This window comes from Sabulicella flocculans, from assembly GCF_045449635.1.
In the GTDB taxonomy this organism is placed as follows: Bacteria; Pseudomonadota; Alphaproteobacteria; order Acetobacterales; family Acetobacteraceae; genus Roseococcus.
In genome coordinates this window covers 1-48,886 of record NZ_JBJJBR010000024.1, presented here as the reverse complement: position 1 = coordinate 48,886, position 48,886 = coordinate 1, and the positions used below count along the sequence as shown (strand labels likewise).

Here is a 48,886-nt window from a genome sequence, read left to right as displayed (position 1 = left end):
GCCTCGGCGCGGCTGGGCTCGGCGCGGGCGGCCTCGGGGCGGCCGGCCTCGGGGCGGTTGGCCTCGGGGCGGCTCTGCTCCGGGCGGGGCGGTTCAGGGCGGGCGGCGGGGGGTTCGGCGGCCACGGGGCCGGGTGCGGTGAAGGCGGCCACGGGCCCGGGCGGCGGGGCGGGCGCGCGGTCCCACAGCCACCAGCCGGCCGCCGCCGCCATGCCCAGCATGCCCATCCAGGCCCAACGGCTCACGGCCGTGCCCTCCTTCGCCCCCGAATGTCAGGCTTGTTACGCGCCGGGGGGATTCGCGTAAATGCGCCGCACGCTCTCGGCCAGCGGAATCCGCGGCGCCCAGCCGGTGGCGGCGCGCAGCCTCGCCGTGTCGCCCCACAGCAGCGACTCGTCCGCCGGGCGGAACAGGGCGGGGTCGGGCTCGGCGCGCAGGGCGATGCCGGAAGCCTCCTCCAGATGGGGCAGCAGGGCGGACATCGCCACGGGGTGGGCGGCGGAAATGTTGTAGGCCTCGCCCGGCGCGCCGTGGCGGGCCAGCAGCAGCCAGGCGGCCACCGCGTCCTCCAGGTCCAGCAGGGCGCGGCGGGCCTGCAGGTTGCCAGTGCGCAGCACCCCCTGCCGGGCCCCGGTGGCGGCGATGGCGCGCACCCGGCGGGCGAAGTCGGTGCAGACGTCGCCGGGCTTGCCGGGGCCGATGGTGGTGAAGATGCGCGCGCGCACCACCCGCACCGCCGGCCCGAAGGCGGCCGCCGCGAGGTCCTGCGCGGCCTTGGAGGCGGCGTAGGGCGTGGCGGGGCGCAGCGCCTCCTCCTCGCGCAGGGCGTGCGCCGCCGGGCCGTAGGCGGTGCCGGAGGAGGCGACCAGCACCAGCGGGTCCGCCCCGGCGTCGCGCGCCGCCTCCAGCAGCGCCACCGTGCCCAGCACGTTGACGGAGAAGGTGTCCCGCGCCTCGGGGAAGGCGAGCGGCGGGCGGGACTGGCCGGCGAGGTGGTGGATGACGGCCGGGCGCGCGGCGCGCAGCGTGGCCAGCCAGGCGGCGCGGTCGCGGATGTCGTGCGCGGGGGCCAGCACCTCCTCGCCCGCCGCGCGCAGGGCGCGGACCAGCGCGCGGCCCAAGAAGCCGCCGGCGCCGGTGACCAGGTGCATCAGCGCACGCCGTCCGGGCCGGACAGGATCTCCACCGTCCGGCGCACGCCGTCCTCCAGCGGGGTGGGCGGGGCGTTGACGCCGGCGGCGCGCAGGCGGTCCAGCTTCGCCTCGGTGCGGTACTGGTACTTGCCGCGCAGGGAATCGGGCATGTCCACGAAGCGCACCTCCGGCCGCACGCCCATGGCGGCGCCCACCGCGGCCACCAGGTCCAGCCAGGTGCGGGCCTGCCCGGCGCCGATGTTGAGCAACCCGTGGCCGGGGCGGCCCAGCAGGTGGAGGATGGCGCGGGCCACGTCCTCCACGAACACGAAGTCGCGCAACTGCTCGCCGTCGCGGAAGGCGGGGTGGTGGGAGCGGAACAGCTGCACCGCCTCGCCGCGGCCCAGCGTCTCCCACACCTTGTGGACCACGGAGCGCATCTCGCCCTTGTGGCGCTCGTTGGCGCCGTAGACGTTGAAGAACTTCAGGCCCCACAGGGCGGGCGGCAGCGGCTGGCCGGCGGCGCGGCGGGCGGCCACCGCCTGGTCGAACAGGTGCTTGCTCCAGCCATACAGGTTCAGCGGGCGCAGGCGGCGCAGGCTGGGAAGGTCGTCGGCGTCGTCGAAGCCCTGGGCGCCGTCGCCGTAGGTGGCGGCGCTGCTGGCGTAGACCAGCGGCACGCGCTGGGCCGCGCACCAGTCCAGCAGCATCAGGGAGAAGCGGAAGTTGCGGCGCAGCACGTCGTCGCCGTCGGTGGCGGTGGTGCTGCTGTTGGCGCCCAGGTGGACCACCGCCTCCAGCCGGCGGCCCTCCAGCCAGCGCGGCAGCTCCTCGGGCGGCACGAGGTCGAGCAGGAGGTGGTGGCGCAGGTTGCGCCACTTGGGGCCGTCGCGCAGCAGGTCGCTGCCCGCCACGTCGAAGCGGCCGGACTCGTTCAGCGCGGCCACCACGTGGGAGCCGATGAAGCCGGCGGCGCCGGTGACCAGGATCATCGCGGGCCGCCCCGCCCCCTGGCCGCGCCCGGCGCGGCCCGCCGCCCAGGTACCGGCGCGGCTGCGGCGCGGCGCAGGCCAGGCGCCCGCCGGGCGCGCCCGGCGCCCGGGGGCACGGGAAGCCGCCTCACGGCAGGGGGGCCAGCTTGGCCGGCCTGGGGCCGCCGGCCATCCAGTCCAGCAGCTCCACCGTGTGCACCACGGGGATGCCGTCGCCGGAGAGCTGCGTCATGCAGCCGATGTTGCCGGCGGCGATGAGGTCGGGCTTCAGGCGGCCGATGTTCTCCAGCTTGCGGGCGCGCAGGGCGCCGGCGATTTCGGGCTGCATCAGGTTGTAGGTGCCGGCCGAGCCGCAGCAGATGTGCGGTTCCGCGGGCTCGCGCACGGTGAAGCCGGCCTTGGCCAGCAGTTGCTTGGGCAGCGCCGTCACCTTCTGCCCGTGCTGCAGCGAGCAGGCGGAATGGTAGGCCACCGCCAGCCCCGGCGCCTCGCGCCGCGGGGCGTAGCCGAACCTGGCCAGCGCCTCGGTCACGTCCATCGCCAGGGCGCTGACCTGGGCGGCCAGCGCGGCCTCCGGCTCCTCGCGGAACATGAAGCCGTAGTCCTTGATCGTGGTGCCGCAGCCGGAGGTGTTGATGACGATGCCGTCCAGGCCCTGGCCGGCGATTTCGGCGCCCCAGGCCTGGAGGTTGGCGCGAGCGGCGGCCATGGCGGGGTCGTGCTGGCCCATGTGGTGGGTCAGCGCGCCGCAGCAGCCCTGGCCGCGGGTGATCACCACCTCCACCCCCATGCGGGTCAGCAGGCGGATGGTGGCCTCGTTGATGGCGGGGTCCAGCACCTTCTGGGCGCAGCCGGTGAGCAGGCCGACGCGGGCGCGGCGGGTGCCCTCGGCCGGATGGAGCTGGGGCTCCTGCGCCGGGCTGGGCGGCGGCAGGCGGGCGGGGGCCAGGGCCAGCATGGCGCGCAGCCGCTGCACGGGCAGGCCGCGGCCGGGCACCAGCCGCGCCAGCGGGCGGGCCAGGGCGGCGGCGCGCAGGCTGAGGCGGAACAGGCCCGGGCGCGGCAGCACGCGCGCCAGCACGGCGCGCAGCGCCTTCTCGTGCCAGGGGCGGTCGTAGGTTTCCTCGATGTGGCGGCGGGCGTGGTCCACCAGGTGCATGTAGTTCACGCCCGAGGGGCAGGTGGTCATGCAGGACAGGCAGGACAGGCAGCGGTCCACGTGCCGCGCCTCCAGCTCGGTCGCGGCGCGGCCGGATTCCAGCATGTCCTTGATGAGGTAGATGCGGCCGCGCGGGGAATCCAGCTCGTCGCCCAGCAGCAGGAAGGTGGGGCAGGTGGCGGTGCACATGCCGCAATGCACGCAGGTGCGGAGGATCTTGTTGCTTTCCGCGGTGTCGGGGTCGCGGAGCTGCTCGGGGGTGAAGCTGGTCTGCATGGTTCAGTGGCCCGCGCGCATGCGCCCAGGGTTGAGGATGCCCGCGGGGTCCAGCACCGCCTTGACGCGGCGGCCCAGCGCGGCGAGGGCCGGCGGCTCCTCCGGCAGGGCGGCGACGGCGGCGGCCAGGGATTCCGGGGCGCGGAACAGGGTGAAGGCGCCGCCCGCCGCCGCCGCGGCCTGCGTCACCGCGCCGTGCGCGGCGGCGGTGGCGGGGCCGGCGACCCAGAGCAGCCCGCCGCCCCAGTCCAGCAGCAGCCGGGCCGCGAAGGCGGCGCGCAACGCGGCGGCGGCCCCCGGCGCGCGCGAGGGGGCGACGGAAACGCGCCACACCGCCTCGTCCTCCGCCGCGCCGAGCAGGGTGGCGTCGCGCACCGCCCGCCACAGCGCGCGCGAGGGCGCGCCGTCCAGCATGCTGCCCTCGCCGAAGCGCGCGAGGTCGGCGCGCAGCCGGGCCAGCCGGTAGGAGACGGATTCGCGGAAATCCTCCAAGCGGGCCAGCGCCACCGGGCCGTCGAGGCCCAGCGCGTCGTGCCCATCGGGCAGCAGCGCGGCGCCGGACACGCCATAGGGCGAGCCCAGGGCGGCGGAGAGCGCCGCCACCCCCGCCGCGAGGTCGGGCACGCGCACCGCCAGGGTGGCCGCGGCCTCGGCGGCGGGCAGCACCTTGAGGGTGATCTCCGTCAGCACGCCCAGGGTGCCGTGCGCGCCGGTCAGCAGCTTGCACAGGTCCAGGCCGGTGACGTTCTTCAGCACCCGGCCGCCGGAGCGGAACACCTCGCCCTCGCCGGTCACGGCGCGGATGCCCAGCACGTGGTCGCGCATGGCGCCCCAGGCGATGCGGCGCGGGCCGGACAGGTTGGCGGCCACCGTGCCGCCCAGCGTCGCGCCCTCCGCCACGCCGAACAGGGCGCGCAGGTCGGGCGGCTCGGCGATGAGCTGCTGCCGCTTCTCCGCCAGCGCGGCCTCGATCTCGGCCACGGGGGTGCCGGCGCGGGCGGAGATGACCAGCTCGGTCGGGCGGTACAGGGTGATGCCGGTCAGCGCGCGGGTGGACAGGGTGCGCGCGGCCTGCACCGGGCGCAGCATGGCGCGCTTGGTGCCGCGGCCCTCGATGGCCAGGGGCTCGCGCGCCGCATGGGCGGCGCGCACCGCCTCGGCGACCGCTTCCTCGGTGTCGGGGGTCATTCGGCGGCCAGGGAGGGGGTCAGCGGGAAGACCTTGGCGGTGTTGAGCAGCCATTGCGGGTCGAAGGCGGATTTCACCGCGCGCTGCAGGTCCAGCTCGCGCGCGGTGAACTGGGCGGCCATCAGGTCGCGCTTCTCCACCCCCACCCCGTGCTCGCCGGTCAGGCAGCCGCCGACCTCGACGCAGAGCCGGAGGATGTCGGCGCCGAAGGCCTCGGCCCTGGCGAAGCTGGCGGGGTCGTTGGCGTCGAACATGATGAGGGGGTGCAGGTTGCCGTCGCCGGCGTGGAACACGTTGGCCACGCCCAGCCCGTACTGCGTGCTCATCTCGCCGATGCGCCTGAGCACGAAGGGCAGCTCCCCGGTGGGGATGGTGCCGTCCATGCACAGGTAGTCGGGGGAGATGCGGCCCACCGCCCCGAAGGCGCCCTTGCGGCCCTTCCAGATGGCCAGCGACTGCTCGGCGCTTTCGGCCAGCTTCATGGAGATCGGGGCGAAGGGGGTGCAGATGTCCTTGATGCGGTTCAGCAGGGCGGTCTGCTCGGCCTCGCTGCCCTCGACCTCGATGATGAGCAGCGCCTCGGCCTCCAGCGGGTAGCCGGCATGGGCGAAGGCCTCGCAGGCGTGGATGCAGGGCTTGTCCATGAACTCCAGCGCCACCGGGATGACGCCGGCGCCGATGATGGCGTCCACCGCGGCGCCCGCGACCTCCACGCTGTCGAAGGCGGCCAGCATGGCGCGTGCGCCTTCCGGGCCGCGCAGGATGCGCACCGTCACCTCCGTCACCAGCCCCAGCTGGCCCTCGCTGCCGGTGATGAGGCCGAGCCAGTCATAGCCCGCGGCGTCCAGGTGCTGGCCGCCGATCCGCACCACCTCGCCCTCGACCGTGACGAAGGTGAGGCCGAGCAGGTTGTTGGCGGTGACGCCATACTTCAGGCAATGCGCGCCGCCCGAGTTCATCATCACGTTGCCGCCGATCATGCAGGCGAGCTGGGAGGAGGGGTCGGGCGCGTAGAAGAAGCCGTCGCCCTCCACTGCCTTGGTGATGCCGATGTTGGTGACCCCGGCCTCCACCACCGCGAAGCGGTCGGGCAGGTTGACCTCCAGGATGCGGTTCATGCGCATCAGGCCGATCACCACGGCATCGGCCAGCGGCAGCGCGCCGCCGGACAGCGAGGTGCCGGCGCCGCGCGGCACCACGCGGATGCCGCCGGCGTGGCAGTAGCGCAGCACCTGCGCCACCTCCTCCGTCGTGCGGGGCAGCACCACGGCGAGCGGCGCCTGGCGGTAGGCCGAAAGGCCGTCGGTCTCGTAGGGCTTGAGGCGGATCGCCTCGCCGATCACGGCATCGCCCGGCAGCAGGCGCCGCAGGTCCGCCAGGATGGAATCGCGGCGGGCCAGGACGTCAGGCTTGGGGGGCGGCAGGGCGATCATGGGGGCAAGATGTCCCCATGGGGGCGCCGCCGCAAGGACCGCGAGGCCCCGGCGGCGGCGGGCGGCGGCTCAGTTGCCGCCGGAACCCGTGGCGCCCGCGCCGGCGCCGGTGCCGGTGCCGCCGGGCATGCGGTTGGAGCCCATGCGCGCCGGGTCGTTGGGCAGGCCGCGGGCGGTGCCGACGCCGCGGTCGGGCATCATCGGCATGTCCACCGGGCGGCCGTTCTCCAGGATCATGCCGCCGCCCATGTAGGCGCGGTCGGCCTCGCGCGTCTGGGCCATGCGGGCCGGGCGGCGGGCGCGCTGGGTGCTCATCTGGCGGGTGTTGCGGGCCGGCATGCCGGCCGCCATGCCGGAGGAGCCCATGTTGCCCGCGGCGCTGCCCTGGGCGGCCACGCCGGTGGGGGGCGTCATGCCAGGCTGGGAGGGCGACTGGATCTGCGCCGAGGCGGTGCCGGCGACCAGCAGCAGGGCCGCGCCGGCAAGCAGGATGGACTTCATGAGACGTGCTCCTTCCAAGGGGATGCCAGGGAAGGAACGTCGCGGGGGCGGCGCGGTTGCGCCGACCCTGCCCGGGATGTCAGCCCTGGCGGGCCTTCATGCGCGGGTTCTTCTTGTTGAGCACGTAGAGGCGGCCGCGGCGGCGCACCACCACGCAGTTCTTGTCGCGCGTCTTGGCGGACTTCAGGCTGTTGCGGATCTTCATGGCGCACTCGCGGAAAAAGGTTCGGGGACGGCCTGCGCCATCCCCGCTGTGGGCGGGGGATTACCGGCGGCTGCCCGCTGCGTCAAGCCTCAGCGCCTCGTGCCGCGGCGGGCGGGGGCGCGCGGGGCGGCGCCGGCGGCGCGGGGCAGGATGGACAGGCGGATGCGCGCCAGCGGCTCCGGCTCCTCCAGCCCGCACAGCTCCTCGGCGCCCACCGGGCCCAGGGGGATGCCGCTGGCGGTCTCGGCCTCGCAGCGCACCTCCCAGCGGCGGGCGGCGTCGCCGCGCAGGGCCACGCGCAGCCCCTGCACCGGCAGCGTCATCCCGCGCGAGCCGCAGAACTCGTTCCCTTGCGACCAGGGCGAGGTCCAGCCCTTGCCGAGCACGACCTGGTATTCCAGCTCCTCCGCCGCCAGCCCCTCGGGCGGGGTGACCTGCAGGCCCTCGATCCACACGCCGTCCTGCGACTCGCCGGCCCAGGCGCCCAGCGGGGCCTGGCGGTCGCCCAGCCGGGCCATGTGGACCATCAGCCCGTCCGGCGCCGCCGGGGCGGTGGGCGGGGCGGCGGGCGGGGCGGGCGGCGGCGCGGCGGCGGGGGCGGGCGGGGCGAGGTCCAGGCGCTGGATCTGCATGCGCGGCGGGCGGGCGTCCGTCGCCTCGGCCATGTTGTAGCTGGTGAGCAGGATGCGCGCCTGGGCGCTGGCCACCTCCAGCAGCACGGCGTCGCCGGGCAGGCGCAGCCATTCGGTGCCGGGCAGCGCGCCGAGGCGCACCTGCGAGCCGTCGCCGGGGATGACGGAGACGGACAGGCCGGGCAGCAGCTCGGGCGGCAGGCCGGGCGTCACCTCGGCGACCGAGATGCAGAACTTGCCGCGCGGCAGCATGATGGAATGGGCCGAGACGCGGACGTTGCGCACCTCGTCGGCGGGGAGTGCTGGCATGGAACCCTTCTAGCGCGACCGGTCAGGCGGCGGACAGGGCCGCCGAGCGGGAGAGCAGGATGTCGTTGATGCGCGGCGCCGGCAGGCCGGGCGGCAGCAGGGTGCCGCCCAGGGCGCGCACGCGATCGGCCTGGGCGCCGAGGTCGAAGGCCACCAGCGGCAGCCGCGCCTCGTGCAGCACGGACAGGGCGTAGCACCACGTCTCGGGCCAGATGGAGGGCAGGAAGCCGGCGCTGCCGCGGTGCAGGCGCAGCAGGGCGGCGCCGTGCCCCTCGGCGTATTCGCCGGTGACGGCGCAGCGGCCGGTGGCGCGCAGCGCCGCGTCGTCCAGCGAGCGGCCGGCCAGCACGAAGTCCAGCGGCAGGGCGCGGGCGGCGGCGTCCTGCGCGCAGGCCAGCAGCACCCCGAAGCCCTTGTGCACCGTCAGCCGGCCGGCGACGCAGATGCGCGCCCTGCCCGGCGGCGGCAGCGGCGGCTGGGGGGCGGGCGCGTCCTCCCAGGCCGCCAGGCTGGGCTGCAGGCCGGGGAGGTGGCGGCGCAGGCGGCGGGCGGCGTCGGCGGTGGCGACGTGCACGGCGGCGGCGCCTCCCAGCAGCCGCGCCGCGAAGCCGCGCAGCGCCGCCACCCCGCCGGGGGCGGCGACCGGCATGCGCTCGTAGCCCGCGGTGCAGGCGGCGCAGGCCGCCAGGGCGGGCTCGCCACAGAAGCTTCCCGCGGGCGTCACGAAGGTGCCGCGCGGGCAGAGTAGGGTCCAGTCATGGATCCACACGCGGTACGGCACGCCCAGGCGGAGGGGCAGGTCCTTCGCCCAGGGCGGCAGCGAGCGCAGGTGGTGAACCTCGGCCTCGGCCAGCCGGCCGCGCAGGGCGGCGCGCAGCGGGGCGGGCGCGTGGAAGGCGCGGTCGGGCAGGCCGGGGCGCTGCAGCACCACGCCCTCGCCGAAGCCCAGGGGCCGCAGCACCCAGGCGGGCCGGCCGGCGGCAGCCAGCCGGGCCTGCACGAAGCGCTCGATGCCCCCGCCCTCGGCATGGGTGAGGAGGAGGACGGCCCCCTCCCCGCTCGCGCTCATCGCCGCTTAGACGAAGCGGCCCGCCGTGCCGTCATTGGCCACGCCGGACAGGATGATGCGCGTGCCGTCGGACAGCGTCAGCTCGGTGTCGGCGCCGCCGCCGATGGTGGCGATGCCCGCCACGTCGGTGCCGCCGCCGGCGTAGCCGTCCAGCCGCAGGAAGTCGGTGCCCACGGCGAAGTCGGTGATGACGATGGTGTTGCCGTCCGTGCTGGCGTCGGCGAAGCGGAAGAAGTCGGCGCCCTCGCCGCCGGTGACGGTGGCGTTGCCGCGGCCGAAGGCGAAGTTCTCGCCGCCCGCGCCGCCGACGATGCTGGCCTGGGCGTCGCCGCCCGACAGGCCGAACCAATTGGCGCCGGTGGAGGTGCCGCCCAGCAGGGTGACGTTGCCGGTGCTGGCCAGCAGCACGTCGCCGCCCGCGCCCGCCGCCACCAGCGTGTCGCCGGAGGCCTGGCTGAACAGGGTGGTCGCGCCCTCGCCCGCCGTCAGGCTGCTGTTGCCGCCGGTGCCGCCGACGAACCAGCCGGCGCCCGAGCCGCCGGTGATGGTGACGGAGGAGGTGCCGCCCAGCACCGTGTCGGCACCCGCGCCGCCGATGAAGCTGAGGTTGCCGGTGGCGAAGACGGTGTTGCCGCCGGCGCCGCCGGTGACGGTGCTGCCCGCCGCGGCGACGATCCAGGCGCCCGAGCCGGTGAGGCTGATGGCGGCGGCGTGGCCGTTGCCCAGCACCACCGTGCCGTCGCCGGCCGCGACGCTGTTGCCGCCGGCCGCCAGGTTCACCACGCCGCCCGCCGCGGCGATGGTGTTGCCCGAGCTGTTGGCCTGCACCCAGTTCTGGCCCGCGCCGGCGTCGATGCTGGCGTTGCCGCCCTGGGCCACCACGATGTCGTCGCCCGCGCCGGTGGAGACCTGGCCGCCGCCGCCCAGGTAGACGGTGTTGCCGCCGTCGCCCGCCGTGACGGTGGCGTTGCCGGCGGACAGCCACACCAGGTTGCTGCCGTCGCCCGCGGTGACCGAGGCGTTGCCGTCGAGCAGCAGGAAGCGGTTGTCGCCGTCGCCGGCCGCGACCGTGTTGCCGCCCTGGGTCAGCACGATGGCGTTGTCGCCGTTGCCCAGGCTGGCGTTGACGCCGTTGACGCCCCACAGGCTGTTGTTGCCGTCGCCGGCCACCACCGTGTTGCTGCCCACCGCGACCACGCTGTTGTCGCCGCCGCCGACGGAGGCCTGGCCGCCGCTGCTGTTGAGGGTGACGGTGTCGTTGCCCGCGCCGGTCTGCACCTGGGTGGGCGCGCCGTTCCAGCCGCCGCTGATCTGGTTGTCGCCGCCCGAGGCGATGATGGTGGCCGCGCCGGTGTTGACGGTGACGGTGCTGTTGCCGCCGCCCAGCAGCGCCACGGTGGCGCCGTTGGTGTCGCCCACCACCACGGAGCCGCCGCCGCTGGTGAGGACCACGTCCTGCAGGTTGGCGTCGAACACGATGGGCTGCGCGGGCGGGGCGGTGAACACCACCGTGGCGGGTGCGGTCAGGCTGGGCAGGTTGCCCGTGACGATCACGGGCGGCGGGGCGTCTTGCAACGCGGTCTGCGCTTGCAACGCCAGGTTGTAGTCACCATTGGAAGTGATGGTGACGGCGCCGCCGCCGGCGCCTGGAAGCGTGATGTCCGCCATGGAATTTCTGCCCTCTCGCTCGCTGAACCCCCCGGCTCCCACAAGCCTGGGTTGCAACGCACCCGCGAAAGGTTTTACGGGTTGTTAGCGTTTGGTCAAACAGTGAAAACACGTATGGGTAGAAAAATTTCAGCTTGATGACACGTTAAGGGTGTCATCCCTTCTCTCGCATCAACCTCGCTTTGTCGCGCTGCCAGTCGCGCTTGGCGATGTCGGCGCGCTTGTCGTGCTGCTTCTTGCCGGTGGCCAGGGCGATCATCACCTTGGCCCGGCCCTGGTCGTTGAAGCGGATCTCCACCGGCACCAGCGTCGCGCCCTCGCGCGTCACGGCGCCCGACAGCTCGCGCACCTGCTTCTTGTGCAGCAGCAGCTTGCGCGGGCGCACCGGGTCGAACTTGGCCACCACGCTGCCGGCCTGCCACTCGCTGATGTGGCAGTTGAACAGGAAGATCTCGCCGTCGCGCTCGCCCGCCCAGGCCTCGGCCAGGGAGGCGCGGCCGGCGCGCAGGCTCTTCACCTCCGGGCCCAGCAGGACGATGCCGGCCTCGATGACGTCGCCCAGCTTGTAGTCGAAGCGGGCGCGGCGGTTCTGCGCCGCGGTGCCGTGGCTGATCAGGGGCTTCTTGCGTGCTTCGGCCATCAGTTGAGCAAGCCGGCGTCCCGCATCGCGGTTTCCACCTGCCGCGCCGTCGCCTCCGTGACGGGGGCCAGCGGCAGGCGGCAATGCGCCGTGCCGAAGCCCAGCCGGCTGGCGGCGTGCTTCACCGGGCCGGGCGAGGTCTCGCTGAACAGGGCGTCGTGCAGCCCCACCAGGCGGTCCTGGATGGCCATGGCCTCGGCCAGCCGGCCCTCGCGCCAGGCGCGGTGCATGTCCGCGCACAGGCGCGGGGCGACGTTGGAGGTGACGCTGATGCAGCCGTGTCCGCCGGCCGCCAGGAAGGCCAGCGCCGTGTGGTCCTCGCCCGAGAGCTGCACGAAGCCCTCCCCGCATTCGCGCTTCTGGTGCAGCGGCCGCGCCAGGTTGGCGGTGGCGTCCTTCACGCCGGCGATGTTGGGGTGCTTCGCCAGCCGGCCCATGGTGGCGGGCGTCATGTCCACCACGGAGCGGCCGGGGATGTTGTAGATGATGATGGGCAGCTCCACCGCGTCGGCGATGGCCATGAAGTGCCGGTACAGCCCTTCCTGGGTGGGGCGGTTGTAGTAGGGCGTCACCACCAGGGCGGCGTCGGCGCCGGCCTGCTTGGCGTGGCGGGTCAGCGCGATGGCCTCGGCCGTGCTGTTGGAGCCGGTGCCGGCCACCACCGGGGCGCGGCCGCGCGCCACCTCGATGCACGCCTCCACCACGCGGCGGTGCTCCTCGTGGCTCAGCGTCGGGCTCTCGCCGGTGGTGCCGACGGGGACCAGCCCCTCGGTGCCCTCGGCCAGCTGCCATTCCACGAAGCGCCGGAACGCCGCGTCGTCCAGCGAGCCGTCGGCGTGCATGGGCGTGATGAGGGCGGTGAGCGAGCCCTGGAGGTGCATCGGCTTTGGTTCCGTGTGGCGGCGTGCGGCCCTTCGACATACGCGCCCCGTGGCCCTGCAACAAGGCGCGCGGGTGCGCTACACCCATGCCCATGCTGCGACGAACCCTCGGCCTCCTGCTCCTCGCCGCGCCCGCCGCCGCGCAGAACGCGCGCGAGGCCGGGCGCGCCGCGCTGGCCGCCGCCCAGGCCGGGCGCTGGGGCGAGGCGCAGGCCGCCGCCGCCGGCGCCGACCCGCTGCTGGCGCGGATGGTGGCCTGGATGCGCCTGGGCCAGCGCGGCGGCGCCGCGGGCGCGGCCGAGGTGGTGGCCTTCGTGGAATCCGCCCCCGACTGGCCGGGCCAGGACACCCTGCAGCGCCGCGCCGAGGAGCTGCTGGCCACCGACCCCGACGACGCCATGGTGCTGCGCTTCCACGCCCCGCGCCCCGCCCGCACGCTGGACGGCGCGGCGCGCCACGTCGCCGCGCTGCTGGCCGCCGGCCGGCGCGAGCAGGCGCAGGCCGCCGCCCGCCGCGCCTGGGCAGAGGACACGGCGGGCGAGCCCGCGGCGGAGGACGGCTTCCTCCCCCGCGCCGGCGCCCTGCTGGATGCCGAGAGCCACTGGCGCCGCTTCAACCGCCTGTGGTTCGCCCGCGACGTGGCCGGCGCCCAGCGCGTGCAGCCCCTGCTGGACCCGGTGCGCCAGCGCCTGGCGGTGCTGCGCCTGTCGCCCGATGGCGGCGACGCCGCGGCGGCGGCGCGCGACGCCGGGGCGGCGCTGGCCCTGGCGCGCGCGCTGCGCCAGGCCGACCGCGACGCCGACGCCGCCGCGCTGTGGGCCGCCGCCGTGCCGGCCCAGCGCGAGCTGCCGCCCGAGGCGCAGCGCGCCATCTGGGCCGAGCGGCAGGTGCTGTCGCGCAAGCTGCTGCGGCTGGGCAACCCGCAGGCGGCCTACCAGGTGGCCGCCCAGCACGGCCAGACCGTGCCCGGCGAGCCGCGGCAGGAGGCCGAGTTCCTGGCCGGCTTCATCGCCCTGCGCGCCCTGGAGGACCCCCGGCGCGCCCTGGGGCACTTCCAGATGGTGGGCGAGGGCTCGCGCTCGGCCATCACGCGCGCGCGCGGGCATTACTGGCAGGGGCTGTGCCTGCGCGGCGAGGCGGCGCGGGCGCAGTTCGCCCAGGCCGCCGCCTTCCCCACCGCCTTCTACGGCCAGCTGGGCGCGCTGGCGCTGGGCGAGGACGGCGCGGCGCTGAGCCGGCGCATCACCGGCCTGGCCATCCCCCGGCCGACGGAGGCCGAGGCCCGCGCCTTCGTGAACCGGGAGCTGGTGCGCCTCGTGATCCTGCTGGGCGAGATGGGCGAGGGCCGCCGCACCCGCCCCTTCCTGCTGCGGCTGGAGGAGCTGAGCCCGGACAACGCCGACCGGCTGATGGTGGCGCGCCTGGCCACCTCCATCGGCCGGCCGGACTACGCGGTGTGGGTGGCCCGGCGCGGCGGCGCCCAGGGGGCGATGCTGGTGGAGGATGGCTGGCCCACCCCCTTCCCCGCCCCGCCCGAGGGGGCGGAGCCGGCGGTGGTGCACGCCATCTCGCGCCAGGAAAGCAACTTCGAGGTGGACGTGGTGTCGGGCGCCAACGCGCGCGGGGTGATGCAGCTGCTGCCGCCCACCGCCGCCGGGGTGGCGCGCCGCCTGGGCATCCCGCACAACCCCGCCTGGCTGACCAGCGACCCGGCGCACAACATGCGCCTGGGCAGCGCCTACCTGGCCGAGCGGCTGGAGCGCTTCGGCGGCGTGATGCCCTTCGCCTTCGCCGCCTACAACGCCGGCAGCGGCCGGGTGGACGAGTGGCTGGGCACCTATGGCGACCCGCGCTCCGGCTTCCGGCCGATGCTGGACTGGATGGAGATGATCCCCTTCGCCGAGACGCGCAACTACGTGCAGCGGGTGATGGAGAACGTCGCCATCTACCGCGCCAAGGACGCCCGCACGGCCGGCATGGCGCACCCGATGGCGCCGTGGCTGCGCTGAGCGCGGCCGGGGCCGTCGCCTCGCTGGGCGGCATCGGGCGGCTGCGGCCGGCGCCGGGCACCTGGGGCAGCGCCGCCGTGCTGCCGCTGGCGCTGCTGCCGGGCTGGGGCTGCGCCGTGGCGGCGCTGGGGTTCACCCTGGCCGGCTTCTGGGCGCTGGCCCGGCTGCCGGAGGCGGCCGACGACCCCCCCTGGGTGGTGGTGGACGAGGCCGCGGGCATGGCCCTGGCCCTGGCCCTGGCGCCCGCCGCCTGGTGGGGCGCGCTGATGGCCTTCGCGCTGTTCCGCCTGTTCGACGTGCGCAAGCCCGGCCCGGTGGGCTGGCTGGACCGGCGCGGCGACGCGCTGGGCGTGATGGGCGACGACCTGGCCGCCGGGCTGCTGGCCGGCGGCATCGCCTGGCTGATGGGGATGGTTTAACATGGACGCCGCCGCGCTGCTCGAGGCCTTCCGCGCCGGGGGCGCCACCCTGGCCACCGCCGAATCCTGCACCGGCGGGATGATCTGCGCCGCGCTGACCGCGGTGCCCGGCTCCTCCGACGTGGTGCTGGCGGGCTTCGTCACCTACGCCAACGCCGCCAAGGTGGGGATGCTGGGCGTGCCGGAGGAGGTGCTGGCCCGCGTGGGCGCGGTGTCGGAGGAGGTGGCGCGCGCCATGGCCGAGGGGGCGCGGGCGCGCTCGGGCGCCACGGTCGCGGTGTCCTGCACCGGCGTGGCCGGGCCGGGCGGCGGCTCGGCGGAGAAGCCGGTTGGGCTGGTGCACCTGGCCGCCGCCGGGCCGGGCGGCACGCTGCACCGCCGCTGCCGCTTCCCCGGCGGGCGCGACGCGGTGCGCGCGGCGACGGTGGAGGAGGCGCTGTCGTTGGCGGCCGCCGCGCTGCGGTCCATATGAGGGGGATGGCCGACGACGACGACTGGGAAGTCCCCGAGCCCTTCCGCCCCGAAGCCGCGGAGTTCCGCTGGCCGCTGGCGCAGCGGCTGCGCTCGGTGGCCAGCCTGCGGGCGCTGGTGCCGCCGGACGCCACCTCCGTGCCCGCGCTGGGTACGGAGCGCGAGGGCTCGGGCGTGTGGATTGACGCCTCGGGGCTGCTGCTGACCATCGGCTACCTGGTGATCGAGGCCGAGACCATCTGGATCACCGACCATGCCGGGCGGGCCGTGCAGGGCACCGTGCTGGCCACCGACTTCGACACCGGCTTCGGGCTGGTGCAGGCGCTGGGCCGCCTGTCGGAGATCGAGGTGGCGCCGCTGGGCGACAGCGAGGCGCTGGCCGAGGGCGCGGCCTGCGTGCTGGCCGCCCATGGCGGGCCGCAGCGCTCCGTCGCCTGCGCGGTGGCGGCGCGCCAGCCCTTCGCCGGGGCGTGGGAATACCTGCTGGACAACGCCATCTTCACCGCCCCCGCCCATCCGCACTGGGGGGGCGCCGGGCTGTTCGGCCCGGACGGCGCGCTGGTGGGCATCGGCTCGCTCATCATGCAGCAGGGCGACGGGCGCAAGCGGGTGGACCTGAACATGGTGGTGCCGGTGGCGCCGCTGCTGCCGGTGCTGGAGACCATGCGCCGCACCGGCTCCACCGGCCGCCCGCTGCGCCCCTGGCTGGGCCTCTACGCCACGGAGGACGAGGAGGCGGTGGGCGTGGGCTCGCTGGCCAAGGGCGGGCCGGCGGAGCGCGCCGGGCTGAAGCCCGACGACCGCATCATCGCCGTGGAGGGCGAGAAGGTGAGCGACCTCGCCGGGCTGTGGGCGGCGGTGCGCCGCGCCGGGCCGGCGGGGGCGCGGGTGCGGATGCTGGTGCGTCGCGGCAGCCGCGAGATGGAGGTGGCGATCACCAGCGCCGACCGCGCGCGCAGCCTGAAGGCGCCGCGCCTGCATTGAGCGGGGCGGTGCGCCATCACCACCGGTGATGGGCGCCATCCGCCCGGCGGGTTGGCGCGGCCGCGGCTCCTGCCCCATCTCGGTGGGCGAAGGGGCCACAAGCCGGCCCCGCGAGGCATCCAGGCATGATCGAGATCCGACCCTTTTCTTCCCTCGGCGGCGCCGATTTCGGCTGGCTGAAGGCGCGGCACCATTTCTCCTTCGGGCATTACCGGGACCCGCAGCGCATGGGCTGGGGCCGGCTGCGGGTGTGGAACGACGACGAGATCGCCCCGCGCACCGGCTTCGACCCGCACCCGCACCGCGACATGGAGATCATCACCTATGTGCGGCAGGGCGCCATCACCCACCGCGATTCGCTGGGCAACGAGGGGCGCACGGAGGCGGGCGACGTGCAGGTGATGTCCGCCGGCACCGGCGTGACCCACAGCGAGTACAACATGGAGGACGAGACCACGCGCATCTTCCAGATCTGGATCATGCCCGACGTCCTGGGCGCCAAGCCGGCCTGGGGCGCCAAGGCCTTCCCCAAGGCGGGGCGCGAGGCGCGGCTGGAGGTGCTGGCCGGCGGCCGCCCGGGCGACGCCGAGGCCGGGGCGCTGCCCATCAACGCCGACGCGGCGGTGATGGCGGCCACGCTGGGGGCCGGGCAATCCCTGCGCTTCGCCTTGCCGGAGGGGCGGGCCGCCTACCTGGTGGCGGCGCGGGGCAGCGCCACGGTGAACGGCCAGGCGCTGGGCGCGCGGGATGCCGCCGCCATCCTCGACGAGCGCGAGGTGGAGGTGGTGGCCGGCGACGAGGCCGAGCTGGTGATGGTGGAGGTGGCGGCCTGAGGAAGCTGGCCGGGGCGCGGGAGACGCCGCGCCCCGGAGCGGGTCCCGGTGGGCGTCAGCGCACCGTCACGGTGGTGGCGGGGGCCGGGGTGACCACGGCGGCGGAGGGCGCGGCGGGCACCACCACGGCGGCCGGCGCGGGGTCGCGGCGCGGCTGCTCGCTGACGTAGGTGCAGGCGGCGAGGCCACCCAGGGCCAGGACGAGGGCGGCGGGACGGAACAGGTTCATCGGGACCTCCTTGCGGTCGTTGGAAGTGCAACGACAACCGCGCCGGGGCCAAGCGGTTGCGTGGGGAGGGGATGGCATGCGCCGCCCCCTCCCGCGCCGCGGTCAGGCCGCCTTGCGGCGGGTGGCGGCGCCCAGGCCCAGCAGGCCCACGGCCATCAGCGCCACGGCGCCCGGCACCGGCACGCCGTTCACCGAGCCGATGGCGAGGTCGGCGTAGTAGATGGTGCCGCCGGCGACCAGGTACTCGCCGAAGCCATTGCCGTAGAAGGTCACGGTGGTGAACTTGGCGCTGGTGTCGATGGCGGCGACGAAGTTGCGGTAGCCGTCGCCGGCCGGGATGCCCGGGTTGTCGTTGGAGCTGAAGGCCGAGGCGACGGTGCGGGTGGCGCCGCCGTCGAAGGAAATCAGCAGCTCGCTGGGCAGGTAGCAGCAGGTCGCCCAGTCGCCCACCATCAGGCCGAAGGCGTTGACCGGCGCGTTGAAGGTGAAGGTCAGGCCCGAGCCGGCGGCCGGCGCGACCGGGTTGATGCCGATGGCGTCGCCGTAAGGCGAGAGGTAGGTGGTGTCGATCGGGCGGGTGGAGCCGTCGGTCGAGGTGATGGTGAAGGCGGGCGTCACCCAGGTGTTGCCCGAGGCGAGGCCGCCGAGGACCTGCGTCTGCACCGTGCCGCCGGCGCCGGTGACGGTCGTCGAGAAGGCGGCGGTGCCGGCCGGGATGCTGTTGTTGTAGATGACGGGCGCGGCCGACGCGGCCGTGGCGAGCGTCAGCCCACCGAGGACCGCCGCCACTTGGAACACCTTGCTCATCGCTCTCTCCTTGCTCATCACACCCCCCATCCCAGGAACGCGGGACGGGGAGGGAGAAGCAAGATCGGTGCCAAGGGCGTAACACTCTGTAGTGACAACAGATTCCCAGGCATCGGCTTACGCGGTGTAAATTTCGCCGACACGAAACTTCCGGCGCGGCCGCGTCAGCCCTTGCGCGCCTGGGCCCGCAGGTCGGTGATGGTGGCGCGGTTGGTCACCTGCTCGGGGTCGGTGCGGAGTTCGATCAGGGCGGGCTTGCCGCTGGCCACGGCGCGGCGGAAGGCGGGCACCAGTTCCTCCGTGCGCTCCACCACCTCGCCATGGCCGCCGAAGGCCTCGATGAAGCGGGCGAAGTCGGGGTTGGTCAGCGCGGTGCCGCTGACGCGCTCGGGGTAGGCGCGCTCCTGGTACATGCGGATGGTGCCGTACATGTTGTTGTTGAACACCAGGATGATGGGGGCGACGCCGTGGTGGAAGGCGGTGGCGATCTCCTGCCCCGTCATCAGGAAGCCGCCATCGCCGACCAGGCCGATGACCTGCCGCCCCGGGAAGGCGATGGCGGCGCCGATGGCGGCCGGCACGCCGTAGCCCATGGCGCCGTTGGTGGGGCCGCAGAATTCCTGCCCCGCCTTGACCTGGACGAAGCGGTTGAACCAGGTGGCGAAGTTGCCGGCGTCGCAGGCCCAGACGGCGTCGGGCGCCACCTCGGCCTCCAGCGCCTGCAGCGCGCGGGCGAGGTTCAGCGGGCCGGCGTAGTCCGGCGCCTGGGCCTGGGCCTCGCGCGCGGCGCGGACGGCGGCGCGCCATTCGCCCCAGCGCGGCTCCACGCGCTCGGCGCGGATGGCCTGGGCGAAGCGGTTGACGTCCGCGGTGATGCCCAGCGCCACGCGGTAGACGCGGCCGATCTCCCCCTGGTCGGGGTGGACCTGGATGATGGGCGTGCGCCCGGCCATGTCGAGCAGGGTGTAGCCCTGGCTCACCGGCTCGCCCATGCGGGTGCCGAGCGCGAGGATGAGGTCGGCCTCCTTCGCCTTGGCCACCAGCCCGGCATCGGCGCCCACGCCGAGGTCGCCGGCGAAGTGGGGCGAGCTGCCGTCGAACAGGCCCAGGCGGCGGAACGAGACGGCGGTGGGGATGTCGTTGGCCACCAGGAACTCGGTGATGGCGGCGCGGCCCTCGGCGCTCCACATCGCGCCGCCGCCCATGATGGCCAGCGGGCGCTCGGCCTTGGCCAGCAGGGCCAGGACCTCGCTCACCGCCTCGGGCGCCGGGTGGGCGGGCAGCACGCGCTGCGGCCCGAGGTCGGGCACCGCCACCAGCTCCTTCTGCATCTCCTCCGAGATGGCGACCACCACCGGGCCGGGGCGGCCGGAGCGCGCGACGTCGAAGGCGTGGGCCATCAGCTCGGGGATGCGCGCGGCGTCGTCGATCTGCGTCACCCACTTGGCCAGGGGGGCGAACATCTGGCGGTAGTCCACCTCCTGGAAGGTTTCGCGGTCGGTCTCCCCCACGGGGATCTGGCCGACCAGCAGCACCAGGGGGGTGCTGTCCTGGAAGGCGACATGCACGCCGATGGCGGCGTGGCAGGCGCCGGGGCCGCGGGTGACGATGGCCACGCCGGGGCGGCCGGTGAGCTTGGCCTGGGCCTCGGCCATGTGGACCGCGCCGGCCTCGAAGCGGCAGGTGACCAGCTCGATGCGGTTGCGCTGGGCGTAGAGCCCGTCCAGCAGGTCGAGGTAGCTCTCGCCCGGCACGGCGAAGGCGTGCGTCACGCCCTGCGCCACCAGCGCGTCGGCCAGCAGCTGGCCCCCCGTGCGCTTCACCATCCCGCCCGCGCCGTCCGGCATCGCCCGTTTCCCCATCGTGGTTGTCCGGGCGGGAGCCTAGATCATGCCCGCGCGGGCGTCACTCCGCCGGGGTGCGGCGGGCCAGGGCCGCCGCCTCGTCCTGCACCACGGCGCCGTTGCGCGATTCCAGGTCGGCCAGGGCGCGCTCCACCGCGCCGACCGGCTTGGTGAAGGGCGCGAGGAACAGGTAGAGCGCGGGGATGGCGAACAGCGTCACCACGGTGGAGACGCTGATGCCCCAGACGATGACCACGCCCAGCGCCATGCGGCTTTCCGCCCCCGCCCCCGTGGCCATGGCCAGCGGCACCGCGCCCAGCACGGTGGCGATGGAGGTCATCAGGATGGGGCGCAGCCGCACCACGGAGGCTTCCAGCGCGGCGTCGAACACCGAGAGCCCGCGGTCGCGCAGCTGGTTGGCGAACTCCACCACCAGGATGCCGTTCTTGGCCATCAGCCCGATCAGCAGGATCATGCCGATCTGGGAGAAGATGTTGAGCGTCTGCCCCTGCACGTGCAGCCCCAGCAGCCCGCCGGTGAGCGCCAGCGGCGCCGAGAGCAGGATGATGACGGGGTGGATGAAGCTCTCGAACTGCGCGGCCAGCACCAGGTAGACCACCAGCAGCGCCAGCAGGAAGGTGACGTAGAGGGCGGAGCCGCTGTCGCGGAACTCCAGGCTCTGCCCGCGGTAGGAGATGCGCGCCTCGCTGGGCAGCACCTCGGCGGCCAGGGCGTCCATGAAGTCCAGCGCCTCGCCCAGGGAATAGCCCGGCGCCAGGGAGGCGGTGATGGTGATGGCGCGCACGCGGTCGGCGCGGGCCAGGGTCTGCGGGCGGGCGCGCTCGGTCAGCGTCACCACGTTGGACAGCGGCACCAGCCCGCCCACGCCGCGCACGAAGATGTTCTGCAGGTCGTAGGGGGTGACGCGGTCGCGGTCGTGGGCCTGGAGCAGCACCTTGTATTCCTGCCCGCCCTCCACGTAGGTGGACACCTCGCGCGAGCCGAGCATGGTCTCGATGGTGCGGCCCACCGCCTGGATGCTCACGCCCAGGTCGGCGGCCTTGCGGCGGTCGATGTCCACGCGGATTTCCGGCTTGGTTTCGCGGAAGTTGCTGTCGAGGTTCAGCAGGCGCTCGTTCTGGCGGGCGCGCTCCAGGAAGCGGTCGCGCCACTGCACCAGCACCTCGTAGTCCGGGCCGCCGATGACGAACTGCACCGGGGGCTGGAAGCCGCTCTGGCCGAGGCTGGGCGGCACCAGGGTGAAGGCGCGCACGCCGGGCATGGCGGCGACGCGGGGGAACATCTCGGCCGCCACCGCCTGGGACTTGCGCTCGCGCTCGTGCCAGGGGGCGAGGCGGATGAACATGTTGGCGACGTTGCCCACCGGCGGGCGCTGCTGGCCGCCCAGCACGGCGAAGACGGAGGCGGCCTCGCCGCTCTGGAGGTAGCGCGCGCCCATCTCCTCGGCGCGCACCACGTGTTCGCGCATGTAGGAGAAGGAGGCGCCCTCGGGGCCGGTCATCGGGATGATGACCACGCCGCGGTCCTCCGTCGGGGTGAACTCCTTGGGCAGCACGGAGAACAGCACCACCGCCAGCCCCGACAGCGCCAGCGACACGCCCAGGGTGATGACCGGCGCGCGCAGCGCCGCGCGCAGCAGCCAGCGGAAGCCGTTGTTCAGCCCCTCGAAGGCCGGCTCGGTCCAGCGCACCAGCCGGCCGTGGCCGGCATGGGCGGTGAGCAGCTTGGAGCACATCATCGGCGTCAGCGTCAGCGCCACCAGGCCGGAGAACAGCACGGAGGCCGCCAGCGCCAGCCCGAACTCGGTGAAGAGGCGCCCCACGTTGCCGCCCATGAAGGAGAGCGGCACGAACACCGCCACCAGCACCAGCGTGGTGGCGACGACGGCGAAGGCGATCTCGCGCGAGCCGCGGATGGCGGCCAGCAGCGGCGGCTCGCCGCCCTCGATGCGGCGGTGCACGTTCTCCAGCACCACGATGGCGTCGTCCACCACCAGCCCGATGGCCAGCACCAGCCCCAGCAGGGTGAGCACGTTGACCGAGAAGCCCATGGCCGCCATCGCGGCGAAGGAGGCGATGATGGAGACCGGGATGGCGACGGCGGGGATGACGGTGGCGCGGAAGGAGCGCAGGAACAGGAAGATGACGCCCACCACCAGCGCCAGGGCCACCAGCAGCGCGTGCTCGACCTCGTAGATGCTCTGCTCGATGAACAGGCTCTCGTCGAAGCCGTAGGTGACGTCCAGCCCCTCGGGCAGGCCGGGCGTGATGCGCTCCACCTCGGCCTTCACGCCGCGCGCGACGGACAGGGTGTTGGCGGTGCTCTGGCGCAGGATGCCCAGGCCGATGCCGACCTTGCCGTTGATGCGGTACTCGCCGCGCGTGTCCTCCGGCGCCACCTCCACCTGCGCCACCTCGCCCAGCAGCACGTGCGGGCCCTGGGCGGGGCCCAGCCCCACCCCCTGCGCGCGCGAGACGACGAGGTTGCGGAACTGCTCGGGCCGCGACATGCGGGTGTCGGTGCGCACCGTCAGCTCGCGCGCCGTCGAGTCCAGGCGGCCGCCCGGCAGCTCGATGTTCTCGCGCCGGATGGCGTCCTCCACGTCCTGCACGGTCAGGCCGCGGGCGGCCAGCGCCTGGCGGTCCAGCCAGATGCGCATGGCGTAGCGCCGCTCGCCCTGCATGATGACCTGGGCGACGCCGTCCACGATGGCCAGGCGGTCCACGAAGCGGCGGCGGGCGATGTCGGTGATCTCCATGCCCGAGTAGCGGTCGGAGCTGAGCGCCAGCCACAGGATGGGCCGGGTGTCGCCGTCCACCTTGGCCACCACCGGCTGGTCGGCCTGCTCGGGCAGGCGGGCCAGGGCGCGGGCCACGCGGTCGCGCACGTCGTTCGCCGCGGCGTCCACGTCGCGGTTCAGCTTGAACTCGACCACCACCTGCGAGCGCTCGTCGCGGCTCTGCGAGGAGATGGTCTTGATGCCCTCGATGCCGGCCACCGCGGCCTCGATGAGCTCGGTGATCTGGGTGTCCACCACCGCCGCCGAGGCGCCGACATAGGTGGTGGTGACCTGCACCACCGGCGGGTCGATCTGCGGCAGCTCGCGGATGGGCATGGTGAGCAGGGAGGCGGTGCCCAGCACGATGAGCAGCAGGGAGACGACGGTGGCGAAGACCGGGCGCTTGATGGAAAGGTCGGTCAGGCTCACGACACCGGCCTCGTCATCGTCTCGGTGACGCGCACGGGGGCGTTGTCGCGCAGGCGCTGCAGGCCGCGCACCACCACCTGCTCGCCGGCGGCGACGCCGCGCACCTCCACCTCGCCGGGCAGGCGCAGGCCCAGCTGCACCTCGGCGCGGCGGGCGCGGCCGTCGCGGATGACGAACACGAAGTTGCGCTCGCCCACCGGGTCCAGCGCCTCCTCCGGCATCAGCAGGGCGTCGGGGCGGCGGCTCAGCGTCAGCTCCACCGTCAGGAACAGGCCGGGCTTCAGCGCCTCGTCGGCGTTGTCGAACTCGCTCACCAGCCGGATGGTGCGGGTGGCGGGGTCGATGCGGGTGTCCACCAGCGCCACCCGCCCCTCGAAGGCGCGGCCCTGGTAGGCCTGGGAGCGCGCGATGACCCGCGCGCCGGCCTGCACGCGGGCCAGCTGCACCTCGGGGATGGTGAACTCCACCCGCACGCGGGCGGTGTCGTCCAGCGTGGTCACCGGCGTGCCGGGCTGGATCAGCGCGCCGGGGCTGACCTGGCGCAGCCCGACCCGGCCGGAGAAGGGCGCCACCAGGCGCAGCTCCTCGATGCGGGCCTGGGCCTGGCGCACCCGGCCCTCGGCGGCGCGGGCCAGCGTCTCCAGCTCGTCCACCCGGGCCTGGGACACCGCCTGGCCGGCCGGCAGGGCGCGGGCGCGCGAGAGCATGGAGCGCGCGTTGTCCGCGGTGGCGCGGGCCTGGTCGAGCTCGGCGCGCAGGGCGGCGGCGTCGAGCTCCAGCAGCACGTCGCCCTCGCGCACGCGCTGGCCCTCGCCGAAGCGCACGGCGGTGACGATGCCCGCGACCTTGGTGGTGATGGTCACCGCCTCGCGCGCACGGACGCTGCCCACCGCCTCGATGCGCTCCACCACCTCGCCCTGGCGGACCGGGGCGGTGACCACGGGCACCTGCCCGCCGGGCGGGCCGCCGCGCGGGGCGGGGGGCGGCGCCTTCTCCAGCCCCAGCAGGGCCAGCGGGCGCGGCACGCCCCACGCATCCGCCTGGCCGTGCCACGCCCAGGCACCCCCGGCGAGGGCGGCGAGGATGCCGAACTGGAGCCAAAGCCGCATGGGCGGACCATCCTGACGGGATGGTCATGTTTTGGGCATCTTCGGCCGGGTGCGCAAGCCCGATGCGGGCGCTCGGCTACCGCAGCACCTCGAAGAAGCCGGTCTCCTCGTCCAGGCGGCGGTGTTCCTGGTGGCGGAAGTCGTAGCGCGACACCACGCCCACCACCTCGCCGCCGCGGCAGACCGGCAGGTGGCGGAAGCCGCCATCGTCGAGGATGCGCAGCGCCTCCATCGCCGGGGCCTCGGGCGGCAGGGTGGCGGGGGCGGCGGTCATCACCTGGCCCAGCAGGGTGCGCGCGGGGTCCAGCCCGCGGGCCATGCAGGCGATGACGTCGCGCCCGGTGAAGATGCCCTTCAGGGCGCGGCCTTCCGTCACCAGCACGGCGCCGACCTTGCGGGCGTGCATGGCCGTGCACGCCTCCTGCACCGTGGCGCCGGGCGGCAGGCACAGCGGGTCCTGGTGGCGGACCAGCTCGGCCATGCGGCGCTGGGGGGTCTGGGTCATCGGTCGCCTCCTCCTGAGCGTGACGATGGCATGACAGGGGGCGCCCGGCCTTGCGCGGCGTCAACCGCGCGGCGGCGCCGCGTCACTCCGGCTGGAAGTTGGCCTGGCGCAGCAGCGCCTCCGAGCGGGCGAAGTCGCGGGCGATGAACTCGCGGAAGGCGGCGCCGGATTCACCCGCCTGCTCGATGCCCAGCGAGCCGATGCGCGCCACCACGTCGGGCTCGCGCATCGCCGGGTGCAGCACCTCGGCGATGCGGTTCGCGATGGCGTCGGGCAGGCCGCGCGGGCCCCACAGCGCCCACCAGGACTGGATGTCGAGGTTGGGCATGCCGCCCTCGGCCGCCGTGGGCACGGAGGGGGCGGCGGGGCTGCGCTCGCTGGCGGTGATGGCCAGCGCCTTGGCGCGGCCGTCGCGCGCCTGCGGCCAGGTGGCCAGGATGGGCTCCATCACCAGCTGGACGTTGCCGGCCACCACGTCGGTGATGGCGGCCGCGGTGCCGCGATAGGGCACCTGGGTCATCTCCACGCCCACCTGGCGGATGAATTCCAGCGTCGCCAGGTGGCCGGCGGCGCCGAGCGAGGAGATGGCGAAGGCCCAGTCGCGCGGGTTCTGCCGGATGGCGGCCACCAGTTCGGCCAGGGTGTTGGGGGCGCGGCTTGCGTTCTGCAGCAGGATCAGCGGGCCGCGGCCGGTGCGGATGATCGGCGTCAGGTCGGTGATGGGGTCGTAGCCCGGGTTGCGCATCACCAGCCGGCCCAGCGTCTGGATGGAGGCCGAGGCCATGAGGGTGTAGCCGTCGGGGGCCGACTGCGCGACGGCGACGCCGCCCACCGCGCCGTTGGCGCCGGAGCGGTTCTCGACCACGAAGGGCTGGCCCAGCTTCTCGGCCAGCTTCTGCGCGGCGGTGCGCGACAGCGCGTCGGTGGAGCCGCCGGGCGGGAAGGGCACGATGACGCGCACCGGGCGGTTGGGCCAGGGCGCCTGGGCCAGGGCGGGCGCGGCGACGAGCGCCGGGGCGGCGGCGAGGAGGGCACGGCGTTGCATGAGGATGACTCCCGTTTCACGCAGCCTATGGCGGCGCAGCATGAGGGCGCAACGGTGTCGCTGGTGCTGGCGCTGGACGTGTCGGCCAGCGTGGACTTCGCGGAGTTCGCGCTGATGGCGGGCGGGCTGGCGGCGGCGCTGCGCGACCCGGCGGTGCAGGGCGCGGCAGGCGGGCCGGTGGCGCTGGCGGCGCTGTTCTGGAGCGAGGCGCAGGAGGTGGCGCTGCCCTGGGCGCTGCTGCGCGCCCCGGCGGACTGGGCCGCGGCCGCCGACGCGCTGGACGCCGCCCCGCGCGCCCCGCGCGCCGGCGCCACCGCCACCGGCGAGGCGCTGGTGGCGGCGCTGGCGCTGCTGGCGCGCTGCCCCTTTCCCGCGGCGCGCGCCGTGGTGGATGTGAGCGGCGACGGCGCCGCCAACCGCGGCCGCCCGCCCGGCCCGGTGCGCGACCTGGGCGTGGCGGCCGGGGTGGTGCTGAACGCCCTGGCGGTGGGGGACGAGGAGCCGGACCTGGCGGCGCACTACGCGCGCGAGGTGATCGGCGGGCCGGGGGCCTTCGTGATGGAATGCGCCAGCTACGCCGATTTCGGCGAGGCGATGCGGAGGAAGCTTTTGCGGGAGCTTGGGGGAAGCATCATCGCCCTGCGATGATGCTTCCCCCAAGCTTCAGGCGGGGGGTGCAGGGGGCGCGCCCTTGCGCCCCCGCCCGTGTTCGCTGCGGGAGTTGCGGAAGATTCACGCCGGACAATAAGCCTGCATCAAGAGCGCGTGGCACGCCGTGCAGGAAGCTCGCCCCCTGCCCCCCGCCCGTGTTCGCTGCGTTGGGCTGGCGAAGCTTCATGACGCGCGATGGAGCCTGCCAAGCCTCGGGGGGGGTTGCAGGAATCTCGCCCCCGCACCCCCGCCAATATCTGGTGGGGGCGGCGTGCCGGGCATGGACGGGCGGGGGCGCAAGGGCGCGCCCCCTGCACCCCCCGCCTGAAGAACACCATCCGCGCGCCGAAGGCTGAGCGTCTGGCGGACGGTCAGCCCTCCGCGCGGATGTTGTTCTCCCGCGCCACGCGGCCCCAGCGCTCGTAGTCGGCGGCCATGGTGGCGGCCATCTGCTGGGGGGTGCCGCCGCCGGGCTCGTCGCCGCGGCTGGTCATGCGCTCGCGGGTGGCGGGGTCGCTCAGCGCCTGGTTCAGCGCGGCGTTGAGGCGGGCGATGGCGTCCGGCGGGGTGCCGCGCGGGGCGAACAGGCCGATCCAGGAATAGAACTCGAAATCGGGGATGCCTTGCTGCGCGGCGGTGCGGATGTCGGGGAAGGCCGGGCTGGGGGTGGCGCCGGTGGCCAGGATGCCGCGCAGCTGGTTGGCCTGCAGGAAGGGCGCGATGACGGAGGCGCCGTCGAACATCAGGCTGAAGCGGCCGGCGATGAAGTCGGTCATCGCGGGGCCCGAGCCACGATAGGGCACGTGCGTCAGGTCCGGGTTGCCCAGGCGCTGGCGGAACAGCTCCATCGCCACGTGGGTGAGCGAGCCGGCGGAGGCGGAGCCGTAGTTGATGGAGCCCCGCGGCTGGCGGGCGATCCAGGCGCGCAGCTCCTCCACGCTGTTCACCCGCATGGAGGGGTGGGTGGCGAGGATGAGGGAGGATTGCAGCGCCATGCCGATGGCCGCCATCTCCCGCGGGTCGATGGTCATGCCGTCCATCGTGTGCGGGTTGATGGCCATGTGCGCGAGGTTGCCGGCCAGGATGGTGTAGCCGTCGGGGCGGGCGCGCATCACCTGCTCGGTGCCCAGGTTGCCGCCGGCGCCGCCGCGGTTGTCGATGGTGACGGGCACGCCCAGCGCGGCCTGCATGCCGTTCTGCACCACGCGGGCGGCGAAGTCGGTCTGCCCGCCGGGCGGGAAGCCGACCACCATGGTGATGGGGCGGGTGGGGTTCCAGGCGCTGCCGGTGCCCTGCTGGGCCAGGGCGGGCGCGGGCAGCGCGAGGGCGGCCGGCGCCAGCAATGCGGCGCGGCGGGACAGGCGGAACATCGGTGCGGAACCTCCCTGGTTTGGCCCCTGCTTAACTGGCGGCAAGGGGGGCGGCAACAAGGGCCGCTCAGCCCGGCAGGGCCAGGCGCAGCGCCGTCTGCCCCGGCTGCGGCAGCAGGTTGGGCATCACCAGCAGGGTGCGCGGGTGCGGGGCGCGGTGCTGCACCTCGTCCTCCGTGGCCAGCAGGGTGCCGGCGGCCACCACCTCGCCCGAGCGGAAGGGGCGGGCGAAGCGGAAGCGCGGGCCGCGCGGCACCAGGCAGTGCGTCACCCGCGCCAGCACCGGCGGGGCGGCGGGCGGCGGCACCGGGGCGGGCAGCACCCCGGCCAGGGCCAGGAAGCGGCGCGCCACGCGGTCCATGCGGGCCACCGTCGCCTCCTCCCAGTGCCAGCCGGCCTCCAGCAGCACGGCGCCGCCGCGGGCGGCCAGCGGGGCGTGGTCGATCAGGCGGGTGCCCTCGGCGTGGCCGGGGTCGCTCACCACCAGGGCGGGCTCGCCCAGGCGCAGCGCGAGGTCCAGCGCGGGCTCGGCCCCGCCGGAGACCAGCAGCGGGTCGCCGGGCCAGAACATGCTGTGCAGGTCCAGCAGCAGGTCCACCGAATCCAGCAGCGGGCGCAGGGCGCGGGCGCGCCGCAGCTCCACCGAGCGGCGCGGGCCGTCCAGCACGCCGGGCGCCCAGAGGCGGTTCAGGTCCTCCTCCACGAAGCGCGCCACGGTGGGGTCGGCCGGGTCGAAGCGGGAGAAGGCGTCGAGGTTGGCGAAGGCCAGGCTGAGGCGGCCGCGCAGCGGGCGCAGGCCGGCGCGCAGCCAGCGGTCCAGCAGCACGGCGCCGGCGATCTCGTTGCCGTGGGTCAGGGCCAGGATGGCGGCGTGCGGGCCGGGGCGGGCGGATTCGAAGGACCACACGCCGGGCAGGGCGTTGCCGGCGCGCCACGGCGCCAGGTCGGGCGCGGCCAGCAGGGGCGGGCGGTGCCGCCAGGCGTCCAGCGCCTCCATCTCCACGGCGGGCGCGGCAGGGTCCATGCTGCGCAGCCTAGCGAGGAACGGAGGAGTGTCCATGTCGCCCCGGATCGCCGTGCTGGGCCTGCACCTGGAGGCCAACGCCTTCGCCCCGCCGACCACGGAGGAGGATTTCGCGGCGCAATGCCTGGCGCGTGGCGAGGAGGTGAGCGCGCAGGCCCGCGCCCCCAGCTCGGCCCTGCCGGCGGAGCTGCCGGGGTTCTATGCGCGCATGGACGCCACGGGGCCCTGGACCCCCTGCCCCATCCTGGTGGCGAACGCGCCGCCGGGCGGGCCGATCGCGCAGGCCACCTTCCTGGACTTCCTGGACGGGATGCGCGCGCGCCTGCTGGCGGCGCGGCCGCTGGACGGGGTGTACGTCGCCAACCACGGCGCCAGCAGCGCCACCGCGGACGAGGACAGCGACGGCACCCTGCTGGCCATGGTGCGCGAGGTGGTGGGGCCCCACGTGCCGGTGGTGGTGACGCACGACCTGCACTGCAACGTCAGCGAGCGGCTGGTGGAGGCGTGCGACGCGCTGGTGGTCTACCGCACCAACCCGCACGTGGACATGGCGGCCCGCGCGGCGGAGGCCGCCGACGCCCTGCGCGAGCTGCTGGCCGGCGGGCGCACCGCGCGCGCCTTCGTGCGGCTGCCGCTGATACCCCCCACGGTGACGCTGCTGACCGACGAGGGCCCCTATGCCGACCTGATCCGCGACGCGGAGGGCATGATGGCGCAGGACAGGCGGCTGCTGAACGTGTCGGTGGCCGGGGGCTTCGTGTTCAGCGACCTGCCCAAGTGCGGCATCACCGTGACCGTGACGGCGCGCGACGGCGACCGCGCGGCGGCGGAGGCGGCGGCGCGGCGCCTGGCGGAGCGCGGCTGGGCCGAGCGGCACCGCCACAGCCGGCGCCTGCTGTCGCTGGAGGAGGCGGCGGCGCTGGCGGTGGCGGCGGGCGAGGGGCGGGAGGCGCCGGTCATCTTCTCCGACGCCGGGGACAACCCGGGCGGCGGCGGGCGCGGCAACACCGCCTGGACGCTGCGGGCGCTGCACGAGGCCGGGGCGAAGGGGGTGGTGCTGGGCCTGTTCGTGGACCCCGCCCTGGCGGCGCAGGCGCAGGCGCTGGGGGTGGGCGCGCGGTTCGAGGCGGTGTTCAACCGGGAGGAAAGCGAGTTCTCCCGCCGCTTCGCCGCCGGGGCCACGGTGCGGGCGCTGACCGACGGGCGCGGCACCGGGCGGCGCGGCACCATGGCCGGGCGCGACTTCGCCCTGGGCCCCACCGCGCTGCTGGAGCTGGAGGGCAGCGGGATGCAAGTGGTGGTCATCAGCCTGCGGCGGCAGTGCCACGAGCCGCGCACGCTGGAGATGCACGGGGTGGACATCGGCGCGGCGCGCTGCGTGGTGGTGAAGAGCCGCGGGCACTTCCGCGCCGGCTTCGACGAGTTCTTCCCGCCCAACCGCATCTTCGAGGTGGACAGCCCCGGCCTGACCAGCCCGGTGCTGTCCAACTTCCGCTGGAAGCGGCTGCCGCGGCCCAGCTTCCCGCTGGACCCCGGCGCCGCCTGGGCCGGCCCGGCCGGGGGCTGAGGGGAGGCCGGGCGGCGGCGTCAGCCGCGCAGGCGCGCCACCAGCGCCTGCAGGGTGGGCAGGTCCACCGCGCCGGGCACCAGCGTGTCGCCCGCCACCAGGGCGGGGGTGCCCTGGATGCCCAGGGCCTGGGCGATCTCCAGGTTGCGGGCGATGCGGCGGGCCACCGCGGGGTCGTCCATGTCGCGGCGCAGGCGGGGCCAGTCGAGGCGCAGGCGCTCGGCCTCGCGGCGGATCACCGGCTCAGTGGGTTCCTCGCGCAGGCGCAGCAGGGCGTCCTGCAGGGCGGCGTGGCGGTTCTGCCGGTGGGCGGCCAGGGTGGCGCGCGCCGCCAGCACCGAGTTGGGGCCGAGGATGGGCAGGTCCAGCATCACCACCCGCACGTCGCGCTCGCTGGCCAGCAGCTGCTCCATGACCGGGTGCAGCTGCTTGCAGAAGCCGCAGCGGGCGTCGAAGAACTCGGCCAGCGCCACGCGGCCCTGGGGGTTGCCCTTGATGGGCAGCTCCGGGTCCTCGAACAGGGCGGGGCGCAGGCGGGCCAGGGCGGCGGCGGTGGCGGCCTCGCGCTCGCGCTCTTGCGCGGCCTCCAGCGCGCCCAGGGCGTCGCGCAGGATGGAGGGGTCCTCGCGCAGGGCGTCGCGCAGCAGGCGCAGCACCTCCTCGCGCTGCTGCGGCGTCAGGTTCTGGGCCCAGGCCGGCAGGGCGAGGGCGGCCGGCAGGGCGGCGAGCAGGGCGCGGCGGAGCATGCGCCGCTTGTGGACCCGCGGCGCGCCTTGCCGCAAGGGCGGGTTCGGGGCAAGAACCTCGGCCCATGACCACCCGCCTCCCCGCCCTGCTGCTGGCCGCCCTCACGCTCGCGGGGTGCGAGACGGCGCGCTCCGTGTCCGATGCCGTGCTGGGCTCCTCCATCCAGGCGGGGCAGCCGGGCTTCGTGCGCGGCTTCCTGGGCGGCGTGGCGGCGGAGGACCCGCTGGCCGCGGCCACGGCGCGCGAGGTGCTGGCGGCCGGCGGCACGGCGGTGGACGCCGCGGTGGCGGCGGGCTTCGTGATGAGCGTCACCCTGCCCTCGCGCGCCGGGCTGGGCGGCGGCGGCGCCTGCCTGGTGTTCGACCCGCGCCGGGGCGAGCCGGAGGCGGTGATGTTCGAGGCCGGGGAGCGTTCCGGCCCGCCGGCCGGGGCCGACCGGCCGGCGGCGGTGCCGATGATGGCGCGCGGCCTGTTCGCCCTGCACACCCGCCAGCGCGCCGGCCGCCCCTTCGAGGAGCTGCTGGCCCCGGCCGAGCAGCTGGCGCGCTTCGGCGCCCCGGTGTCGCGCGCGCTGCACGCCGACCTGGTGGCGGTGCAGGGCCCGCTGTTCGCCGACCCGCAGGCGCGCGCCATCTGGAGCCGCAACGGCGCCGCGCTGCCGGTGGGCGAGCGGGTGGTGAACCCGGCCCTGGCCGCGACGCTGACCGCGCTGCGCACCCAGGGCGTGGGCGACCTGCACCAGGGCCAGCTGGCGCGGCGGCTGGAGGAGGCGATGCCGCTGGCCGGCGGCGGCGCCATCGGCGCGGCGGAGCTGCGCCCCGCCCTGCCCCGGCTGCTGCCGGCGGTGACGCTGGCCGGGCGGGGGCAGGACCGCGTGTCCTTCCTGCCGGATTCCGGGCTGGCGGCGGCGCAGGCTTTCGGGGCCCTGCAATCCGGCCAGCAGCCGGCCCCGCCGGGGGGGATGCTGCCGGCCTCGGCCGGGCTGGTGGTGTTCGACCGCACCGGCATGGCGGTGAGCTGCGCCTTCTCCCTCAACAACCTTTGGGGCACCGGGCGGGTGGTGCCGGGGCTGGGCTTCGTGGCCGCCGCGGCGCCCGGGCTGGGCCGGGTGCAGCCGCCGGTGCTGGCGGCGGGCATCGGCTGGAACCCCAACCTGCGCGCCTTCCGCATGGCCGTCGCGGGCTCGGGCCAGGAAGGGGCGGCGATGGCGGTGGCCGGGCCGTTGGCCGCGGGGATGCTGCGCGACGCCGACGCCGCCACCGCCCTGGCCCAGGCCCCCGCGCCCGGCCGGGCGCAGCTGGGGCTGTGCGCGCGCTACCTGCCGGGGTGGGAGCAGCTGTGCACCGCCGCCACCGACCCGCGCGGGGCCGGCGTGGCGCTGGGCGCCACCGACCGGTGATGAAGGTGGGCCGCGGCGCGCTGTCGCCGCCCTTCCTGGTGATGGACGTCATCGCCGCCGCCAACGCGCGGGAGGCGACGCATCCGGGCGTCATCCGCATGGAGGTGGGCCAGCCCGGGCTGGGCGCGCCGCGCGGCGCGGTGGAGGCGGCGGCGGCCGCCATGCGCTCGGGCGCCGCGTTGGGCTACACGGAGGCCTTCGGCCTGCCCTCGCTGCGCGCGCGCATCGCGCGGCACTACGCCGAGCATTACGGCGCCGCGGTGCCGGCGGCGCGGGTGGCGGTGACGGTGGGGGCCTCGGGCGCCTTTCCCCTGGCCTTCCTGGCCGCCTTCGACCCCGGCGACCGGGTGGCGATGGCCGCGCCCTATTACCCGCCCTACGCCAACATCCTGCGCGCGCTGGGGATGGAGCCGGTGCTGCTGCCCTGCGGCGCCGGCACGCGCTTCCAGCCCACGGTGGCGATGCTCGACGCGCTGGACCCGCTGCCCGCCGGGCTGGTGGTGGCCAGCCCGTGCAACCCGGCCGGCACCATGCTTTCCCCGGAGGAGCTGCGCGCCATCGCCGCCTGGTGCCACGCCCGCGGCGTGCGGCTGGTGTCGGACGAGATCTACCACGGGCTGTCCTGGGGCGGCGTGGCGGAAAGCACCGCCGCCGCGCTGAGCCCCTCGGCCATCGTGGTGAATTCCTTCTCCAAGTACTGGTCCATGACCGGGTGGCGCATCGGCTGGCTGGTGCTGCCGGAGGATTTGCTGCGGCCGGTGGAGTGCCTGGCGCAGAACATGTTCATCTCGGCCCCGCACGTGGCGCAGGTGGCGGCGGAAGCGGCGATGGATTGCCGCGAGGAGCTGGAGGCGCGCAAGGCGGGCTATGCCCGCGCCCGCGCCGCGCTGCTGGAGGGGCTGCCCTTCCGTCGCATGGCCGAGGCCGACGGCGCCTTCTACCTGTGGTGCGACGTGGGCGAGCTGACGGGGGACAGCGTGGCCTTCTGCCGCGCCATGCTGGAAGGCGCCGGGGTGGCGGCGACGCCGGGGGTGGATTTCGACCCCGCGCGCGGCGGGCGCTTCGTGCGGTTCAGCTATTGCGGGGATGCGGAGGCGGTGCTGCGGGCGCCTGGGCGGCTGCGGGGGTGGCTGGAGCGAGGCGGGGCGGGCTGAGGCCGGGCGATCAGATTTGCCGCAACCGCAGGCTGGTCATGGGCAATTCGAACATGGCCCCGCCGGCCACGGTCGCCTCCACAGCCTCGATGCTCGGCCACAAGGCCAGGATGCGCTCCGCCTGCTTTGCGACCGGCGCCTTGCAGACGGCCGAAGCCAGGAAGATGCCGATGAGGCGGGAACCGCGGAAGGCCGCCTGCTCGGCCTTGTTGCGGGTGATGCGGCGGTCGCCTGACAGGACGACCCACCGGCCCTCTCGGCCGAGCGCGGTGATCCATTCGAGATCGCTCACGTCCCGGCTAAACTTGCCAGTGAGCGCGCAGGCCTCGTGATCCGGCTGGAACAGCGCATGCATCGCGTCGGCAAGCTTGGGAGACAGGTTGTGGTCGAAGAACAGCCTCACGCCGCCCGCAGCGTCTCTTCGAAGGCGATGGCGTCCATGACCACATGCGGCGCGACCTCATAGAGTCGGGACACTCGGGCCAGAGACCCTTCCGCCTTCATCGCGTCTGCTAACACAATGGTCGGCACGCCTGCCGTGGCAGCGATGGGCTGCCCGAAGGCGCGCTGCGGATCGATGACGATGCTGGCCTTGTTCCTGTAGGGGCGCCAACGGCGAACCGCATCGTCCTCAATGTCCAGGTCCTTGAAGGTCTGCGCGATGACGTCCCGGAAGCTGAACTGCATGTTGCGCAGGTCGATGATGCGCTCCTCTCCCGCCGCCCGCATGGATTCGAGGAAGATGGTCCGGCCATCGGTCTTGAAACGCTGGGTGGAGAAAGGATGGTCCTGCTGGATCATGTCGCGCGCCACCGCGATGCAACGCCGGATCAGTGGAAGCGGCAAACCGAGCTTGCGGAAAGCTGCGATGAAGCGCAGCTCGATCATGTCCCGGAACCCCAGCTCTAGATGGCCGTCGGCAGGGGGGAGTTGGGGTGTCCAGAGGGGCGGATGGCGACGGCGCGCTTCACCCGTTCCCGCATCGTATCCCCCCAGCCACCGGTTGACGGCGCGGGCCGGCAGACGCAGCAGCCGCGCGGCCTCCGCGGCGGTATAGAAGCCGATACCCAGAAGCGTATCCGAGACCGGAGGGGATTGAGACAACATCTCCGACGGAATCTAAGAGAGCCAATCGTGGTTGGCCAGAGGTGGCGACACCCAAGGAAGATGCCGATCCGGCCCTTCAGGCATGCGGTCGCCATGGCGCTTTTCCTTGACTTTGCCACGCGTGTTCATGTTGTGTTCCGTCCATGCTCCTCCCCCCTGCCCCACCCTGCCGCCCGCCGCTCCGCCGCTCCGCCCCGCATGAGTGGCGGCCGCTGACGGGGGTGGAGCTGCACTGGCTGGGGCAGGTGCTGGCGTCCTGCGGGCTGCGCGATGGCGGGCCGGGGCGGCCGGGCGGGGAGGATGTGCTGGCGCGCGCCGAGGCCTGCCTGGAGGCCTGCGCGCGCCGGCTGCGCTGGGCCGAGGCGGTGACGGAGACGGCGCCGGCCATGGCGCCCGACAGCCTGCGACGCTGCTTCGCGCGCTGGGCGCGGCGCGGGGTGTGGCGGCAGGCGCTGCGGGCGATGCGCTTCGCCGGCGCGCCCTCGGCGGCGATGGAGTGGTTCGTGTGCCTGGCCTTCCGGCGGGCGTGGCGGGTGCACGGGCTGGCGGGGGTGGTGGAGGCACGGCGCTGCGGCTTCGCCTCGGCGCTGCGCGCCCCGCCCTCGTGGCTGCCGGACCCGGATATGTCCGGATACTGGTGGGCGGCGGTGGTGCGGCCGCTGGCCGGGCCCCTCGCGGCGATGGACCGGGCGATGAACCGGCTGGTGCGGGCCATGCTGCACCTCGGGCGGGCGCATCACGGCGTGCGCGCCATCCCCGCTTGGGCCAGGCGGGGGTGGTGATGCCCCACCCCGTCCGCCCGCCGCCGCATCGCGCGGCCACGCCGGGGCTTCGCCCTGGCGCGGAGGTGGCTGGGCAGGATGCGCGCGGCCCGGTGCGGGCGATGCCCCGCCCCACCGCCGCGCCCCCGCACCCTGCGGTCGCGCCGGGGCTTCGCCCTGGCGCGGAGACGGTTGGGCAGGATGCGCGCGGCCCGGAGCGCGCGCAGCCGCGCGGCCGCCCCCCGTCCGGCGGCCACCCGCCGCCCCCCGCGCGCCCGCGACCGGGCCCCCCGCCTCGGCGCGAAGCGACGTGGCGGGGAATCCCGGGGCCCCCGCCGCGGTTTTCCGCCGCCGCGTGGCGGCGGCGGAAAACCGTGGTGGGGTTATTCGATGGGGAGCTGCCCGGCGGTGACGGCCTGGTAGGTGGAGATGGCCAGGGTCAGCGGGTCGAAGGGCTTGGACATGATGAAGGCGGGCTCGACCTCCTCCGCCGTCAGCAGGCGCTCGGGGTAGGCGGTGACGAAGATGACCGGCACCTTCACGCTGGCCATGATGCGGCGGACGGCGTTGATGCCGTCGCCGCCGCGGCCGAGGTTGACGTCGGCGAGGATGAGGCCGGTCGGGCGCTCGTTGGCCAGGCGCACCGCCTCGGCCTCGCTGGCGGCGACGCCGCTGACGCGGTGGCCGCAGCGCTGCACCAGCATGCGCAGGTCCATGGCGATGACCGGCTCGTCCTCGATGATGAGGACGTCGGTCGCGGTGGCCTGGCGCAGGGCGGTGCGGGCGTGGTCGAGCTGGCGCTGGGCGGCGGCCTCGTCCAGCCCCACCACCTGGGCGGCCTGGGCGACGTCCAGCTCCTCCAGGCTGGTGAGGAGCAGCAGCTGGCGCTCCATGGCCGAGAGGTTGCCCGGGGCGTCGGTGGCGGCGAGGCGGGTGACGCCGGCGTAGAGCGCGAGGCGGCCGGGCAGGTCGGGCAGGCCGGCGCGCAGGGCGTCGGCCACCATCGCGTCCCCCGCCTGCTGGGAGCCGGCGAGCGCGCGGGCGTAGCGGCGGGCGTAGGGCAGGGCCTGCATCAGCTCGGCGTCGGCGAGGGAGGTCATGGTGGGGACTCCTGAAACGAGTTGGTCTGGTGGATATTATGCGACGAATGGATTCCTTCTCCATCCGTCGCGAGTTGCCGGGGCTGTTGCCGGCGTTGCGCGCCTATGCCCGCGCGCTGAGCCGCAGCGCGCCGGCGGCGGACGACCTGGTGCAGGAGGCGGTGCTGCGCGCCCTGCGGGCGGAGGCGCAGTTCGAGCCGGGCACCGAGCTGCGGGCCTGGATGTTCACCATCCTGCGCAATTGCTGGCTGGGGCAGGTGCGCAAGGCGGGACGGGAGCGCCGGGCGGTGGAGGCGCAGGGCCACGCCGCCGAGGAGGCGCGCCCGGCCAGCCAGGGCGACCGGCTGGAGGTGGCGGAACTGGCGCGCGCCATGGACGCCCTGCCGGTGACCCAGCGCGAGGCGCTGATGCTGGTGGGCGCGCAGGGCATGACCACGGCCCAGGCCGCCGCGGTGGTGGGCGTGCCGGAGGGGACGGTCAAGGCGCGGCTGTCGCGCGGGCGCAACGCGCTGCGCGCGGCGCTGGCGCAGCCGGCGGTGGAGGCGGATTCGCTGCATCCCGTCTCCTAATGGGAAGGCTGGCCGAGGGTTGCAGCGAAAAAACCGCAAAGATGCGCGCAACGGTCGGCGCGGCATCGGTATTGCCCCTTCAGAACGAGCCACCACGGGGACCGCACGATGCGAGAGATGAAGCCGAGCACGATGGAGCAGATGGGCGCCACGGACCCCGAGACGCCCTTCCACACCCTGATGGTGGGCGCGCTGCCCGGGCTGCGGCAGCAGGCCTTCGCCCTGACCCGCAACCGCGCCGACGCGGACGACCTGGTGCAGGCGGCGGTGACCAACGCCCTGGCCGCGCAGCACAGCTTCACGCCGGGCACCAACTTCAAGGCCTGGATGAGCCGCATCCTGCGCAACCGCTTCCTGAGCGACATGCGCCGCCGCCGCGAGACGGTGGAGGTGGACGAGGCCCCGGCCGACGCCTTCGCCCGCGCCGCCAGCCAGGAGGACAGCATCGCCCTGCAGGAGCTGCGCCACGCCCTGGCCAAGCTGCCCTCCGACCAGCGCCTGGCGCTGATGATGGTGACGGTGCAGGGCATGTCCTACGAGGAGGTGAGCGCGCAGCTGGGCGTGGCGGTCGGCACGCTGAAGTGCCGCGTGTTCCGCGCCCGCAAGCAGCTGCAGGCGATGCTGCTGGGCGACGCCCCGGCCGAGCGCCGCGCCGTGGAGGCCATCCGCCAGGGCGCCTCCCCGCAGCCTGCCAACCGTCGTATGGTGAACCCGGTGGAGCGGCGCCTGGGCGCCGTCTGAGGGACCCAGGTGAGCGAACCACCTTCCAAAGCAGGACGGTCGCAGGTCGAGATGAGGCCCGGAACCGATGGCAGCGGCCGGGGGAGGCGATCCTCCCCCGACGCGGCGTTCGAGATGTGGCTGAACCGCGGCCTGCACGCGATCTACGACCAAGTCGCGCAGGAGCCCGTGCCGCAGCACCTGCTGGACCTCATCCAGCGCGACGCCAACAAGAGCGCGAAGGGCTGAGGCTTGCGCCCGCGCGCGGGCCGGGGAACATGATGTCGCGCGCTGTCTTTTCCGGAATCCGGGCACGGCTGGTGGCCTTGGTGCTGGTGGCGGGCATCCCGGTGGCGGTGGTCGCCGCCGCCAATGCCTGGCAGAAATACGAGCAGTCGCTGGCCGGCATCTCCGAGACCGCCGCCCTGGTGGGCGAGGCCGACCGGGTGCGCCACGCCACCGCCCTGGACGACCAGGAGCGCCTGGTGCGCGGCATGGGCAAGCTGGGCAACTTCTTCGAATGGCCGCCGGAGGAATGCACCCGCGTGCTGTCGCGCCTGCGGCTGCTGCTGGACGCGCGCTACACCGACCTGTGGTTCCTGGACACGCAGGGGCGGCTGGTCTGCAACGCGCTGGCGCTGCCGCCGGGCGTGGATTTCTCCTCCTTCAGCTATTTCCGCCGCGTCTCGGAGCGGCGGGACTTCGTGCTGGGCGACATCGTCTGGGGCCCGGCCTCGCGCCGCATGGTGCTGCCCGGCGCCGCCCCGGTGACGCAGGACGGGCGCCCGGTCGGGGTGGCCGGGGCGGCCATCAGCGCCGACTGGCTGGCCAGCGGCCCGTCCGGCGCCGGGCTGCCGCACCGGACCTGGGTGGTGGACCCCGCCGGCCAGCCCTTCGCCCTGGCCGGCATGGAGGCGGGCGCCCTGCCCGAGCCCGCCCTGCTGGCCGAGCTGCGGGCGGCGCCGGCGCGGCTGACGCGGCTGGGCCAGTCCGCCCAGGGGCAGGCCTTCGCCTATTCCATCTCGGCCCCCGACCGCGGCATGCGCGTGCTGGTGGGGCTGCCGGCCGGCGAGGCGATGCGCGAGGCGCGGGGCCAGCTGCTGCAGCGCATCGGCGAGCTGGTGGTGTTCCTGGCGTTCTGCCTGCTGGTGGTGCTGGCCGGCACCGAGCTGGCCTGCGCCCGGCCGCTGCGCCGCCTGGCCGGGGCGGTGCGCGGCTGGCGCCCAGGCACCCCCTTCGCCCCGCCCCACACCGCCTGGGACCCGCGCGAGGTGGACGAGCTGGGCGAGGCGCTGGCCGGCGCCTCCCACGCCATCGCGCTGCGGGAGTCCGAGCTGCAGGCCGCGCTGGCGCAGAGCGACCGGCTGGTGGCGGAGATCCACCACCGGGTGAAGAACAACCTGCAGATCGTCGCTTCCCTGCTGAACATGCAGGGCGAGCGCATCGGCGACGCCGCCCGGCGCGCCGAGTTCGCGGTGGCGCGGGAGCGCGTGCAGGCCCTGGCCGCGCTGCACCGCCACCTGGACACGGAGGCCGGCGCCCCGGTGGTGCCGGTGGCGCCCCTGCTGCGGGAGCTGGCCAACCAGGTGCTGTCCAACGCCACGGCGGAGGTGGAGGCGGAGGAGATCACCCTGCCGGCCGAGCAGGCCACCTCCCTGGCGCTGCTGGTGACGGAGGCGCTGCTGAACGTGAACCGCCACGCCTTCCCCGCCGGGGCCGAGGGGCAGGTGCGGCTGGCGCTGCGCCGCCAGGGCGACGCGGCGCGGCTGGAGCTTTCCGATGACGGCCAGGGGCTGCCGGAGGACCATGCCGAGGGGATGGGCCTGTCGCTGATCCGCGGCTTCGCGGCCCACCTGGGCGGCGAGGCGCGGCTGGAGCGCGGCAGCGGCACCCGGCTGGTGGTGGAGTTCCCGGCCTGAGCGCGTCAGCCCGCGGGCGGGGCGGCGCAGCGGGCGTGCAGCCACGCGGCCTCGTGCAGATCGGCCGGCTGGCCGGCGCGGCGGGCGGCCTCCAGCAGGAAGCCCAGCACCGCCTCGCCCTCGTTCGGCCGGCCGGCCTGGACGTCGCGCAGCAGGGAGGTGGCGTAGGCGCTGGAGGCGTCGGCGAACAGGGCGCGGTACTCGGCCAGGAAGGCATCGGGCATCGGGTGGCCGTGATGGGCGGCGATGGCGGCGTTGCGCTCCAGCACGCGGTGCAGCAGGGGGGTGCCGCCGGCGCGCGCGATGGCGCCCACCGGGGCGCGCAGCAGCACGGTGCCGATGGCCGCCGTGCCCAGGTGGACCAGCTTCTCCCACATGCGCTGGCGGATGTCGGGCACCGCCCGCGCCTCCACGCCGCGCGCCCCGGCGAAGGCGGCGGCGATGGCGGCGGTGCGGGCGGAGGCGCCGCCCTCCCACTCGCCGAAGGCCAGGGTGCACCAGGGGTTCAGGTGGCGCACCACCCCGCCCTCGCCCAGCGTGGCCTGGATGCGCGCCAGCCCGCCCAGCACGGCGGCGGGCCCGAAGGCGGCGCGCAGGCGCTCCATGTGGGCCATGCCGTTCAGCACCGGCAGCACGCAGGCGCCGCCGCGCACCGCCGGGGCGATGGCGGCGATGGCGGCCTCCAGGTCCCAGGCCTTGCAGGCCAGCAGCACGGCGTCGAAGCCCGGCGTGGCCTCCTCCAGCACGGCGGGGCGCAGCGCCAGGTCGCCGAAGGGGCTTTCCACCCGCAACCCGTCGCGGCGCAGCGCCGCCGCGCGGGCGGGGCGGACCAGGAAGGCCGCCTCGCCCCCCGCCTCGGCCAGGCGGGCGCCGAAATAGCCGCCCACCGCCCCGGCCCCCAGCACCAGCAGCCGCATCGTCACTCTCCTTCCCCCGGGCGCAACACGCGCGTTACATCGGCACCCCAGCTTGCATGGCCACGATGCGCCGATTCCTTCCCTTGCTGATTCTGCCCGCCCTGGCCGGCGGCGCCTACCTCTGGGGCCAGCCGGCCCTGGCGCGGCTCGGCTGGACCGCGGGCGAGGCCGGCGCGCCCCGCCTGCGCACGGCGGAGGCCGACCGCGGCGCCATCACCGCCGTGGTCAGCGCCACCGGCACGGTGAACCCCGTCACCTCCGTGATCGTCGGCTCCCAGCTTTCGGGGCAGATCCGCGAGGTGCTGGCGGACTGGAACACCCGCGTCACCGCCGGCCAGCCCCTGGTGCGGCTGGACACCCAGCAGCTGGAGGCCACCCGCGCCGCCGGCCTGGCCGACCTGCAATCCGCCCGCGCCGCCATCGCCGTGGCCCAGGCCCAGGCGGAGAAGGCCAATGCCGACGCCGTGCAGTCCCGCGCCGCGCTGGACGCCGCCCGCGCCGGCGTCGCCCAGGCCGAGGCCCAGCTGCGCGACGCCGAGTTCGAGAGCCGCCGCACGGAGGAGCTGCGCCGCTCCGGCGTCGGCGCCGTGCGCGACGCCGCCCGCGCCGGCTTCACCGCCGAGGGCGCGCGCGCCAACCTGCTGAACGAGCGCGCCCAGCTGGCCCAGGCCGAGGCCAACGTGCTGGGCGCCGAGGCCGCCGCCCGCACCGCCGCCGCCCAGGTGGAGGCCGCCCGCGCCCAGGCCGAGCAGCGCGCCGCGGTGATCCGCCAGACGGAGGTGAGCCTGGGCTTCGCCACCATCCGCAGCCCCATCGACGGCATCGTGGTGGCGCGCTCGGTGGACCAGGGGCAGACGGTGGCGGCCTCGCTCGCCTCGCCCACCCTGTTCACCATCGCCGCCAACCTGGACGAGATGGAGGTCTGGGCCACGGTCGACGAGGCCGACATCGGCCGCATCCGCCCCGGCCAGGCGGTGGCCTTCACGGTGGCCGCCCACCCGCAGGCCAACCTGCGCGGCACGGTGAAGGAAACCCGGCTGACGCCGGCCACGGTGAACAACGTCGTCACCTACACCGTGGTGGTCACCGCCCCCAACAGCGAGGGGCGGATGCTGCCGGGCATGACCGCCACCCTTCGCGTGGTGACGGACGAGCGCCGGGACGCCCTGCGCGTGCCCAACGCCGCCCTGCGCTGGCGCCCCGCCGGCACCGGGGCCGCCGCCAACGCCGCCGCCGACAACCCCCTGGCCAACGCCCTGCGCGAGATGGAGGACCTGACCCCCGCCCAGCGGCAGGAGGTGGACGCCGCCCTGGCCGAGATGCGCGAGCGCATGGCCGCCCTGCCGCAGGAGGTGGAGGCGCGCCGCCAGGCGGTGCAGACGGCCCGCCAGCGTCTGCAATCCCGGCTGAACGCCGTGCTGACGCCCGACCAGCGCGCCCGCATGGCCTCGGCGCGCGGCGGCGGCCGCGGCCAGCAGGCCGGCACGCCGGGCACCGTCTGGGTGCTGGAGGGGGACGGCCCGCCCCGCGCGGTCGCCGTGCGCACCGGGCTGAGCGACGGCAACGTGACGGAGATCCTGTCCGGCGAGGTGCAGCCCGGCATGCGGCTGGTGGTGGGCAACGAGCGCGCCGGCGCCGCCCCGCGCGCCGGCGCCGCCCGGCCGCTGTTCTAGCCCATGGAGACGCTGATCGAGGCCCGCGGCCTGTCCCGCCACTACCCCTCCGGCGAGGGGGTGGTGAAGGCGCTGGACGGCGTGGACGTGACGGTGACGCCGGGCGAGTTCGTCGCCGCCATGGGCCCCTCCGGCTCGGGCAAGAGCACCTTCCTGAACCTGGTGGGCTGCCTGGACCAGCCCACCGCCGGCACGCTGCGCCTGGCCGGCGAGGAAACCGGCCGCCTGCCGCCCGAGCGCCTCGCCGCCCTGCGGGGCGAGCGCATCGGCTTCGTGTTCCAGTCCTTCCACCTGCTGCCGCGCGAGGACGCGCTGGCCAACGTGATGATGCCCATGATGTACCGCGGCATCCCGCCCCGGCTGCGGCGCGAGCGCGCGGAGATGGCGCTGGAGCGCGTGGGCCTGCAGGAGCGCATGCGCCACACCCCCGCCCAGCTCTCGGGCGGGCAGCAGCAGCGCGTGGCCATCGCCCGCGCCCTGGTCTGCGGGCCGGAGCTGCTGCTGGCCGACGAGCCGACGGGCGCGCTGGACAGCCGCACGGGGCTGGAGATCATGGCGCTGTTCCAGGCGCTGAACCGCGCCGGCGTGTCCATCCTGTGCGTGACGCACGACGCCGACGTGGCGGCCTTCGCCGGCCGCACCCTGCGCTTCCGCGACGGCCGCCTGTTCGAGGACGAACGCCACCCGCCGGTGGACGCCCGGGCGATGATGGGGGTGCCCTTCGCATGAACGTCATCGCCCGCCCCGAGACCCGGACCGCCGCCACCCCGCTGCCGCCCCTGCCCGCCGGCCGCCGCGCCGGCCTTTCCTACGCCGAGGCCGGGGGCGCGGCGCTGCGGGCGCTGGCGGCCAACAAGCTGCGCGCCATGCTCACCTCGCTGGGCATCTTCATCGGGGTGGCGGCCGTCATCGTCACCGTGGCGGTCGGCGCCGGGGCGCGGCAGCAGGTGCTCAGCCAGATCCAGTCGCTGGGGGCGAACCTGCTGCTGGTCTGGGGCTCGAACGTGCGCATGGGCGGCGTCTCGCTGGGTGCCGGGCAGCGGCCCAACATCAGCTGGGACGACGCCCAGGCCATCGCGCGGGAGGTGGCGGCGGTGGAGGCCGCGGCCGGCACCATCCGCCAGCAGATGCAGGTGGTGAACGGCAACCAGAACTGGTCCACCTGGGTGCTGGGCGCCGACCCGGCCTGGTTCGACGTGCACGAGTGGAGCGTGGCCGAGGGCCGCTTCTTCTCGGAGGAGGAGGCAGCGGGCGGGCGCAAGGTGGCGCTGCTGGGCGCCACCGTGGCCGAGAGCCTGTTCGGCGACGACAACCCGGTGGGCCGCGAGGTCCGCATCCGCGCCACCCCCTTCGAGGTGGTGGGCGTGCTGGCCCGCAAGGGGCAGAACCCCACCGGCCAGGACCAGGACGACGTGGTGCTGGTGCCGTTCTGGACGGCGCGGCGCAGCATCATGGGCGCCTCCCGCGCCTTCGCGCGCTCCGTCGGCTCCATCTCCGTCAAGGTGGCGGAGGGTGAGGACATGGCGGCGGTGGAGGAGGAGCTGCGCGCCTTCTTCCGCCAGCGCCACCGGGTGGCGGCGAACGAGGCCGACACGGTCAACATCCGCAACCTGAGCGAGATCGCCGCCACGCGCGACGCCTCGGCGCGCACCCTGTCGCTGCTGCTGGCCGCGGTGGCCGCGGTGTCGCTGCTGGTGGGCGGCATCGGGGTGATGAACATCATGCTGGTGAGCGTGACGGAACGCACGCGCGAGATCGGGCTGCGCCTGGCGGTGGGCGCGCGCCCGCGCGACATCCTGCGCCAGTTCCTGCTGGAGGCGGTGCTGCTGGCGCTGCTGGGCGGGGCCATCGGCGTGGCGGCGGGCATCGGGCTGTCCATGGCGCTGTCGGCCTGGGGCGGCTGGCCGGTGCTGATCCAGTGGAACGCGGTGGCGCTGGCGGTCGGCGTCTCCGGCCTCACCGGGCTGTTCTTCGGCTGGTGGCCGGCCCGGCGGGCGGCGGCGCTCGACCCCATCCAGGCCCTGCGGCACGAGTAGCCAAGCCGCCCGGGCCGGGCCACCATGCGCGCAACGACCACGAGGGGGACGCGCCGCCATGGCCCGCAAGATCATCATCACCTGCGCCGTCACGGGGGCCATCCACACCCCCTCGATGTCGCCGCACCTGCCCATCACGCCGCAGCAGATCGCCCAGGCCTCCATCGAGGCCGCCGAGGCCGGGGCGGCCATCATCCACCTGCACGCGCGCGACCCCGAGACCGGCGAGCCCTCGCCGGACCCGGCGCTGTTCCAAGCCTTCCTGCCGGTCATCAAGCAATCCACCGACGCGGTGCTGAACATCACCACCGGCGGCGGCATGAACATGACGGTGGATGACCGCCTGGCCGCGCCCCTGCTGGCGAAGCCGGAGATGGCGTCGCTGAACATGGGCTCGATGAACTTCAACATCTCCGGCGCCGCGGCGCGGGTGAAGGAGTGGAAGCACGCCTGGGAGAAGCCCTACCTGGAGCGGACGGTGAACCACATCTTCCGCAACACCTTCCAGGACATCGAGCAGATCGTGGAGCGGCTGGGCAAGGGCCACGGCACCCGCTTCGAGTTCGAATGCTACGACGTCGGCCACCTGTACAATCTGGCGCACATGCTGGACCGCGGCGTGGTGCAGGGCCCGCTCTTCGTGCAGACCATCTTCGGCATTCTGGGCGGCATCGGGCCGGAGCCGCGCAACCTGCTCTTCATGAAGGAAACCGCCGACCGCCTGTTCGGCGACCAGTACGTGTGGTCGGTGCTGGCGGCCGGGCGCCACCAGATGCCCTTCACCACCATGGCCGGCATCATGGGCGGCAACGTCCGCGTCGGGCTGGAGGACAGCCTGTGGATCGGCCCCGGCCAGGCCGCCACCTCCAACGCCCAGCAGGTGGCCAAGATCCGCCGCATCCTGGAGGACCTGGGCCACGAGATCGCCACGCCGGCCGAGGCGCGCTCCATGCTGGCGCTGAAGGGCGGCGACCTGGTTGGGTTCTGACGCGCGAAGGGCCGGGACGCCGCGCGGCGCCCCGGCCCTTCGCCGTGGTTCCCGTCCGCTCAGGCGGCGCGCAGCGCGCCCGGGATGCCCTGGATGGCCTGGTCCACCAGCGCGGCGTCGGCCTCGGCCGTGTGGCCCTGGGCGATGACCTCGCGCGCCGCGGTGGCGGCGATGGCGGCGGCGGCGGCGCGCACCTCGTTCACCGCGCCGGCCTCGGCGGCGGCGATGCGGTCCATCGCCATGCGCTCGCGCCGGCCGGCGGCGGCCTCGGCCTCGGCGGCGGCGGCCTCGGCCACGCGCGCGGCCTCGGCGCGGGCGCGGGCCAGCATCTCCTGCGCCTCGGCCTGGGCGGCGGCGCGGTCCTTCTGGGCCTGGGCCATCATCGCCTCGGCCTGGGCGCGCAGGGTCACCGCCTCGTCCAGCTCGGCGCGGATGCGCGCGGCGCGGCCGTCCAGCATCCTGGTGATGGCGCCCCAGGCGGTCTTGCCGGCCAGCAGCACGAACAGCACGAAGGAGATGGCGACCCAGAATTTCGGGTCGTGGTAGAAGACGTCGTAGTGGTGCATCTCAGCCCCTCCCGCCCGCGGCGGCGTTCACCGCGGCGGCCACGGCCGCGTCGTCGGCCCGGACGTTCAGCTTGTCCAGCAGGGCCTTCGCCGTGTCGTTGGCCACGCCGTTGATGGAGGCCATGGCGGCGTCGCGCGCGGCGCGCACCCGGCCCTCGGCCTCGGCCACCTGGGCGTTGAGGCGCTGGTTGATCGCCTCGGCCTGGCGGGCGGCCTGGGCGTTGGCCTCGGCCATGGCGGCGGCCACGGCGGCCTGCGCCTCGCCCCGCGCGGCGGCGGTGGCGGCGCGCAGCTCGGCCAGCGCGGCCTCGCCGGCGGCCTGGGCGTCGCGCGCGGCGTTGAGGTCCGCGGCGATGCGGGCCGCGCGCTCATCCAGCACGGAGGCCACCCGCGGCAGCGCGTAGTTCTTCAGCACGAAGTACAGGAGCCCGAAGATGATGAGCAGCCACACGAGCTTGCTGATCATCAGCGGGTTGGCGAAATCCAGCTGCGGCATGGCGAACCCCCTTGAGCGCGTGACGGCGGCACGGGCGGGGCGCGGCGGCCCCGCCCGGCGCGCGTCAGGCGAAGAGGATGAGGAAGGCGATCAGCAGCGCGAACAGCGCCACCGCTTCCGTCAGCGCGAAGCCCAGGATGCCGATCGGGAAGACGGCGTCGCGGGCGGAGGGGTTGCGGGCCACGCTGGTGATCAGCGAGGAGAAGATGTTCCCGATGCCCAGGCCCACGCCGAACAGCGCGATGACGGCGATACCAGCACCCAGGGCCTTGGCGGCAGCGACTTCCATGTTCCCAGTCCTTCCGTGGAAATGGTGAGAGTTGTCCGTATCCGGCGGCGCGGCGTCAGTGCAGGTGCACCGCGTCGTGGAGGTAGATGCAGGTCAGGATCGCGAAGACGTAGGCCTGCAGGAAGGCCACCAGCACCTCGAACCCGACCAGCGCGACGTTGATCGCCAGCGGCATGATGGAGAGCACGGGGCCGAAGGTGCCCAGCGCGCCCAGCATCACCACGAAGGTGGCGAAGACCTTCAGCATGACGTGCCCGGCCACCATGTTCGCGAACAAGCGGATGCTCAGCGAAACGGGGCGCGAGAGGTAGGAGACGATCTCCACCGGGATGATGATGGGCGCCAGCCACAGCGGCGCGCCTTCCGGGAAGAAGTAGCCCAGGAACGCCTTCCCGTGCAGCGAGATCGCCACCAGGGTGATCAGCACGAACACCACCATCGCCAGGGTGAAGGTCAGGCTGATGTGCGAGGTGTAGGTGAAGGCGTAGGGGAACAGGCCCAGCATGTTGCCGAACAGCACGAACATGAACAGGGTGAACACGAAGGGGAAGAAGCGCCGCCCCTCCGGCCCGACCTGGGCCAGCAGCATGTCGTCGATGAAGCCGTAGGCGCTCTCGGCCACGCTTTGCAGGCGGCCGGGCACCATGGCGCGCGGCGCCATGCCGAACACCATCAGCGCCACGATCAGCCCGCCGGCCACCAGCATGTGCAGGTTGGACTGGGTGAAGCCCACCGCCGCGCCCACCGGGCCCAGCACGGTGCCCAGCTCGAACTGCGAGAGCGCGTCGATCGCCTTGCCTTCAGCCGCCACCGTGTCAGACCCCCGAGCCTCAATCTTTCCGCACGCGCCGGGGGTTGAAGAGACGATACACGTTCATCACGCCCGCCGCGGACCCCAGCACGAAGCACACCAGGAAGAGCCAGGGCCAGGTGCCCAGCCACCGGTCGAGGAGGAGGCCGAGCCCCACCCCCACCACCAGCGCGGAGACGACCTCCACGCCGGCCCGGAAGCCGATTCCCCAGTTGCCGCCCGGAAGCTGGCCATCGGCGCGGCCCTTGGTCGCAGGGTCCAGGCCCTGGCGGGCCCGCGCTGCGTCCAGGCGTTGCTTGAAGGCGTCCCGGTCGTCCACCACGGCTCCTCCCAACGCAAACCCCGCCGGAGGCAAGGGCCGTCTATGCGGGCGGCAATGGGCTGTCAAGGTGACGACGCCTCCATGGTTGCACCGCCGCCGCGCGGGACGTCCCGTCCAGGCGCGAGACGGATGGCCACAGACCCGGCGCGGCGGACCGGGCACCGTCGCGCCATGCCGCCCAGCCCCCTCCTCCCGCGCCCTTTGCTGCTGCTGATGCTCGCCGCCTGCTTCCTGGCGGGGGCCTGGGTGGTCGCCTGACGGCGCGCCCGGCTCAGCCCTCGGCCATCCGCACCGCCTCGCCCAGGTCCACGCTCAGCAGGCGGCTCACCCCGCGCTCCTGCATGGTGACGCCGAACAGGCGGTGCATGCGCGCCATGGTCAGCGCGTGGTGCGTGATGATGAGGAAGCGCGTGCCCGTCTCGGCCATCGCGTCCAGCAGGTCGCACAGGCGCTCCACGTTGGCGTCGTCCAGCGGGGCGTCCACCTCGTCCAGCACGCAGACCGGGGCGGGGTGGCAGCGGAACACCGCGAAGATCAGGCTCAGCGCCGTCAGCGCCTGCTCGCCGCCGCTCAGCAGGCTCAGGGCGGACAGCTTCTTGCCCGGCGGCTCGGCGTAGATCTCCAGCCCCGCCTCCAGCGGGTCCTCGCTGCCCACCAGCGCCAAGTGGGCGCGGCCGCCGCCGAACAGGCGGGCGAACAGGGCGCGGAACTCGCGGTCCACCTGGTCGAACACGGCGCGCAGCCGCTCGCGCGCCTCGCGGTTCAGGTGGCCGATGGAGCCGCGCAGCTTGGCGATGGCGGCGGCGATTTCCTCGCGGTCGGTCCGGATGGCGGCGATGCGCGCCTCCAGCTCCGCCAGCTCCACCTCGGCGCGCAGGTTCACCGGGCCCATCTCCTCGCGCTCGCGCGCCAGGCGCTCGGCGCGGCGGCGGGCACGCTCCTCCGCGGCGTCGGACAGGTCCTCCGGCGCGGCGGGAAGGGCGGCGTCCTCGCCCAGGCGTTCCAGGATGCGGGTGGCCAGGGCCTGGCCGTCGCGGGCGGCGGCGTCGCGCGCCGCCTCGGCCAGCAGCCGCGCCTCGCGCGCCGCGCCCAGGGCGGCTTCGGCGGCGCGGCGGCCCTCGGCGGCGGCG

The 48,886-nt window shown here is 74.9% G+C and carries 50 protein-coding genes and 1 pseudogene; 18 read left to right on the top strand and 33 right to left on the bottom strand.

From position 1 onward, the window contains the following. From ACI6QG_RS17025 to dapA, 13 genes and pseudogenes are all read right to left on the bottom strand, one after another. A pseudogene (locus ACI6QG_RS17025) lies at window positions 1–245 on the bottom strand (hypothetical protein); the annotation flags it as partial. Window positions 246–281: 36 nt separating this feature from the next. Then, window positions 282–1,151, bottom strand: coding sequence for a GDP-mannose 4,6-dehydratase (locus ACI6QG_RS17020; protein WP_407025785.1), 870 nt, complete (start codon window positions 1,149–1,151; stop codon window positions 282–284). Then, the gene (gene rfaD, locus ACI6QG_RS17015; RefSeq protein WP_407025784.1) at window positions 1,151–2,125 is read right to left on the bottom strand and encodes an ADP-glyceromanno-heptose 6-epimerase; all 975 of its coding nucleotides are present in this window, start codon (window positions 2,123–2,125) and stop codon (window positions 1,151–1,153) included. Before rfaD ends, ACI6QG_RS17020 begins: the two co-directional genes overlap by 1 nt. A 127-nt stretch (window positions 2,126–2,252) precedes the next feature. After that, on the bottom strand, window positions 2,253–3,560 hold the full coding sequence (gene glcF, locus ACI6QG_RS17010; RefSeq protein ID WP_407025783.1) for a glycolate oxidase subunit GlcF: 1,308 nt from the start codon (window positions 3,558–3,560) through the stop codon (window positions 2,253–2,255). Window positions 3,561–3,563: 3 nt separating this feature from the next. Beyond that, window positions 3,564–4,748 carry a glycolate oxidase subunit GlcE gene (gene glcE, locus ACI6QG_RS17005; protein ID WP_407025782.1) on the bottom strand — a complete coding sequence of 395 codons (1,185 nt, stop codon included), beginning with the start codon at window positions 4,746–4,748 and terminating at the stop codon, window positions 3,564–3,566. Next, window positions 4,745–6,181, bottom strand: coding sequence for an FAD-linked oxidase C-terminal domain-containing protein (locus ACI6QG_RS17000; RefSeq protein WP_407025781.1), 1,437 nt, complete (start codon window positions 6,179–6,181; stop codon window positions 4,745–4,747). Before ACI6QG_RS17000 ends, glcE begins: the two co-directional genes overlap by 4 nt. 69 nt (window positions 6,182–6,250) lie before the next feature. Then, the gene (locus ACI6QG_RS16995; protein ID WP_407025780.1) at window positions 6,251–6,682 is read right to left on the bottom strand and encodes a hypothetical protein; all 432 of its coding nucleotides are present in this window, start codon (window positions 6,680–6,682) and stop codon (window positions 6,251–6,253) included. Between the two features lie 79 nt (window positions 6,683–6,761). Further along, complete coding sequence (ykgO, locus tag ACI6QG_RS16990; RefSeq protein ID WP_007003646.1) at window positions 6,762–6,887, bottom strand: type B 50S ribosomal protein L36; 126 nt, start codon at window positions 6,885–6,887, stop codon at window positions 6,762–6,764. Window positions 6,888–6,976: 89 nt separating this feature from the next. Continuing rightward, window positions 6,977–7,828, bottom strand: a complete 852-nt coding sequence (locus tag ACI6QG_RS16985) for a hypothetical protein (protein WP_407025779.1) — start codon at window positions 7,826–7,828, stop codon at window positions 6,977–6,979. Window positions 7,829–7,850: 22 nt separating this feature from the next. Beyond that, window positions 7,851–8,897: a glycosyltransferase family protein gene (locus ACI6QG_RS16980; protein ID WP_407025778.1), complete on the bottom strand. Its 1,047-nt coding sequence runs from the start codon at window positions 8,895–8,897 to the stop codon at window positions 7,851–7,853. Between the two features lie 6 nt (window positions 8,898–8,903). Beyond that, a complete protein-coding gene (locus tag ACI6QG_RS16975) occupies window positions 8,904–10,565 on the bottom strand; it encodes a beta strand repeat-containing protein (RefSeq protein WP_407025777.1) in 1,662 nt (553 codons plus the stop codon). Between the two features lie 154 nt (window positions 10,566–10,719). Continuing rightward, window positions 10,720–11,205 carry an SsrA-binding protein SmpB gene (gene smpB / locus ACI6QG_RS16970; protein ID WP_407025776.1) on the bottom strand — a complete coding sequence of 162 codons (486 nt, stop codon included), beginning with the start codon at window positions 11,203–11,205 and terminating at the stop codon, window positions 10,720–10,722. Further along, window positions 11,205–12,086, bottom strand: coding sequence for a 4-hydroxy-tetrahydrodipicolinate synthase (gene dapA / locus ACI6QG_RS16965; protein ID WP_407025775.1), 882 nt, complete (start codon window positions 12,084–12,086; stop codon window positions 11,205–11,207). The genes smpB and dapA overlap by 1 nt, the downstream gene beginning before the upstream one ends. A gap of 92 nt (window positions 12,087–12,178) precedes the next feature. On the opposite strand from dapA, the gene ACI6QG_RS16960 reads away from it, so the two are divergent. The 5 genes from ACI6QG_RS16960 (at window position 12,179) to ACI6QG_RS16940 (ending at window position 16,802) form a co-directional block, all read left to right on the top strand. After that, window positions 12,179–14,095, top strand: a complete 1,917-nt coding sequence (locus ACI6QG_RS16960) for a lytic transglycosylase domain-containing protein (RefSeq protein ID WP_407025774.1) — start codon at window positions 12,179–12,181, stop codon at window positions 14,093–14,095. Continuing rightward, window positions 14,083–14,514 (top strand): phosphatidylglycerophosphatase A family protein, encoded by a 432-nt coding sequence (locus ACI6QG_RS16955; protein WP_407025773.1) that lies wholly within the window; start codon window positions 14,083–14,085, stop codon window positions 14,512–14,514. The genes ACI6QG_RS16960 and ACI6QG_RS16955 overlap by 13 nt, the downstream gene beginning before the upstream one ends. Window position 14,515: 1 nt before the next feature. Next, window positions 14,516–14,986: a CinA family protein gene (locus tag ACI6QG_RS16950; RefSeq protein ID WP_407025772.1), complete on the top strand. Its 471-nt coding sequence runs from the start codon at window positions 14,516–14,518 to the stop codon at window positions 14,984–14,986. A gap of 5 nt (window positions 14,987–14,991) precedes the next feature. After that, a complete protein-coding gene (locus ACI6QG_RS16945; protein ID WP_407025771.1) occupies window positions 14,992–15,969 on the top strand; it encodes a S1C family serine protease in 978 nt (325 codons plus the stop codon). Window positions 15,970–16,094: 125 nt separating this feature from the next. Then, window positions 16,095–16,802 (top strand): pirin family protein, encoded by a 708-nt coding sequence (locus tag ACI6QG_RS16940; protein WP_407025770.1) that lies wholly within the window; start codon window positions 16,095–16,097, stop codon window positions 16,800–16,802. Between the two features lie 55 nt (window positions 16,803–16,857). Here ACI6QG_RS16940 and ACI6QG_RS16935 read toward each other — a convergent pair whose 3' ends face one another. The 7 genes from ACI6QG_RS16935 to ACI6QG_RS16905 all read right to left on the bottom strand — a co-directional run bounded on the left by ACI6QG_RS16935 (window position 16,858) and on the right by ACI6QG_RS16905 (window position 25,570). After that, on the bottom strand, window positions 16,858–17,031 hold the full coding sequence (locus tag ACI6QG_RS16935) for a hypothetical protein (RefSeq protein ID WP_407025769.1): 174 nt from the start codon (window positions 17,029–17,031) through the stop codon (window positions 16,858–16,860). Between the two features lie 102 nt (window positions 17,032–17,133). Then, window positions 17,134–17,838 (bottom strand): hypothetical protein, encoded by a 705-nt coding sequence (locus tag ACI6QG_RS16930; protein ID WP_407025768.1) that lies wholly within the window; start codon window positions 17,836–17,838, stop codon window positions 17,134–17,136. Window positions 17,839–18,002: 164 nt separating this feature from the next. Next, the gene (locus ACI6QG_RS16925) at window positions 18,003–19,685 is read right to left on the bottom strand and encodes a thiamine pyrophosphate-dependent enzyme (protein WP_407025767.1); all 1,683 of its coding nucleotides are present in this window, start codon (window positions 19,683–19,685) and stop codon (window positions 18,003–18,005) included. Window positions 19,686–19,743: 58 nt separating this feature from the next. Further along, window positions 19,744–22,911 carry an efflux RND transporter permease subunit gene (locus ACI6QG_RS16920; RefSeq protein WP_407025766.1) on the bottom strand — a complete coding sequence of 1,056 codons (3,168 nt, stop codon included), beginning with the start codon at window positions 22,909–22,911 and terminating at the stop codon, window positions 19,744–19,746. After that, window positions 22,908–24,020 carry an efflux RND transporter periplasmic adaptor subunit gene (locus tag ACI6QG_RS16915; RefSeq protein WP_407025765.1) on the bottom strand — a complete coding sequence of 371 codons (1,113 nt, stop codon included), beginning with the start codon at window positions 24,018–24,020 and terminating at the stop codon, window positions 22,908–22,910. Before ACI6QG_RS16915 ends, ACI6QG_RS16920 begins: the two co-directional genes overlap by 4 nt. A gap of 76 nt (window positions 24,021–24,096) precedes the next feature. After that, a complete protein-coding gene (locus ACI6QG_RS16910; protein WP_407025764.1) occupies window positions 24,097–24,525 on the bottom strand; it encodes a CBS domain-containing protein in 429 nt (142 codons plus the stop codon). Window positions 24,526–24,607: 82 nt separating this feature from the next. Beyond that, window positions 24,608–25,570: a Bug family tripartite tricarboxylate transporter substrate binding protein gene (locus ACI6QG_RS16905; RefSeq protein WP_407025763.1), complete on the bottom strand. Its 963-nt coding sequence runs from the start codon at window positions 25,568–25,570 to the stop codon at window positions 24,608–24,610. A 54-nt stretch (window positions 25,571–25,624) separates the two neighbouring features. Between ACI6QG_RS16905 and ACI6QG_RS16900 the strand changes: the two genes are divergently transcribed. Then, a complete protein-coding gene (locus ACI6QG_RS16900; RefSeq protein WP_407025762.1) occupies window positions 25,625–26,218 on the top strand; it encodes a DUF1194 domain-containing protein in 594 nt (197 codons plus the stop codon). A gap of 374 nt (window positions 26,219–26,592) precedes the next feature. On the opposite strand, the gene ACI6QG_RS16895 is transcribed toward ACI6QG_RS16900, so the two are convergent. Beyond that, window positions 26,593–27,591: a Bug family tripartite tricarboxylate transporter substrate binding protein gene (locus ACI6QG_RS16895; protein ID WP_407025761.1), complete on the bottom strand. Its 999-nt coding sequence runs from the start codon at window positions 27,589–27,591 to the stop codon at window positions 26,593–26,595. A 67-nt stretch (window positions 27,592–27,658) separates the two neighbouring features. Then, window positions 27,659–28,615 carry a M14 family metallopeptidase gene (locus ACI6QG_RS16890; RefSeq protein WP_407025760.1) on the bottom strand — a complete coding sequence of 319 codons (957 nt, stop codon included), beginning with the start codon at window positions 28,613–28,615 and terminating at the stop codon, window positions 27,659–27,661. Window positions 28,616–28,649: 34 nt separating this feature from the next. Between ACI6QG_RS16890 and ACI6QG_RS16885 the strand changes: the two genes are divergently transcribed. Next, on the top strand, window positions 28,650–30,182 hold the full coding sequence (locus tag ACI6QG_RS16885) for a M81 family metallopeptidase (RefSeq protein WP_407025759.1): 1,533 nt from the start codon (window positions 28,650–28,652) through the stop codon (window positions 30,180–30,182). Window positions 30,183–30,202: 20 nt separating this feature from the next. On the opposite strand, the gene ACI6QG_RS16880 is transcribed toward ACI6QG_RS16885, so the two are convergent. Further along, complete coding sequence (locus ACI6QG_RS16880) at window positions 30,203–30,928, bottom strand: DsbA family protein (RefSeq protein ID WP_407025758.1); 726 nt, start codon at window positions 30,926–30,928, stop codon at window positions 30,203–30,205. A gap of 65 nt (window positions 30,929–30,993) precedes the next feature. On the opposite strand from ACI6QG_RS16880, the gene ACI6QG_RS16875 reads away from it, so the two are divergent. Beyond that, entirely contained in the window at window positions 30,994–32,328 is a 1,335-nt protein-coding gene (locus ACI6QG_RS16875) for a gamma-glutamyltransferase (protein ID WP_407025757.1), read from the top strand. After that, window positions 32,328–33,482 carry a pyridoxal phosphate-dependent aminotransferase gene (locus ACI6QG_RS16870; protein ID WP_407025756.1) on the top strand — a complete coding sequence of 385 codons (1,155 nt, stop codon included), beginning with the start codon at window positions 32,328–32,330 and terminating at the stop codon, window positions 33,480–33,482. The genes ACI6QG_RS16875 and ACI6QG_RS16870 overlap by 1 nt, the downstream gene beginning before the upstream one ends. Window positions 33,483–33,492: 10 nt before the next feature. On the opposite strand, the gene ACI6QG_RS16865 is transcribed toward ACI6QG_RS16870, so the two are convergent. Together ACI6QG_RS16865 and ACI6QG_RS16860 are read right to left on the bottom strand one after the other, a co-directional pair. Then, window positions 33,493–33,885, bottom strand: a complete 393-nt coding sequence (locus tag ACI6QG_RS16865; protein ID WP_407025755.1) for a PIN-like domain-containing protein — start codon at window positions 33,883–33,885, stop codon at window positions 33,493–33,495. Next, window positions 33,882–34,589, bottom strand: a complete 708-nt coding sequence (locus ACI6QG_RS16860) for a hypothetical protein (protein WP_407025754.1) — start codon at window positions 34,587–34,589, stop codon at window positions 33,882–33,884. The genes ACI6QG_RS16865 and ACI6QG_RS16860 overlap by 4 nt, the downstream gene beginning before the upstream one ends. A gap of 143 nt (window positions 34,590–34,732) precedes the next feature. Here ACI6QG_RS16860 and ACI6QG_RS16855 point away from each other — a divergent pair, with 143 nt between their 5' ends. Then, entirely contained in the window at window positions 34,733–35,371 is a 639-nt protein-coding gene (locus ACI6QG_RS16855; RefSeq protein ID WP_407025753.1) for a hypothetical protein, read from the top strand. Between the two features lie 362 nt (window positions 35,372–35,733). On the opposite strand, the gene ACI6QG_RS16850 is transcribed toward ACI6QG_RS16855, so the two are convergent. Beyond that, a complete protein-coding gene (locus tag ACI6QG_RS16850; RefSeq protein ID WP_407025752.1) occupies window positions 35,734–36,450 on the bottom strand; it encodes a response regulator in 717 nt (238 codons plus the stop codon). A 47-nt stretch (window positions 36,451–36,497) separates the two neighbouring features. On the opposite strand from ACI6QG_RS16850, the gene ACI6QG_RS16845 reads away from it, so the two are divergent. The 4 genes from ACI6QG_RS16845 (at window position 36,498) to ACI6QG_RS16830 (ending at window position 39,658) form a co-directional block, all read left to right on the top strand. Next, window positions 36,498–37,019, top strand: coding sequence for a sigma-70 family RNA polymerase sigma factor (locus ACI6QG_RS16845; RefSeq protein WP_407025751.1), 522 nt, complete (start codon window positions 36,498–36,500; stop codon window positions 37,017–37,019). 117 nt (window positions 37,020–37,136) lie between these two features. Then, entirely contained in the window at window positions 37,137–37,760 is a 624-nt protein-coding gene (locus ACI6QG_RS16840) for a sigma-70 family RNA polymerase sigma factor (protein WP_407025750.1), read from the top strand. Window positions 37,761–37,811: 51 nt separating this feature from the next. Then, the gene (locus tag ACI6QG_RS16835) at window positions 37,812–37,988 is read left to right on the top strand and encodes a NepR family anti-sigma factor (protein ID WP_407025749.1); all 177 of its coding nucleotides are present in this window, start codon (window positions 37,812–37,814) and stop codon (window positions 37,986–37,988) included. Between the two features lie 71 nt (window positions 37,989–38,059). After that, window positions 38,060–39,658 carry a sensor histidine kinase gene (locus ACI6QG_RS16830; protein WP_407025748.1) on the top strand — a complete coding sequence of 533 codons (1,599 nt, stop codon included), beginning with the start codon at window positions 38,060–38,062 and terminating at the stop codon, window positions 39,656–39,658. Window positions 39,659–39,663: 5 nt separating this feature from the next. Here the strand turns inward: ACI6QG_RS16830 and ACI6QG_RS16825 are convergent, their stop codons facing one another. Then, on the bottom strand, window positions 39,664–40,575 hold the full coding sequence (locus tag ACI6QG_RS16825) for a 2-dehydropantoate 2-reductase (RefSeq protein WP_407025747.1): 912 nt from the start codon (window positions 40,573–40,575) through the stop codon (window positions 39,664–39,666). Between the two features lie 83 nt (window positions 40,576–40,658). On the opposite strand from ACI6QG_RS16825, the gene ACI6QG_RS16820 reads away from it, so the two are divergent. From ACI6QG_RS16820 to kce, 4 genes are read left to right on the top strand one after another with little or no spacing between them, the layout of a single operon-like run. Then, window positions 40,659–42,248 (top strand): efflux RND transporter periplasmic adaptor subunit, encoded by a 1,590-nt coding sequence (locus ACI6QG_RS16820; RefSeq protein WP_407025746.1) that lies wholly within the window; start codon window positions 40,659–40,661, stop codon window positions 42,246–42,248. Between the two features lie 3 nt (window positions 42,249–42,251). Then, complete coding sequence (locus ACI6QG_RS16815) at window positions 42,252–42,977, top strand: ABC transporter ATP-binding protein (RefSeq protein ID WP_407025745.1); 726 nt, start codon at window positions 42,252–42,254, stop codon at window positions 42,975–42,977. Continuing rightward, window positions 42,974–44,284 (top strand): ABC transporter permease, encoded by a 1,311-nt coding sequence (locus tag ACI6QG_RS16810; RefSeq protein WP_407025744.1) that lies wholly within the window; start codon window positions 42,974–42,976, stop codon window positions 44,282–44,284. The genes ACI6QG_RS16815 and ACI6QG_RS16810 overlap by 4 nt, the downstream gene beginning before the upstream one ends. Window positions 44,285–44,342: 58 nt before the next feature. Further along, a complete protein-coding gene (kce, locus tag ACI6QG_RS16805; protein WP_407025743.1) occupies window positions 44,343–45,272 on the top strand; it encodes a 3,5-dioxohexanoate:acetyl-CoA acetone transferase in 930 nt (309 codons plus the stop codon). A gap of 59 nt (window positions 45,273–45,331) precedes the next feature. Here the strand turns inward: kce and ACI6QG_RS16800 are convergent, their stop codons facing one another. The 6 genes from ACI6QG_RS16800 to ACI6QG_RS16775 all read right to left on the bottom strand — a co-directional run. Next, complete coding sequence (locus ACI6QG_RS16800; protein ID WP_407025742.1) at window positions 45,332–45,838, bottom strand: F0F1 ATP synthase subunit B family protein; 507 nt, start codon at window positions 45,836–45,838, stop codon at window positions 45,332–45,334. A gap of 1 nt (window position 45,839) precedes the next feature. Then, window positions 45,840–46,334, bottom strand: a complete 495-nt coding sequence (locus tag ACI6QG_RS16795; protein ID WP_407025741.1) for a F0F1 ATP synthase subunit B family protein — start codon at window positions 46,332–46,334, stop codon at window positions 45,840–45,842. Between the two features lie 64 nt (window positions 46,335–46,398). Beyond that, on the bottom strand, window positions 46,399–46,623 hold the full coding sequence (locus ACI6QG_RS16790) for an ATP synthase subunit C family protein (RefSeq protein ID WP_213615086.1): 225 nt from the start codon (window positions 46,621–46,623) through the stop codon (window positions 46,399–46,401). A 55-nt stretch (window positions 46,624–46,678) separates the two neighbouring features. Then, window positions 46,679–47,434: a F0F1 ATP synthase subunit A gene (locus tag ACI6QG_RS16785; protein ID WP_407025740.1), complete on the bottom strand. Its 756-nt coding sequence runs from the start codon at window positions 47,432–47,434 to the stop codon at window positions 46,679–46,681. 19 nt (window positions 47,435–47,453) lie between these two features. Further along, entirely contained in the window at window positions 47,454–47,753 is a 300-nt protein-coding gene (locus ACI6QG_RS16780) for an AtpZ/AtpI family protein (RefSeq protein ID WP_407025739.1), read from the bottom strand. 274 nt (window positions 47,754–48,027) lie between these two features. Next, window positions 48,028–48,886 (bottom strand): AAA family ATPase (locus ACI6QG_RS16775; protein ID WP_491630747.1); only part of this gene is annotated, 859 nt, incomplete at its 5' end.

Coding starts and splice junctions, on each gene's coding strand:
- ACI6QG_RS17020 (WP_407025785.1), bottom strand. CDS start 1,151: ATGCACCTGGTCACCGGCGCCGGCGGCTTCTTGGGCCGCGCGCTGGTC.
- rfaD (WP_407025784.1), bottom strand. CDS start 2,125: ATGATCCTGGTCACCGGCGCCGCCGGCTTCATCGGCTCCCACGTGGTG.
- glcF (WP_407025783.1), bottom strand. CDS start 3,560: ATGCAGACCAGCTTCACCCCCGAGCAGCTCCGCGACCCCGACACCGCG.
- glcE (WP_407025782.1), bottom strand. CDS start 4,748: ATGACCCCCGACACCGAGGAAGCGGTCGCCGAGGCGGTGCGCGCCGCC.
- ACI6QG_RS17000 (WP_407025781.1), bottom strand. CDS start 6,181: ATGATCGCCCTGCCGCCCCCCAAGCCTGACGTCCTGGCCCGCCGCGAT.
- ACI6QG_RS16995 (WP_407025780.1), bottom strand. CDS start 6,682: ATGAAGTCCATCCTGCTTGCCGGCGCGGCCCTGCTGCTGGTCGCCGGC.
- ykgO (WP_007003646.1), bottom strand. CDS start 6,887: ATGAAGATCCGCAACAGCCTGAAGTCCGCCAAGACGCGCGACAAGAAC.
- ACI6QG_RS16985 (WP_407025779.1), bottom strand. CDS start 7,828: ATGCCAGCACTCCCCGCCGACGAGGTGCGCAACGTCCGCGTCTCGGCC.
- ACI6QG_RS16980 (WP_407025778.1), bottom strand. CDS start 8,897: ATGAGCGCGAGCGGGGAGGGGGCCGTCCTCCTCCTCACCCATGCCGAG.
- ACI6QG_RS16975 (WP_407025777.1), bottom strand. CDS start 10,565: ATGGCGGACATCACGCTTCCAGGCGCCGGCGGCGGCGCCGTCACCATC.
- smpB (WP_407025776.1), bottom strand. CDS start 11,205: ATGGCCGAAGCACGCAAGAAGCCCCTGATCAGCCACGGCACCGCGGCG.
- dapA (WP_407025775.1), bottom strand. CDS start 12,086: ATGCACCTCCAGGGCTCGCTCACCGCCCTCATCACGCCCATGCACGCC.
- ACI6QG_RS16960 (WP_407025774.1), top strand. CDS start 12,179: ATGCTGCGACGAACCCTCGGCCTCCTGCTCCTCGCCGCGCCCGCCGCC.
- ACI6QG_RS16950 (WP_407025772.1), top strand. CDS start 14,516: ATGGACGCCGCCGCGCTGCTCGAGGCCTTCCGCGCCGGGGGCGCCACC.
- ACI6QG_RS16945 (WP_407025771.1), top strand. CDS start 14,992: ATGGCCGACGACGACGACTGGGAAGTCCCCGAGCCCTTCCGCCCCGAA.
- ACI6QG_RS16940 (WP_407025770.1), top strand. CDS start 16,095: ATGATCGAGATCCGACCCTTTTCTTCCCTCGGCGGCGCCGATTTCGGC.
- ACI6QG_RS16935 (WP_407025769.1), bottom strand. CDS start 17,031: ATGAACCTGTTCCGTCCCGCCGCCCTCGTCCTGGCCCTGGGTGGCCTC.
- ACI6QG_RS16930 (WP_407025768.1), bottom strand. CDS start 17,838: ATGAGCAAGGTGTTCCAAGTGGCGGCGGTCCTCGGTGGGCTGACGCTC.
- ACI6QG_RS16925 (WP_407025767.1), bottom strand. CDS start 19,685: ATGCCGGACGGCGCGGGCGGGATGGTGAAGCGCACGGGGGGCCAGCTG.
- ACI6QG_RS16915 (WP_407025765.1), bottom strand. CDS start 24,020: ATGCGGCTTTGGCTCCAGTTCGGCATCCTCGCCGCCCTCGCCGGGGGT.
- ACI6QG_RS16910 (WP_407025764.1), bottom strand. CDS start 24,525: ATGACCCAGACCCCCCAGCGCCGCATGGCCGAGCTGGTCCGCCACCAG.
- ACI6QG_RS16905 (WP_407025763.1), bottom strand. CDS start 25,570: ATGCAACGCCGTGCCCTCCTCGCCGCCGCCCCGGCGCTCGTCGCCGCG.
- ACI6QG_RS16895 (WP_407025761.1), bottom strand. CDS start 27,591: ATGTTCCGCCTGTCCCGCCGCGCCGCATTGCTGGCGCCGGCCGCCCTC.
- ACI6QG_RS16890 (WP_407025760.1), bottom strand. CDS start 28,615: ATGGACCCTGCCGCGCCCGCCGTGGAGATGGAGGCGCTGGACGCCTGG.
- ACI6QG_RS16885 (WP_407025759.1), top strand. CDS start 28,650: ATGTCGCCCCGGATCGCCGTGCTGGGCCTGCACCTGGAGGCCAACGCC.
- ACI6QG_RS16880 (WP_407025758.1), bottom strand. CDS start 30,928: ATGCTCCGCCGCGCCCTGCTCGCCGCCCTGCCGGCCGCCCTCGCCCTG.
- ACI6QG_RS16875 (WP_407025757.1), top strand. CDS start 30,994: ATGACCACCCGCCTCCCCGCCCTGCTGCTGGCCGCCCTCACGCTCGCG.
- ACI6QG_RS16870 (WP_407025756.1), top strand. CDS start 32,328: ATGAAGGTGGGCCGCGGCGCGCTGTCGCCGCCCTTCCTGGTGATGGAC.
- ACI6QG_RS16860 (WP_407025754.1), bottom strand. CDS start 34,589: ATGTTGTCTCAATCCCCTCCGGTCTCGGATACGCTTCTGGGTATCGGC.
- ACI6QG_RS16855 (WP_407025753.1), top strand. CDS start 34,733: ATGCTCCTCCCCCCTGCCCCACCCTGCCGCCCGCCGCTCCGCCGCTCC.
- ACI6QG_RS16850 (WP_407025752.1), bottom strand. CDS start 36,450: ATGACCTCCCTCGCCGACGCCGAGCTGATGCAGGCCCTGCCCTACGCC.
- ACI6QG_RS16845 (WP_407025751.1), top strand. CDS start 36,498: ATGGATTCCTTCTCCATCCGTCGCGAGTTGCCGGGGCTGTTGCCGGCG.
- ACI6QG_RS16840 (WP_407025750.1), top strand. CDS start 37,137: ATGAAGCCGAGCACGATGGAGCAGATGGGCGCCACGGACCCCGAGACG.
- ACI6QG_RS16835 (WP_407025749.1), top strand. CDS start 37,812: ATGAGGCCCGGAACCGATGGCAGCGGCCGGGGGAGGCGATCCTCCCCC.
- ACI6QG_RS16825 (WP_407025747.1), bottom strand. CDS start 40,575: ATGCGGCTGCTGGTGCTGGGGGCCGGGGCGGTGGGCGGCTATTTCGGC.
- ACI6QG_RS16815 (WP_407025745.1), top strand. CDS start 42,252: ATGGAGACGCTGATCGAGGCCCGCGGCCTGTCCCGCCACTACCCCTCC.
- ACI6QG_RS16810 (WP_407025744.1), top strand. CDS start 42,974: ATGAACGTCATCGCCCGCCCCGAGACCCGGACCGCCGCCACCCCGCTG.
- kce (WP_407025743.1), top strand. CDS start 44,343: ATGGCCCGCAAGATCATCATCACCTGCGCCGTCACGGGGGCCATCCAC.
- ACI6QG_RS16800 (WP_407025742.1), bottom strand. CDS start 45,838: ATGCACCACTACGACGTCTTCTACCACGACCCGAAATTCTGGGTCGCC.
- ACI6QG_RS16795 (WP_407025741.1), bottom strand. CDS start 46,334: ATGCCGCAGCTGGATTTCGCCAACCCGCTGATGATCAGCAAGCTCGTG.
- ACI6QG_RS16790 (WP_213615086.1), bottom strand. CDS start 46,623: ATGGAAGTCGCTGCCGCCAAGGCCCTGGGTGCTGGTATCGCCGTCATC.